The following is a 57,671-nucleotide window of genomic DNA, read 5'->3' as shown; positions in this document are numbered from 1 at the left end:
GCATCGCTCTGATCGTCGAGGCGGTAGCGCGGCTTCGGTGCGCGCGGCGCGGTGCCATAGATATTGGCTTCGAACAGCGCGATCAGCTCGCGGCGCCGCTTACGCCAGTCGGCGGCATTGCGCACGGGCCGGCCGTCGGCAGCAATCAGCGGGTCGGGCAGGCGGTAAGGGGCGACCTTCGCTTCGTCCGAATTGCCGTCGAGTTGCGCGAGCGCAGGGATGGGCAGGGCGATAGCGAGCGCCGCCACCATGTTCCTCAATCCAACGCGCATCTTTCTCTCCAGAATTTTCAGCCCAGCCACGATCACCGTTGTCAGCTTGGTGGCAAGTTGTATGATGATCATACGTTCGCTCGGTAAGGGCGGCAAGCCGATGGGAGGATTGAATGAACCGCCGCGAGTTGATCGAAATGCTGGCGGTTACCGGCGCCACCGCAGCGCTCCCATGCGTGGCAATGGCGGCGGCCCCGACGATCCGGCTGAGCTATGATCCGGCCCGAACCGGCGCGACGATCCCGCGCGACTATGTCGGCCTGTCATTCGAGCGCGCGCAGCTGTCCAATCCGGCCTATTTCTCTCCTGAAAACAAACAGTTCGTACAACTCATTCGCGGCCTCTCGCCATCGGGCAGCATCCGCCTTGGCGGCTCGTCGGGCGAGCATACCGCCTATGTGGGCGACAAGATCATCCCCCCTGCCTTCGAAATCCACGGACCGGAGCACAACAAGCTCAACCGCGAAGGTCTGAACGTCTCGACCTTGGCTCTGCGCAATCTTCGTCGCTTTCTCGACGCGACCGGCTGGAGCTGTCTCTACGGCCTCAACATGGCGCATGCCTCGCCGCAAGAGGCCGCGCGAGAGGCGGCGGACGTCCAGCGCATCCTCGGCCCGCGGCTGTCGGCGATCCAGATCGGCAACGAGCCCGACGTGTTCCGCAACCGCTATCGCCCGGCGACCTGGACGCCGGCCGATTATGTCGCCGAATGGGGCCGGTTCCATACCGCGATCACCGCCGCCGCGCCGGGCCTTAAATTCGCCGGGCCGGGCATCTCGAACAAGCTCGAATATCTGACGGCGTTCGCCGCGATGGCGCCGCGCTATCCCGACATCGTCATGCTGACCGGCCATTATTACGCGATGGGGCCGTCGGGGTCGCCCGAGGCGACGCTCGACGTGCTCAAGGAGCCCGAAACGAAGACGGCGACGTTCAAGCAGTCCGGCTATCAAATCGTCGAGGATGCCCGGCGCGTGGCGGGACGGCCTTACCGCATGTCGGAGGGCAACAGCTGCTGGGACGGCGGCAAGATCGGCGTGTCCGATGTGCACGCGGCATCGGTATGGGGCGCCAACCGCATGCTCGACTGGGCGCGACGCGGGTGGATCGGGATTAACTGGCATGGCGGCGGCTATGGCAATTATTCGCCGATCGTCGGGACGCCGTCGAAGGGCTTTTCGCGCCGCCCGCTCTATTTCGGCACGCAATTCGGGCAGCTGCTGGACGGCGCGACGTTCCTTCAAACGAGCGCGGTGCCGGATCCGTATCTCGGCTATTATGCGCTGCGTCAGAATGGCCGCGATCGCATCGCGCTGGTCAACCAGGGCGACGCGCCGGTGACGGTCGAACTGCCCGCCGCGCCGGAAGCACGCGTGACGATCCTGACCGGCCCGTCCGCGGCGGCGCGTGATGCGACGACGCTGGCGACGGTGACCCGCCGCCCGATCCGAACGGTGATCGTCCCGCCCGTCACCGCGATGCTGTTCACGCTCGCGCGTCGGCGCGGCTGATGGGCGTCTCGCGCCGCGATGCGCTCAAGGCGGGCGCTGGCCTCGCCCTGGCTTCAGCCGTACCGGGCAAGGCTGCCGAAGGGGCTGCCGACCACCCCAACCGGCTGTGGTACGACCGTCCGGCGAGCGAATGGGTTCAGGCACTGCCGCTCGGCAATGGCCGGCTGGGGGCGATGGTATTCGGCGGGGTCGCCAACGAGCGCATCCAGCTCAACGAAGACACGTTCTTCGCCGGCTCGCCCTATGACGGCATCAATCCCAAGGCGCGCGCAGGCCTGCCGCAGGTCCGCGAGCTGATCTGGGCCGGCAAGTACAAGGAAGCGCAGGATCTCGCCGACGACGTGCTGGTCGCGCGCCCGCCGCGGCAGATGTCGTACCAGCCGATCGGCGATCTGCTGCTGCTGTTCCCCGGGATCGAGAATGCGCAAAGCTACATGCGCGAGTTGGACCTCGACGGCGCGATCGCGACGACGCGGTTCAAGGTGCGCGCAGTCACGCATCTGCGCGAGGTGATCGCGTCGGTGCCCGACCGGGTGGTGGCGCTGCGGCTGTCGAGCGACGCGCCGGCGGGTTCTGTCAACGTCACGATTTCGCTGTCCACGCCGCAGGACGCCGAGATTGCGGTAGAAGGCGACGACACGATCGTCATGCGCGGCATCGGCCCGGCGCAGCATGGCGTGCCGGGCGGCATCCGCTTCGAGACGCGCGTGAAGGTGCAGCGCACCGGCGGGCGGCAGACCCTGGGCCGCGACGGCATCCGCATCGAGGATGCGCAGGAAGTCGTGCTGCTGGTGGCGACCGCGACCAGCTATCGCCGGTTCGACGATATCGGTGCCGACCCTGCTGCGATCGTCCGCGCCGATATCGCCGCAGCGAGTGCGAAGGGCTGGCCGGCGCTGCTCGCCGCGCATCAGGCCGATCACCGCAGGTTGTTCCGCCGCGTCGAGATCGACCTTGGCCGCACCCCCGCCGCCGAGCTGCCGACCGACCAGCGGATCGCGCGTTCGGGCGAGCTCGACGATCCGGCGCTCGCCGCGCTCTATTATCAGTTCGGCCGCTATCTGCTGATCGCGTCGTCTCGGCCGGGCACGCAGCCGGCCAACCTTCAGGGCATCTGGAACGAGCGCACCAATCCGCCATGGGAGTCCAAATGGACGCTCAATATCAACGCCGAGATGAATTACTGGCTGGCCGATGGCGCCAATCTCGGCGAGCTGGTCGAGCCGCTGTTGCGCATGACGAAGGAGCTGGCGGTCACCGGCCAGCGCACCGCGAAGAACGACTGGGGTGCGCGCGGCTGGGTCGCTTATCACAATACCGATTTGTGGCGGCAGGCGACGGTCAATTCCTCAGCGCTCTATGGCATGTGGCCGATGGGCGGCGCATGGCTGCTCAACACGCTGTGGGATCATTGGGACCATCGCCGCGACCGGGCTTTTCTGGCCGAACTCTATCCGCTGATGGCGTCGTCCTGCCAATTCTATCTCGACGCGCTGGTGCCGCATCCGCGCACCGGTGAATGGGTGATGGCGCCCTCCAATTCGCCGGAAAACTCGCATCGCCCCGGCGTCTCGATCGCCGCCGGGCCGGCGATGGACAGTCAGTTGCTACGCGACCTGTTCGGCCGGACGATCGCGGCGAGCGAACTGCTCGGCCGCGACGCACCGCTTCGCGCGGAGATCGCCGCCAAATTGGCCAAGCTGCCGCCTGACCGGATCGGCAAGGCCGGGCAGCTGCAGGAATGGTTCGACGATTGGGACATGGACGCGCCCGAGATCAATCATCGCCACGTCAGCCATCTCTACGCGCTCTACCCCGGCGAGCAGATCACGCCACGCGGCACCCCGGCGCTAGCCAAGGCGGCGCAGCGCTCGCTCGAGATCCGCGGCGACGATGCGACCGGCTGGGGCATTGGATGGCGCATCAATTTATGGGCGCGGCTCGAGCAACGCGAGCGCGCGTACAAGGTGCTCAAGATGCTGCTTCAGCCCAGCCGCACCTATCCCAACATGTTCGACGCGCACCCGCCATTCCAGATCGACGGTAATCTGGGCGGCGCGGCGGGGATCGGGCAAATGCTGATGCAAAGCTATGGCGGCGCGATCCATCTGCTGCCGGCACTGCCGCGCTATTGGCCGCAGGGACGCGTGCGCGGCCTGCGCGCGAGAGGCAACATCGGAGTCGATCTCGCCTGGTCGAAAGGTGTGCTGGACGAGGCCGTGCTGACGGCCGGCAGCGACGGCAAGGGCCGCATTCAGCTGCGCGACTCGAGCCTCGATCTCGCCCTGCGCGTTGGTGAGCGTGTCCGGCTCGGAACCGAGCAGGGGCGGCTGGTCCGCCTGCGGTAAAATGTTTGGGTGATACGTTAATCGCCCGTCATTTCGCTATCGGAGCAGCGCGCGAGCGGTCGTGCGCACGGCCGTCTCCTGGGCAAGCCAGTCAGCCATTTGACCTAGACCGTTTTCGATAGGCCCCGCTCCATTCCTGCTCCACGGCAGGGAGCACGAACGTCGTTGAGCCGGTTGGGAACGGTGGAGAGGTGGGAGACTGCTACTCGGGGGATGCCATCGTCAGCTTTACGCGGACACGCCCGATGCCCCAGAATGGCCGGTCCTTCATGCGCGCAGTGTAGAGCAGGGTGTAGGTGCCGTCCTGCTCGGGCACGAGGCCCAGCGGCGTGCGCAGGTCGGATGCCCAGTTGCTCGCCTCGCTCGACTGCACGACCAGCGATCGGCCCTGGTGCCAGCGGATGCCGTCCTTTGAGATGCTGTAGCCGACGGAATTATACGGCTTTGCCGCGATGTCGGGCTGGTTTGGCGCAAAGTGGTTGTTGTCATAGACGGCGATGTAATTGCCGTTGGGCAGCCGGTTGACGATCGGATTCTCGATGAACAGCCCCTCCATTGGCGACGGCTGCTCGCTCGGCACGCGCTTCCACACGCTCGACGTCAATGACGGCGCGGTCGCGACGCCGACCTGCCAGGGCGCGACCGGGAAATGGTTGTGGCTGCCGTGCAGCGTGACCCACTTGTTCCCGACCTTGTAGGGGAAGAAGGAATCGAGGCCCTGCTGCCCCTCCCACATCGCGGCGTCCCGGCCGCCCGGCGCCATCGCCACGCCGGCATCCTTGAACGGACCGCCGATGCCCTTGCGCCCTGGCACCTGCGAGACCGCCCGGCGCGCAATGCCCTCATAGTCCATGTTGGACGCCTCGCCGCGCGCGCTGTTGCCGCCGCGATAGGCGATGTAGAACAGGGTCCAGCGATCCGCCTTATCGTCGAAGATCATCGCCTGCATCCACACTTCGGAAAACGGATTTTGCGGCGAGCGGCCGGGCTTGCTCTCCAGAACCGTGCCCTGGCGCGTCCAGCGGATCGCGTCGCTGCTCGTCCAGTGGGCAATGCGCAAGTCGAGGTGGGGACGGCCAAACATTTCGCCGATGAACAGGTGATAGGTGCCGTCGATCTTCAGCGTCACGCCGGTTTCGAACCCCGACTTGTTGCCAGAGAGATCGATCTGGTCCGGGCCTATCACCGGCGCCTGGCTTTCCTGAATGACTTCGAGCCGTTCGCGAAAGCCATCGTCCCGCCGGTCGAGACCGTAGTTTTGGGCTGAAGCCGGCAGTGTCAGCAAAGCCACGAGGGTGAGTACTGCCTTCGTCATGCACACATGCTCCGTCAAATTGCGCCAGCCTGCCACGGCCGCTGCAGCTGGCAGACCGGCTATGTCACGCGTGGGAATTTGTCATACAACTTTGCCCGACGAGCGCAATGCGCGGCGGTTGTTTTGCGACGTAACGTCAGGGATCTCGTGGGCTTCGCGAGCTCGCCGTCAGCGCTTGCCGCAAATCTGGTGGAACCCGGCCGCCATGAACGCAGCCATGCGTGCCTTGACCTGTGAAAAATCGTCCGAAGCGCATAACCCGCCGGACAGCTTGTCGATCCGTCCGGTGCGCGCCAGCGTCACCATCAGCGCGCCGGTGACGAAGTGGTAGCCCCAGAAGATGTCGGCCTCGTTGCAGTGCGGCAGCGCCTTCTTGAGCAGGCCGATCAGACGCAGGACGACCGGATCGAAATGCTCGTCCATGAGGTCGGCACCCCATTCGGGCGTGTTGGCGACGAGCGCGCCGAGTGCACCGTAATTCTTCCAACCTTCGCCCCCTTCGATGTAGAGATCGAGATCGGTGTCGAGAAACGCGTGTAGCGCACCTTCAACCGTCGGATTGCCGCCGCACGCCGCGTCATAATCGTCGAGCGCCTTCATTCGCCGCTCGCTCGTGACGACCGCGCGGCGGGCGAACACCGCGTCGAACAGCTTCTTCTTGTCCTCGAAATAATAATTGAGAAGCGTGTGATGCACGCCGACGCGCTTGGCGACATCCTTCAGCGTGACGCCATGCAGTCCGTGCTTTGAGAACAGATACTCGGCCTCGTCGAGGATCTGTTCCATCGTGTCGGCGCGCTGCTCGGCCTTGGTCGTGCGCCGCCGCATGTTCGCTCGTTCAGCCACTGGACCTGTCGTTCCTTCTTCCCCGGGCATGGGGCCGGCCGGCACCTCAAGCGCTTCCATATTCGGCTCGCAAGCGAATCTTGTCGATCTTCCCCGTCGGGGCAAGCGGCATGGCGTCAAGCCGGACGACCGCGTCGGGAATCCACCACGGCGCGACGCGCCCGCGCAGCGGCTCGAGCAACTCCTCGTCGCTTATCGCGCCGTCGCACATCTCGACCAACAGCACCGGCCGCTCGCCCCATTTGGCGTCGGTGCGGCCGATCACGGCAGCGAGCGACACTTCGGGCAGCGCACCAACCACGGCCTCGATCTCAGCCGGGTTGATCCATTCGCCGCCCGACTTGATCAGGTCCTTTGCACGGCCGGTGATGACCAGATTGCCGTGCGTGTCGATGCGCGCGAGGTCGCCCGTCGCGAACCAGCCGCGCGGATCGGTGGCGGGCTCGTCATGCCCGAAATAGCGATCGATCACCGCCGCGCCGCGGACGCGCAAATGGCCCTCCGTCTCGCGCTGCTCGGCGAGCGGCTCGCCATCGGCATCGGTGATCAGCAGGTCGATCCCGATCGCCGGACGGCCTGACACGGTTGCCGCGCGCGCTGGGTCGTGCGGCGGGGCAACCGTGCCCGACGGTGACAGTTCGGTCATCCCCCAACTGGTCTGGACCGTAACCCCCAGGCGCTGTTCGATTCGCGCCATCAGGGCGGGCGCCAGTGGCGAGCCGCCGACAATGATCCGCTGGAGACTGGGCAGTTCGCCGCCGGTCACCTCGAGATGCTCGACAAGCCCGAGCCACACGGTGGGGACGGCGACGCCGATCGTCACCTGTTCCGCTGCGATCAGACGGGCGAGGCTCGCGCCATCATTGTACCGGCCGGGCAGGACCAGCTTCGCGCCGGCTGCCGGCACGGTGAAGGGCAGACCCCAGGCATTGGCATGGAACATCGGTACCACGACCAGCACGCTGTCGGTGGCGCGCACGGCCATCACATCGGCCTGCAGACAGCGCAGCGTGTGCAGAAAACAGGCGCGATGCGTGTAGGAGACACCCTTCGGCGCGCCGGTCGTGCCCGAGGTGAAGCAAAGGCCCGAGGGCGCCGTCTCGGCGAAATCGCCCCATATCGCGCCGCCGGGCGCGGTCGCGATCAACGGCTCGAGCGGCGTGACAGGAACTCCAGCGCATCCCGCGTCATCGACATGGCCGTCGATCACCAGGATCCGTTCGATTCCGCTGGCGCGCTCCGCGATATTGCGCGCGAGCGGCAGCAGGTCGGCACTCGCGACCAGCAGCTTCGCTTCGGACTGAGCGGCCATCGCGCCGAGCTGTGCAGCAGTCAGGCGGGGATTGAGCGTGTGGCACACCGCACCGATCCCCATCACCGCATACCAGCTCTCGACATGCGGCTGGCTGTTCCATGCCAGCGTTGCCACGCGGTCGCCCGGCTGCACGCCGAATCCCGCGAGCAGCGAGGTGATCGCCAGCGCGCGCGACTGCATGTCGGCGTAGCCGATCCGCTCGATCGCTCCGCCCTCGCGCGCTGTCGCCACCTGAGCACGCGGATGCCATTTGGCGGCGTGGCGCAGGAACTTGTCCAGCGTCAGCGGATAATCCTGCATGGTCCCGTCGATCATTTGCACCCCGCGGCCTTGGCGAGGACGGGCGACACGACGCCGGTGTTCCAGTTCCACGGCTGGCCAACGGCGCGGCGGCGGCAGACGGCAGCTTCGTGCAACGCGAACATGCCGGGAAACAGTTTTACGCCGGGCTTGGGCGCCTTTGCGAAGGTCATGTAGTTCGCTTCGGCGCCATAGGTTTTCCAGGCCGGCTGGCCGCTCGCGCTCGGCGTGCCGCTGCGAGCGAACGAAACCCAATAGCTCAACATGGCGTCGGACAGGCGGCGGTCGGCAACGCCGTCGGGCATCTTGGGCCAGTAAGGCGGCAGCTTGCCCGCCGTGCCGAAGACATAGGGGATTTCCGCGGCGTGAAAGGCGTGCAGCCCATTGTCGTCTGCCGCTGGGTAGCCATGGTCGAACAGATAGAGATAGCCGGGCTGGCGAAGCGCGGTCTGGCCGATCGCGAGCCGCGCCGACGTCCAGCCGTAAAGCGCGTCGCGCGTCGTTGCGAGCATCGCCTCGCTGATATTGTCCGAGGGGTAGAGCCGCAGAAACGGCTCGGCGAGATCGCCATAGCGCTCGCGGATCGCGGCTTCGTAGGCCGCGGCATTGGCCGGGGCGGGGGGCAGCAGCATGCGCAGCGACCGGATCTCGCCCGAATTGAACCCGGCGATCACCGGCACCGGCGCCTGCTCGCCCCGGTCCCAGGTCTCCACCAGCTGGCGTGTGAGCAGCTTGCCGTCGACCGTGCCCCACGGGCCATAGCCCTTTCGGGCGGCCTCCTGTGTGAGCTTTTCTGCGTCCATCGCCCGCAACGCCGCGAGGTCCTTGGCACCCAGCGCGGTCGTTGCCGTGCTACCCGCCACTTCGGCCGAAGGCAGGCCGAACCGCCCCTGCTTCAGTTCGGGCGCGGTGATCATGTAAGCGCTCTGCGCCACGGCCTTGTGGAACAGCCCGCGCGCGCGGGGCGAGGCCATCAGATACATGACGCTCAACGCCCCGGCCGACTCCCCCGCGATCGTCACGTTGTCCGGATCGCCGCCGAACGACGCGACGTTGTGCCGGACCCAGCGCAGCGCGGCGATCTGGTCGAGCAGCCCGTAATTGCCCGAGATGCCCTCGACCGATTCTTTGCTGAGCTCGGGATGCGCGAGATAGCCCAGGATACCGAGCCGGTAGTTGATCGAGACCACGATCACCCCGCCGCGCTCGGCCATGCGCGTGCCGTCATACATCGGCTCATGGCTGTAGCCGTTGACCAGCGCACCGCCATGAATCCACACGACCACCGGCGCGCCCTTGGCATGCTTCGGCGCCCAGATGTTGAGCGTCAGGCAGTCCTCGCTCATCTTCTCGGGCGGGTTGGAATAGATGCTGATCGCCGTCGAGCGCGGCTGGACGCAGGCCGGACCGAACGCCGTCGCCTTGCGCACGCCCCGCCAGGCGGGCAGCGCCGCCGGCGGCTTCCAGCGCAAGGGACCGACCGGCGGCTGGGCATAGGGAATGCCCTTGAACACCCGAATTTCGCCTTGCGCGGCGCCCTCCAGTGTCCCCGCGGGGGTCTGCACGGCCTGCGCCAAAGCGGGTGCGGCGGCGAACAGGCTGGCTGTCAGCGCGGCGCGACGAAACGGTGTCATGCGTGAACCTGAGGCTTGACCTCGCGCCGCAGCACGCGCGCGAGCCAGAGGAAGAGGGTGATGGCGACCAGATAGAAGGGCGTCAGCGTGTAGAGCGCGGATTGCAGGCCGTGCGCGTCGCCCTGCGCCTTGAACCAGTCGCTGGCGAAGCCGACCCAGGTCGGCCCAAGGCCAAGGCCGATGAAGTTCATGATCAGCAGCAGCAACGCGCCCGACAGCACGCGCTGGTTGGGCAGCACTTCCTCCTGCACCAGCGCCACCGATGCCGAGAGGTAGAAATAGTTGAATACCATCACCAAAGCCAGGAAGGCCAGCGCCAGTGCCCAACCCGGCGCCCACACGAAGCCGAGATAAAAGGGCATGGCGACGGCGAGCGAGAGCGCGGGCGCGATCGCGTAACCCGCGCGTGAAGTTCGCGTCATGCGGTCGATCACTCTCCCTGATACGACCATGCCGCCACCCATGCCGAGAACCAGCACTAGCGCGTACCAGATGCCGACATCGCCCAGTGTCATGCCCTTTTCGCGCATCAGGAACAGCACCGCGAAGTTGCCGAGACCGTAAGTCACGAACTGCGTCGCGCCGCTGCCGAACGCGGCGAGCATCAGCACCGGGTTGGACAGGAACATGCCGACAGTGGGCCAGAACGGCGCCCTGCCGTCGCCCCGCGCCTGCACCGTATCGGTCGCGCCGCGCGCCGGCTCGCGCACCGTAAGCCAGACGAGCAGTGCGGTGACGATGCCGATCGCGCCGACGGCGATGAACGGCACGCGCCAGCCGAACCGCGCCGCGATCGCCGCGCCGAACGCCACGCCGAGCGCCGCGCCGATCGCCGGTCCGAGGTTGAAGATGCCGAGCGCCGCGGCGCGCTTGCCCGGCGGATAGGTGTCGGTGATGATCGCATAGGAGGGCGGCACGCCTCCCGCCTCGCCGAACCCCACCGCCATGCGCGCGATCACCAGCTGCGTGTAGTTGGCCGCCAGGCCGCACGCGACCGTCGCACCGCTCCAGATCGCGCAGGCGAGCGACAGCACGCCGACGCGGCTGGTGCGGTCGGCGAACCACCCGACGGGGATCGCGATGAAGCAATAGAACATCGCGAAATAGAGTCCGCCGATCAGCCCGAGCTGGCTGTCGCTGACCCCCAGCGAATCCTGGATCGGCTTGGCGAGGATGCCGATCAGCTGCCGGTCGAGGAAGTTGAGGACATAGACGAAGGTCAGCATGGCGAGGACGAAACCGGCCCGTGCCGGCTTCGCCTCACCCGCTGGATCGCCGGCCGCGATTGCGGTCATCCCTTACAGCCCATAACCGAGCCGGATGCCGACCGTGCGCGGCCGCAGCGTGCCGGATCGGCTGGCCAGGAACGCCTCGGGATGGACGTAGACCACCGAGTGATCGTCGAACAGATTTTCGACATAGACCTGCGCCGAGAGCGAGCCGTGCTTCAGGCCGAGGCTGGCGTTGACGTTCACATATTCGTCGGTCTCGCCATAGGTCGGCAGGCGAAGGTTCGGGTTGCCCGGCGTGTTCGGGAACGAGCTGTTGTAAGACCCGACATATTGCGCGTTGACCGCCATCGTACCGCGCGTGCTGTCGCCGATGTCGAAGCCATAGGTCATGTAGATCGCCCCTTGCAGCCGCGGCGCCGAGAGCCGGTGCCCCAGCACCGCGCCCGAGATCGCGGCCTCGGTCGGCGAGAGCCTGGTGATCTTGGCGTCGTTGTAGGCGGCGTTCAGGCCGATGAACACGTCCTTTGCGGGAATGACGCCCATCTCGACCTCGAACCCCTTGCTGGTCGCGCCGCCGATGTTGGTGGCGAACTGCACCGAGTCCGAAACGCGGTTGGCCTGCGCCTGGATGTTGCTCCAGTCGATGTAATAGGCCGCGACGTTCATCGTCACGCGGCCGTCGAGCCAGCGCGCCTTGGCCCCGATCTCATAGCTTTTGAGATCGTCCGAGCTTGCGCCGTTGGGGATGATGATGTCGGCCGGGTTGGTCAGGCTGGCGCGGCCGGCAAAGGCATTGACGATGGGTGACCGGAAGCCGGTGGAGAAGGTCGCATAGGTCGTCAGCGATCCGCTCGGCTTGAACGTCGCGCTCACCTTCCACGACGGCTTCGAAGCTCTTGCCTTGACCCCGGTGACCGCGGCGAACGGCACGGTGGTCAGCGCGACGTTGCGCAGTCCCAGGAAACCGACGGTGTAATAGTTGGTGCCGCTGCCGAGGCCACCGGCCTCGGTGAAGCCCTGCGCATCGAGCTTGCCATAGCGCATGCCGCCGGTCAGCCAGAACCTGTCGCTGAACCGGTAGGTCAGCTCACCGAACGCGGCGAGCTCGTTCGCGATCGAGTAGGTGTTCTGCTTGATATAATATTCGTCGGTCAGGCCGGTGATGTTGCGAGCCTGCAGGAATTCGGGCGTCGAGCGGTATTTGAAATCGACGTCGCGGCGGCGGTGCAGGTAGAAGCCGCCCACGGTGAACTGAAATGGTCCCTCGAGCGACGAGACCAGCCGCGCTTCCTCCACGAAGACTTTGTCGAAGCCGTCGGCATCGAGCGCGAAGGGGAAGAGAAAACCGAACGTGTTGCCCAGATCGACATAGAATTTCTGGTCGAAATCCGAATAAGTGGTCGAACTGGTGAACTTGGCGAAATCGAACTCATATTCGATCGTCGCGTTGGCGACCGTCTGCTTGCCGGTGAACTGGTCGGGACGGTCCGATCGCCGCTTCTCGCGCCCCAGCGCCGGGCTGGTCAGCGAGCTGTCCTTGGGATTGCTGTCCTCATAGGAACCGAGCAGACGGATCGAGAGCCGGTCGGTCGGCTTCCACAGCACGATCACGCGCCCGCCCCAGTCGACCAGCGTGTTCGAATTATGCACGCCGGTACCGATGTTATCGAGATAGCCCTCCTCGTTGCGGTAGAACCCGACCGCGCGCACCGCGAGCTTGTCGGTGACCACCGGCACATTGACCATCAGGTTATAGCGCTGGCGGAAGCTGTCCGATCCGGTGAGGCCGAGATCGGCGAGGGCCGATACGTCGAAATCGTTGAGGTCTGGGCTCTTGGTCAGGATGCGCATCGCACCCGACAGCGAACCCGAACCGAACAGCGTGCCCTGCGGCCCGCGCAGGAACTCGACGCGCTCGACGTCGAACAGATTGGGATCGACGACCGTCGTATTGCCAATCGTCGAGACCGGTAGCTCGTCGATATAGACCGCGACCGAACTCTGCAGATTGGCATTATAGCCGTTGGTGGCGATGCCGCGCGAGGTGAAGTTGTTGAAGTTCTGGGTCGGGCGGTTGAGCACGACCCCGGGCGTCTCGCGCGCGATGCCTTCGAAACCGACGATGCCCTTTTCGGTCAGCTCCTCCTGCGAAAAGGCCGAGATGCTGAGCGGGACGTCCTCGATCCGCTCCTCGCGGCGGGTGGCGGTGACGATGATCTCGCTGTCGGACCGCTCGGTCTGGCGCGATGCTCCAGCCTCATCCTGCGGCTGCGCGAATGCCGGAACGGTTTGAAGCGCGACCACGCATGCGGACGCTAGCAGAATAGCCCTCATTTGCCTCTCCTCGGTGCTGTCGATCGGACGTCGACCTGACGGCAACATCGCCGATCGGTGGCGCGCTGTCAACATTCACTCTCACGAGCGTGAATGAAATAAGCGAGGCTCGAAATGCCCCTAAAAACGTCAGTCCACCGAACCGAGGGCGATGATTGCTCGCCTCCCTCATCATTTCACAACCGGATCAAAATTCCGCGCTGCGCATTATCGTGATCAGGTTCGAGGAGCTGTATTGCTGCTAGACGGGTAGCAAGAACGGAGAACGGATGAGCAATTGCGACACCGGCGTAGCCGGACTCGACGAGATTTTGGCTGGCGGACTGTCCCGTGGGCGGCTGTTCCTGCTCGAGGGCAGCCCAGGAACAGGCAAGACGACGATCGCTACGCAATTCCTGATGAAGGGCGCGGAAGCCGGCGAGAAGGTGCTCTACATCACCCTGTCCGAGACCGATGAAGAGCTGCGGTCGGGCGCGGCATCGCATGGCTGGTCGTTTCCGGAGCAGTTCGACGTGTTCGAGCTGGTCCCGCCCGAAAGCCTGCTGGATGACGATCAGCAGCAGAGCCTGCTCTATTCGTCGGACCTCGAGCTGGGCGAGACGACCAAGCGCATTTTCGAGGCGTTCGAGCGGATCAAGCCATCGCGCGTGGTGCTGGACAGCCTGTCGGAGATTCGCCTGCTGGCGCAGTCCTCGCTGCGCTATCGTCGCCAGATCCTGGCGTTGAAGCATTATTTCTCTCGCCACGAGGCGACGGTGCTGATGCTCGATGACTTGACAGCCGATGTGATGGACAAGACCGTGCACAGCGTCGCGCATGCGGTGATCCGCCTCGAGGAGCTTTCACCCAATTACGGCCCGGAACGGCGGCGCATGCGTGTGCTGAAATATCGTGGCCGCCAGTATCGCGGCGGCTATCACGACTTCGTGATCGACACCGGGGGCGTCCGCATCTTCCCGCGGCTGGTTTCGGCCGAGCATCGCACGAACTTCAAGCGCGAGACGGTCGCGATCGACAATGCAGGATTGAACGCGCTGATCGGCGGTGGATTCGAGCGGGGCGCGAGCACGCTGATCCTGGGACCGGCCGGTACCGGCAAATCCCTCCTGACGCTGAGCTTCGTCCAGTCCGCGATCCAGCGCGGTGAAACCGCGGCGATGTTCATCTTCGACGAAGAGCTGGGACTGCTGTTCGAACGCGCAATCGGCCTCGGCATCGATCTTCAAGTCATGGTCGACACGGGCAAGCTCGTCATCGAGCAGGTGGATGCTGCCGAACTGACGCCCGGCGAATTCTCACAGCGCGTCCGCCGCTGCGTCGAGAAGCAGGGGGCAAAGACAGTCGTGATCGACAGCCTCAACGGCTATCAGGCGGCGATGCCTGAGGAGCAGGCGTTGATCCTGCACATGCACGAATTGCTGCAATATCTGAACCGGCAGGGCGTGATGACCTTCCTGACGGTCGCGCAGCACGGGCTGGTCGGCGACATGAAATCCCCCGTCGATGTCACATACCTCGCCGACACGGTGATCCTGCTGCGATATTTCGAGGCGCTGGGACGGGTCCGTCGGGCAATCTCGGTCGTTAAGAAGCGCACAGGTGCCCATGAGGACACGATCCGGGAATTCATGATTGGCAAGAATGGCATCACTGTCGGCGAACCTCTTGACGGTTTCCAGGGCGTGCTGCGCGGCGTGCCTACGCTGGTCGGAGCGAATAACGGCCTGCTGGATCCGGCCAGAGCTTGAACGCCCTTGAATCGCACGCTTTCCGAAGGCGCGGCCGTACTGGCGCCGCGAGGTCGCGATGCGGTGATCGCGTGCGTCATGCTTCGCGATGGCGGGCTGGCGGCTGAAGCGTCGCAAACGCTGCCGGGCTTCATCGAGGCGCTCAGGGCAGGGGCCGGCTTCGCGGTTGTCACGGAAGAAGCGTTGCGTGGAGCCGATCTGCGCGAGTTGGACCGGTTCGTGCGTGACCAGGCGGATTGGTCCGATTTCCCATTCATCGTCCTCACCGAGCGTGGCGGCGGGCTGGAGCGGAACCCCGGTGCCGTGCGATTGCTGGAGGCGCTCGGCAACGTCACCTTCCTCGAGCGGCCATTTCATCCGACGACGTTGCTGAGCCTTGCACGCTCGGCCTTGCGCGCGCGCTTGCGGCAATATGATGCGCGCAAGCGGATCGAGGACATTCGCGAGCGCGAGGCGCGGCAGGCTGCACTGCTTTCGCTGAGCGATCGGCTGCGGACGATGGATGATGCCCGCGAAATGTCATTCGCTGCAGCCGAGACGCTCGGCACGACGCTCGGTGTCAGTCGCGCCGGCTATGGCGTGATCGACCCGGCAGCCGAGACGATCACCATCGAACGCGACTGGAATCAGCCGGGAACGCAGAGCCTTGCGGGCGTCCTGCACTTTCGCGACTATGGTTCATATATCGAAGATCTAAAGCGCGGGACTCTCGTCGCCATCGCCGATGCGCGGGAGGATCCGCGCACTGCGGCGACAGCCGGAGCGCTGGAAGCGATCCATGCGCGCGCCGTGTTCAACATGCCGCTCGTGGACCGTGGCGATTTCACTGCGTTGCTTTACCTGAATCATATCGACGCGCGCGAATGGACTGGCGATGACAAGGCGTTCGTCCGCGACGTCGCCGATCGTACTCAGGCCGCGATCGATCGGCGAAATGCCGAACAGTCGCTCGCCGATCTGGCGAACACGCTGGAGCGGCAGGTCGAGGAGCGCACGCGCGAACGCGACCGCAACTGGCAGAATTCTCAGGATCTGCTGGCAGTGATTTCGCCAGACGGCCGATTTCTCGCGGTCAATCCTGCTTGGACGACGATACTTGGTTGGCGCGCCGAGGAAATCGTCGGGCGCGATCACGTCGCCTTCAGTCATCCCGAAGATCAGGAAGGCAGTAGCGCGGCGCACCGCCACGCGACCGAACGCGAACTCAACCATTATGAAAATCGCGTTCGCCACAAGGATGGCAGTTATCGCTGGTTTTCCTGGATCGCCTCGCCCGACGGTGGCGTGGTCTATGCCAGCGGACGCCATATCACTGCGGAAAAAGAAGCGCAGTTTCAGCTGGAGGCCACCCAGGCGCAGTTGCGTCAGGCACAGAAGATGGAAGCGGTCGGGCAACTTACCGGCGGGCTGGCGCACGATTTCAACAATCTGCTGACCGGTATCTCGGGCAGCCTCGAACTGATCCAGATCCGCATTCAGCAAGGCCGGGGCGGCGAGATCGACCGCTATCTCGGCATGGCGCAACAGGCCGCGAAACGGGCGGCCGCCCTGACCCACCGCCTGCTGGCCTTTTCCCGCCGGCAGACGCTCGATCCCAAGCCCACCAACATCAACCGCCTGATTGCGAACCTTGAGGACTTCCTGCGGCGCTCCGTCGGGCCGGCGGTAGAGATCGAAATGGTTGGCGCAGGTGGGCTGTGGACCGCGCTCATCGATCCGCCGCAGCTCGAAAATGCGCTGCTCAACCTGTGCATCAATGCGCGCGACGCCATGCCGGATGGCGGCAGGATCACGATCGAGACCGCCAACAAATGGTTGGATCAGGCCGCAGCGAGGGAGCGCGAGCTCCCGCCCGGCCAATATGTGTCGCTGTGTGTGACGGACACCGGCTCGGGAATGTCGGCGGAAACGATCGAGCGCGTCTTCGATCCCTTCTTCACGACCAAGCCGCTGGGCGAGGGCACCGGTCTGGGGCTGTCGATGATCTATGGCTTTGTTCGCCAGTCGGGCGGGCAGGTCCGGATCTATTCCGAGCTTGGTCAGGGCACGACCATGTGCCTGTACTTCCCCCGCGTCCACATGAACGAAGCGAGCGAGGAAGGTAGCGCGCCGCAAGAAGTCCTGCCGTCGCCCGCAGGAGAAACCGTGCTGATCGTCGACGACGAACCGGCGATCCGGCTCCTGGTTACCGACGTGCTGGCCGAACTGGGCTATAACGCCATCGAAGCAGGCGATGGTCCCGCGGGCCTCGCCATCCTCAACTCGCCCGCACGCATCGACTTGCTGGTTACCGATGTCGGGTTGCCGAAAGGCATGAACGGCCGCCAGCTCGCCGACGCCGCCCGCGTCGGACGGCCGGACCTGAAAGTCCTTTTCATAACGGGTTATGCCGAGAATGCCGTTGTCGGAAACGGGCAGCTGGAGCCCGGCATGCATGTGCTGACAAAGCCCTTCGCGATGGAGGGGCTGGCCAATCGCATCAGGACGCTGATTACCGAATGAGGGCGGTTTCGCCGTAAGAGGAAGACCGCGGCGCTGATTCGTGGAGCCGAAAGCTAAAATTCTCGATCGTCCGTTCGAAGTTCGACCGCAATGCATCCAATTCTGTGGCGAGATCGATCTTCAGTGCATTGGCAAGGGCGGGCTTGGCAACTACGCCCTCGCGCATCGGCTTTCGGAAAGGGCTTTTGCACATGCAGGTACAAGCATGAAGTCGCTCGGCCCGCCCAAAGCCGACAGCATGGGCGCTCCTTTGAGATATGCGCGATTCCGTAACATCTGGCTGGCGAGCCTGCTGTCCAACCTCGGGTTGCTGATTCAGGGGGTCGGGGCCGCCTGGGCGATGACAGAACTGAGCAGCAGCGCGACGCTCGTGGCCCTGGTGCAGACCGCGACGATGCTCCCCGTGCTCCTGATCGCGATCCCGGCCGGCGCTATCGCCGACATGTATGATCGCCGCGCTGTCTCCATCGTCGCGCTGTTGATCTCGCTCACCGCGGTGACTCTCCTGTTCATCTTGTCCCTTTTCGGCGGCGTGTCCGCCATGGCGATCCTGGCTTTCTGCTTTGCGATCGGCTGCGGCATGGCGCTGTTCTGGCCGGCATGGCAGTCTTCGGCTGGCGAGCAGGTGCCGGTCGAGAGCTTGCCGGCTGCCGTCGCGCTCAACAGCATCAGCTTCAACATAGCGCGCAGCTTTGGTCCCGCACTGGGCGGCCTCATCGTCGCCGCCGCGGGCGCCGTTGCATCCTTCGGTGCCAGCGCGCTGCTGTACCTTCCCATGCTCGGCGTTCTTGTCGCATCGAGCAAAACGCATGAGCCGCCGCGGCTGCCGCCCGAGCGGCTCAGCCGCGCCTTGATCTCTGGCATTCGCTACATCCTGCACTCGCCCGCCATTCGCATCGTGATCGGACGCGCGTTGTTGCTCGGCTTGCTGGCGGGGTCGGTAACCGCGCTGATGCCGCTGGTTGCGCGCGATCTGCTGCAGGCTCAGGCCAGCACCTTCGGCGTGCTGTTGGGGTCATATGGGGTGGGCGCCGTGGCCGGCGCATTCAGCGTCGCGCGCCTCAAGCAGAAGCTTGGTTCCGAGGGCGTCGTTCGCGCCGCCACCATCATTCTGAGCGCCGCGACGTGCACGATCGCGTTCAGCCGAAACGAGCTTCTCACCTGCTTTGCGCTTGCCGTCGCAGGCGGCGGCTGGATGCTGGCGACGACGGCGCTCAATATCGCGGTTCAGCTTCCGGTACCGCGCTGGGTCACCGGACGCGCGCTCGCGACGTTCCAGGCCAGCATTGCGGGCGGCATCGCGATCGGCAGCTGGGGCTGGGGCGCCGTCGCTGACCATCTCGATGTCCAGACGGCGCTTATCATCTCAGCGGGGGGCGTCCTCGCTTCGATATTGTTCGGACTGCGTTGGAAGATGCAGGAAGCTCGAAGCGATGGCGCTGGCGCGTCGCCTGACTTGCCCGATCCGACCGTAAAACTGGCGGTGACGGATCGCAGCGGTCCCGTCGTGGTCGAGTTGGAGTATCGCATAGCGCTCGAAGACGCGCGTCCGTTTTACCGGATCATGCAGGAGGTGCAGCTCAGCCGGCAGCGCAACGGCGCCTATGGCTGGTCGATCGCACGGGATCTTGCTGATCCAGAGCTGTGGGTCGAACGATTTCATTTCCCGACCTGGATCGACTTCCTGCGGATGAGAAATCGGCCCACGGCAGGCGAGCGCTCGCTGCATGAACGGGCCGAGGCATTTCAGATGGACAACGAACCGATCCGCATTCGCCGGATGCTCGAGCGGCCATTTGGTTCGGTCAGATGGAAAGCAGAGGCACGCGACCTGGGGCTTTCGGAGAACTTCATGCCCGGTGCAGGCGGAAGTACATAGGGAGATGGGTTAGGAATCCGCGACGCAGTTGATTAGCGAATGTCGTTTGAGAGCGGGTGAGAGGCGCGAATTTAAATCCGGTAGTAGCGCCGATGCCACAGGAGTAGGTCAGGCCGAAAGCGAGGTGAAGTTCGCCCGTTCGCGTTCTGAGGGCTCCGAATAGCCGGGGTGACGGCGCCGCGCGCCGCATGTCCCGCAATGAGTCCGGCAGCCGCCATGCTGCCGATTGCGCCGCGCCGTGTAGTTCCAACCATTTTCGTTCCCTCGGATACAGGGTTGCGATCAGCGCCGGGGTCGAGGGGCCTAATCCTTGACCCCGGCGCGCCTTGAACGTCTCGAGGTGAGACGAAAAGTAGCAGATTTAATGGTTGCGTCAAGCGCTTCGTGAAACTATTCGTTTCATTATGACGCCCGCACAATCGAAGATGGCGCGCGCTGGCCTTGGCTGGTCGCTCTCTGATCTCGCTGCCGCCTCGGGTGTAAGCCGTATGACGGCAGTGCGCTTCGAGGGCGGGCAGTCCGTAGCCCCTAAATCGGTCACTGCGATCTGGTCAGCCTATCAGGCGGCTGGCGTTACCCTGATCGATGCTGGCGAGAAGTCCACGCGCGGCGGCGTTGGCGTGCGGCTGCGTGGCTGAAGCGAGGTAAGATGGCAGTTAAGGTCTTGGTAGTGTCTCAGGAGTCCTCGCAGATTCCCGTTGGCGATACGTGTTTAATGTGCCCCCGCGCATCGGTGAGTGCGTCGCGCTCGCCGGTCGGGACGGTAAGCGCCGGTTCTGCCGTGTCGTAGATGCCGTGCATTTTAGCCAAGTGGGATGGCTCAGTCGGATATTCGATATTGGTTGAACAAGACCGGGAGCCGCCGCGCAAATGGGCGGTTCCTTCGAACTATACCCCCACCGTGTCCGCGTAGGCCCTCGTGCCGCCAGTCGTTAAACAGGCGCTCGTCGGCGGCGCTGCTGGCGCTGCTGGTGGGCTCGCGGTCGCCATCGCGCTTAACGCTACCGGAACGGGATTGCTCGTCAATTCCGGTGTTGTTGGCGCGGCGATTGGCGCGTCCTTGACGATCCTCGGCACGCTCGCGGTTGATCGATATATCCGGGCGCGGGCTGGCCGCGAGCGCCATCGCGCTGCGCTCGATCTATTCGAGGGCATTCGCGATAGCCTGGCTGGAATCTCTGGCGCAAAAGGGGCAGATGCCAAGCGCCTGCTTGAACAGGCCAAGCTCGGGAAGCGGGTGCTCGACCTCGAAAAGAATGGGATAGCTCTTGGCCTTCTTGGCCGAGCGGCGCTGCTCAAACTCGAAGACGCATGGTCGGGCAACATTGGCACGATTGAAGGGCAGATGGGCGTGGCGGTCATGTATCCGGAATATTCGATGCCCGACACCGTTCGAGCGGCTGTCGGTGCCCTGACCGCTCATCTCGATCTTGTTATTGCGTCCGTGCCATCGGGAAGCTGACCCAAGTTTCCGCTTCAATCGTGGGAACGCGACTCGGCGGCAGTGAGTCGTGGAAGCATGGGCCAGCTTCTTACCCCGGCGCAGCTGCGCGACCTGATGGCGGACTTACTCGAAGGCGCTGCGGGCGGCGACGCGTCGGATTGGCGCGCGGCAATCGGCCCAGTCGAGAAACATCCGCTGTGGTCGCACACGCGCTGCAACTGGACGGTGGAGCCGAAGGGGCGGAGGTCCTAGCGAGAGGCAATCGAGCGCGCGGCCGACATCGTGCGCGACGCTCACCCCTACGTGGGATAATTGTCTGGCATTGGTGGCAGCTGCCTAACGGTGCTGCGATCCCCGAAGCTGCCGTTCCGCCCACGACCCCATTGTAGTCGTAGGCAAGGGAGTGCGGCTGCGTGGCTGACAAAAGGCCCGCGCGCGTAGCTTCGCACGATCCGACGCGTAATATCTATTCATCCGGCGCTTCATCAGTGCAGATATCCCCGTGCCCATCCTGCGAGCGGCCGGTTCAGCGCAAAAGAACTTCCGTCACTCTTCCACGTAGTTGATTGGGGTGTCCATCTCCAACGCCTTTACTGCAACAATGGCGTGTTCGCAATCAAGCTTGGAGCGATACCCCTCGCCGTAAGCGGCTGTAGCGCCGGAGTCGTTGATAAGCTTCCAGTCCCATTGTGGTTCCGCGCTGGCACGGGGAACCTTGATTACCTCAAAATGCATCAACTCCCTCCCGAACAGCGTCCCTGTCGTCAGGTTTACGCTACGGAATGCTCACCTAAAAAGCTGAATCGGGGCTACCCATTTTGGGGAACGTTTGTCCAATGGCGGGCCCTTCAAGGGTCAAAGGTGCCCCGAACGAGCTTTTTCTGTCTCCGAACGGGACTCTTGAATCACACCTTGTCAAATGGTTAGCCGCTGTTCATACTAATTCCGCCCTCATGAGAGGAGCGGCAAATCCGGGGGAAATTTGATGATGAGACGCGCTTTTAGCTCCTTTGCGCTGGTGGCGGCCTGCGCTGTGTCTTCACCCGCATTTGCTGCTACCACGATAGACTTCGAGGCCACTTCTCAAGGGCCAAAGGCAGAGGGCTTCTCTGCGACAGGCGCACCGCAGTTGACATTCAGGTCGGCATCGGGAAGCGGCCTGGAAGTTGGGAACTTCACTCCGCAAACAGCTGGCAACGGCTTAGCCGTCTTTCCGGACACCGGGAATTATTTGATCGGGTCGTTCGCTACGACAGTAGATTTCATGAGTTTGATGTTTGGTAACGACGACCCCTGCTGCAGCCAGCCGGGGGACAGAGCGCTTCTCAAACTATTCCTTGGCAGTAACCTTGTAGGGTCAAATTTCGTAGGTCTGAACCGGAACGATATTTTGGATCAGTCCGTTTCCTTTGGCCTGATTGGTGGGGGTCTGTTATTCGACCGCTTCGAGTTTTCTTACGCAAATGCGAGTGGCGCGCCCATTAATCTGATCGAAACGGTGGACAACATAACTTTCAATACCGCGATTTCCGCTGTGCCCGAGCCTGCGACTTGGATGATGATGTTGCTCGGATTCGGCTCGATCGGATTTGCTATCCGCCGCCGCAAAGTGGCAATCAATACGGTGAGCCATAATTTGGCATGATTGCACTGATTAACGAAGCGCTGCCGGTCGGGAGGCTGGCGGCGCTTCGTTATTTACGAAGTCCGCTTCCCACCCGCAAATCGACGTTCCGCGCTTGCCACGCGGCGCCAGTAGCAGCCTTGCTGACGACGACCCTATTGCGAACGACCTTGCGGTGTTCTGATGGGGATGCCACAGCATCACAACATGAGAGAATTTACAGACCGACGACGGCACGGCTTGCGTTGGATATTTTTCTCGCTGCTGGGATTTTGCGCCCTCATGTTGATCGGTTGGGCTGCGGATAATCTGCTTGGCGTAGAAATGGGCTTTGAGGCAGATGACGGGATTCAAATAGCCATTTTGGCGGTAGGCCATACCAATCGCTTCCCCCGCCTTACGACGCTCGCCCGGCACCCGGCCTAGTCCAGCGTTCAAGTCGATTGCGGCCATGACCTCGGGCAGCACAACGCGAACAATTTCGGGCCGCACGAATCCGCCCTCGCCATCGGGTGGGTGCCGTGGCGATCACCGCGTCCATCACCTTGTCGAACAGAACCCGCGCAAATTCGGATTCTTCATCGGTCCAATCTCTACGCGACATCGATCAACCTTTCTGGCGAATATGTCGCTTACAAACCACGCAGGGGCGCGCGCTTAGCCCCGCTCGTCGCAGGTGATCCAAATCGGGAAAAGCGCCATTTGCAGCCGGTGGACTCGTCCGGCTCGGGTGTTACCCTGACTGCGGTGGCCGGGCGTTCAAACTCCCTTTTCCGCTCGGCCACACCAGCGCCGCGTCCAAGCTCAAGGCATGGCATGGCGGGGTTGCTGTAGCAAATAGCCCGCGATCACCACGAGCGGAACCGATCGCACCGTTGCACGCTTAAAGAACGAGCGGTTAACCCCTTTCGCGCTCGGCCATTTTTCATCGCGGCACGGCCCTTGCGCGATCATCCTCCGAAGCGCCGGGAAGGCGAAGCTCAACGCCATTGAGCGCAACGTTCATGCTCTGGTGCCGGCCGATCTCGTTTTCGGTCGCGCAGGCATCCCAGAAATAGACGAGCCATGATCGCGGGCAGTGTGGGCGCAGCACCCGGAGAGCCAGGCGAACGGCCTTGGTCCGCTGCGTCCCATTTCGGGACGAGGCTAGTGCCTCACACATCGCTTGGCTGGCTGACGCCGGTCGAATATGCTGCCGCAGCGGCCATCCAGGCCGCCGAATGAATTGACCTGAGGGAGCTGTCAGTCGTACGCGAACCGCTCTCCAGAGGATGGAGTTCGGTCTTTGAAGCTGGCAGCCTAGCTCGCAATCGATTGCCACTCGGCCAGCGCGGCCGAGCGGCGTTCCTTGAAGGTCTGTCGATCGACTAAATGGCGCTCGAGGCTGAAATGGTTGTGGACGTTGGCGTGCACGCTGGCGAACTTCTGCAGCGTCTTCATTCGCCTGAACCTGAGCATCGCTCGCTCTCGTGGTCGAAATGACAAATGCGCGTTCTCGGCCCTGTTGTTTGCCCATCGCCCGACCTCCTGCTTCTCGCGGTTGCCGAGTTCATTCATGGCTGCGCCGTACGACCGGAGGCCGTCAGTTGTGATGGCTTCAGGTGAGCCGTGGCGCTTCAGCGCCTTCTTCATGAAGGTCAGCGCGGCATTCTTGTCACGCGTTTTGGTGATGAAACTCTCAAGGATTTCGCCCTCGTGATCGACCGCCCGCCAGAGGTAAACCATCTCGCCGTTGAGCTTGACGTACATCTGTGGACGCCCCGCGGATAGCAAGGGGTATTTGGGCGTTAGCGCGCTGGTCGGGTGCTGCCATCTGTCCGGCCTGTGTATGCAGCTTTAGCGCTGCGGGCCTGTATGGGAGTTCGCGGGCCAGTTCCAAAACATCTCGGTGTGCTCGAAGGCACGCTGTACGTCACTGGTTTTACCGACCCCATCTACCGATCGTTGCGCCATACCCTCCTTTGACCACTTGCCGTCCTCCGACGACCTCTGACGGCTAGCCTTACACCGGCATTGCCATCGGAGCCCTGTAATCCTGCTCTCTCGTTAGCACGGCCCAGACGATCCGTGCTGTCTTGTTCGCCTGAGCAACGCTGATCAGCATGCGCGGTTTGCGTGCGAGCATATTGGCGAGCCATGATCCTTCGGGCGCGCCTCGTATGCTGGCCTGCCTCACTGCCGAACTCGCGCCAATGATCAGCAACCGACGCAATGTGCGTTCACCCATCTTCGAGATCCGTCCAAGTCTGGTCTTCCCGCCCGAGGAGTTCTGTCGCGGGGCGAGGCCGAGCCAGGCCGCAAAGTCTCGACCACGACGGAAGGTCGCCATCGGAGGCGCCAGGGCAGCGATCGCCGTGGCAGCGATAGGACCGATCCCGGGGATCGTCATGAGCCTGCGCGCGACCTCGTCCTCCCGCGCGCGCCGGGAGATCTCCTTGTCCAGCTGAGCTGTTTTTGCGCGCAGAGTATCAAGCAGATCAATCATTACGCGCAACATGTCGCGTGCGGCAGCGGGAAGAGATGCGCCGAGATCGTCGTCGACCATATCACTGAGCAAAGTCACCCAGGCGGCGCCCCGCGGAGCTACCCATCCGTACTCGCTCAAGTGGCTGCGGATCGCGTTTATGATCTGAGTCCGCTGCTTGACCAGAAGATCGCGCGTTCGGAACACAAGGGCCGACGCCTGCTGCTCTTCGCTCTTCACTGTCACAAACCGCATATTCGGTCGTCGTGCCGCTTCGCAGATCGCTTCAGCATCGGCCGCATCGTTCTTCTGCCGCTTCACAAAAGGCTTTACGTAAGCGGGCGGGATCAGCCGGACTTCATGGCCCATTGCCGTGAACTGGCGCGCCCAATGGTGAGCGCCACCGCACGCCTCCATAGCTACAAGGCACCTTGGCTGGGTTGCGAAAAACTCCAGCAGCTTACCGCGGGTTACGCGACGGTTGAACAGCGTGTGCCCCGCCGCATCTGCTCCATGCGCTTGAAAAACAGACTTCGCGATATCCAACCCGATCGTGCTAACTTCTTCCACGGACGCCTCCTGCTCATAGGTGCTCGACTCACCTACCTTGGCACAAGATGCCGTCGGGGGGCGTCCACCCCATCATCTCGTCGAGATGCCATCGCCAGTGACGGAAGCCCCGCATACGGCTGACCCGCTGTCGGCGGATGTCGCTGGCGAACATCGGCCCGAAGCGGTTCCACCAGAAGCGCACAGTCTCGTGGCAGAGGTCGATGCCACGTTCAAACAGCAGGTCCTCGACGTTCCGCAGCGACAGCGGGAACCGTACATACATCAGTACGACCAGGCGGATTACCTCCGGTGAGGAGTTGAAGCATCGAAACGGGGAGGGGGGGGGGGCTTGGCTCTCGATTTCCGGGGCATGGGACGCCGCTACCAGCAGCAAGCGGGCACTGCCACATTGGTTTGACAGCGCCCCGCATACGGCTGACCCGCTGCCGACGAATGTCGCCGGCGAACATCGGGCCGAAGCGATTCCACCAGAACCGCACGGTCTGGTGACAGATGTCGATCCCGCGCTCGAATAGCAGGTCTTCGACGTTCCGCAGCGACAGCGGGAACCGTACATACATCAGTACGACCAGGCGGATTACCTCCGGCGACGAGTTGAAGCATCGACACGGGGAGGGGGCTTGGCTCTCGATTTCCGGGGCATTGGCCGCCGCTAGCAGCAGCCAGCGGACGCCGCCACATTGCTCTGACGGCACCGGCCGAACCGATTCCACCAGAGTCTGACGGTCTCGTGGCATACGTCGATGCCGCGCTCGAACAGCAGGTCCTCGACATTCCGCAGCGACAGCGGAAACCGTAAGTACATCAGTACGACGAACCGGATCACTTCCGGCGACGAATTGAAATAGCGAAACGGGGAAGGGGGGTGCGCAAACGAGGCATCCGCTCCCGCTAGGCAGCTCCTCCTAATGTCCGGTGCATTTGCCCTGACAGCACCGGTGCGACCGTTCGGACCAACCTGGCGTCGACCTTCGCTGCGAATTTACATCATCACATGCGCCGGCCGCGCCATGCATGTTGGCGATTCATAGACATTTTATACCATTTATGACGACGCCTGTTGCGCTCCTATGTAGCCTCGAGGGTTACTATAGCGGCGTTTGGGCAGAAGATATACTAGGTCGGTATCGTTCCGCCGCGCAACGAACGTACCGATTTATAAGCTTGCCATCCGGCATTTGTCGATCTAATAGTACCAAATTATAGGTGCTGAAACGAATCAGGGGGTTGCAATGAGCGCATCGCGCAAAAGGAGTGTACTGCTGGCGGGGGCGGGCATCGTGTCCGCAGCATGGTCTATCCAGGCGCATGCGCAGACTTCCGAGGCTTCGGACGATACGGCGATCGTCGTCACCGCGCTTCGATCGAGTGGCGATGCGAAAGATCTTCCCGTGAAGATCGATGTGTTCGAAGAAGCTGAGGTGCGCCAGCAGCAATCGCTGGCCGCAACCAGCAACGAAGTCCTCGCCAATCTCGTCCCCAGTTTTGCGCCAAGCCGCCAGAAACTAACGGGCGGTGGCGAATCCTTTCGCGGACGTGCGCCGCTCTATCTGGTCGATGGCGTGCCGCAATCGACACCATTGCGTCCCGGCTCGCGCGAGGGCGTGACGATCGACCTTGAAGTGATCGAACGCATCGAGGTGCTGTTCGGTGCGAATGCGTTGCAGGGGTTGGGGGGCACCGGCGGCGTGGTCAATTTCGTCACGGTCAGCGCGCCGAAGGATGGCTCGCTCGAACAGCGCGCCTCGGTCGGTCTGTCGGCCAATGACGGGCTCGACAAGGACGGCTTCGGCTGGCGCGCGCATTACCTGATCGCCAAGGATTTCGGCAGTTTCGACGCGGTTGCGTCGGCAAGCTATGAAGAGCGCGGCCTGTTCTATGATGCCAAGGGTCGGACGATCGGCATCGACAATGAATCGGGCGACATCCAAGATACGCAGGCGCGCAACTTCTTCGTGAAGCTTGGCTGGGAGCCGTCAGACAACCAGCGCATCCAGGCGATGGTCAACCGCTTCTATCTCAACCAGCGCGGCAATTATGTCCGGGTCGATGGCAGCCGCACGCTGGGCCGGCCGGCGATCTCGGTCGACGGCACGCCGCGCGGTGATTTGGCGATCAACGATGTGTGGACCGCCTCGCTCGATTACAGCCATTCAAACTTCCTCGGCGGGAAGTTCTCGCTGCAAGGCTATTACCAGAACTTCAAATCGCTGTTCGGCGGCCAGCTGACGGCATCGTTCCAGGATCCGCTGATCGCGCCTATCGGGACGCTGTTCGACCAGACGCAGAACAATTCGGAGAAGTACGGTGCCAAGACCACCTATGCGCTGACCGCGATCGGCGGACTGCCGCTCGACGGGGCGATCGGGTTCGACTTTTTGCGCGACCTGACCTCGCAGCCGCTGGTGCTGACCGGCCGCGTGTCGGTACCGCCGACGACCTTCTACAACTACGCGCCATTCGTTCAGCTGACGTTGAAGCCCCTGTCGTTCGTCACGCTGACCGGCGGCGTGCGCCACGAAATCGGCAATCTGGAAGTGCCCGATTTCGTGAGCCGGGCGGGCAACCGTGCCGATTTCCAGCGCGTGCCGGTCAAGGGCGGTAAACGCAACTTCTCCGACACACTGTTCAACGCCGGCATCAACGTGAAGCCGTTGCCCGGCCTGACGATCTATGGCTCCTATTCCGAAGCCTTCTCGGTGCCGGATATCGGGCGCGTCTTGCGGTCGGTCAGCACGTTCGGTCAATCGGTCAACACGCTGCTCGACTTAGCGCCGATCGTCACCCGCAACAAGGAGGTCGGTGGCGAATATGCCGTCGGGTCGTTCCGCTTCGGCGTCACCTATTTCGAGTCGAAATCCGAGTTCGGGCAGATGCTGGTCGCACGGCCGGACGGAACGTTCGACCTGGCGCGGCAGGCCACCAAGACCAGCGGCTGGGAACTGACGGCCGGCGCCAAACCGACCGACTGGCTCAACGTCACGGGCGGCTATTCGGTGCTGCGCGGTCGGTTCGACAGCAACGCCGACGGCGTGCTCGACTCCGATCTTGGCGCGGCAGATATCGGCCCGGACCGTATGAGCATCGGCATCGACATCACGCCCGATGGTCCGGTGAGCGGGCGCATCCAGTCGTTCACCTATTTCGACAAGACCTTTACCAATCGGCTCGGTGCAACGACTGCGCGCTTCAAGAGCTATACGACGGTGGACGCCGCGATCTCGGTCGAGGTGATGGAGCCGGTCACGGTAACCTTCTCGGTCTCCAACCTGCTCGACCAGCAGTATTTCACCTATCATGCCCAGGCGGCGACGGCGGCCAACAACCTTTATTATGCGGGCCGCGGCCGATCCTATAATCTGCGGATCGGCGCGAAGTTCTGAGCTGCGGCGGCAGCTGGCCCATCCGGCTGCCGCACCCGCCTTCATCCAGCGAAGCGTTGCGGAGCGTCATGCAAGTTACCTTGATCCAGACCACGTCCGATGACAACAAGGCGGCCAACCTCGACCGTGCCGAGCGGTTGGTCCGCGCGGCGGTCGCAGCGACCCGGCCGGATCTCATCGTCCTGCCCGAGCTGTTCGCCTATCTCGGCGGCACGCCGGCCGGCGCGCTGGCGGCAGCTGAGGCGTTTCCGGACGGTCAGGCCTATGCGATGCTGAGCGGCTTGGCGCGTGAGCTGGGCGTCAACATTCATGGCGGCAGCATAGGCGAGCGCAATGGCGACACGCTGCGCAACACCTCGCTCGTGTTCGATCGCAGCGGTGCGGAGATCGGGCGTTATGCCAAGATCCACATGTTCGATGTGGTGACGCCGGACGGCCTCGCCTATCGCGAATCCGCGACCTTCACGCGCGGCGAGCGCACGATGCTGTGCGAGGTCGATGGCGTGCGACTGGGTGCGAGTATCTGTTACGATTTGCGCTTCGGCGAACTTTTCATCGCGCTGGCTAAGGCGGGCGCGCAGATGGTCGCCGTGCCTGCCGCGTTTACGCTCGCGACGGGCAAGGATCATTGGGAAGTGCTGCTGCGCGCGCGAGCGATCGAGACCCAATGCTACATCCTCGCCGCCGGACAGACGGGGACGTACGTCGCCGACGGGCTGGTGCGCGCCAACTACGGCAATTCGATGATCGTCGATCCCTGGGGCACGGTGATCGCGCGCGCGCCCGACAAGCTTGGCTGGACCAGCGCGGCGATCGATCTCGACTATCTCGACAAAGTGCGGGCGGCCGTGCCGAGCAATCAAAATCGCGTGCTGACTTCGTTCGGCTGAACCGCGAATACGGAATTAGGGGTTAGCACTGATGCACGATCATGCCGCCGGCAATGCCTTCTGGTTGTCGACCACCAGCCCGATGATGGTCGAGCTGGCCAAGGACTTCGGCTTCACCCGCCTTGTGTTCGACCTCGAGCACGGCTTGTTCGACCAGAGCGCCCTGGACCTGTTCACGCCCTTCTGCCGCGCGATGGGGTTCGAGGTCTATGCCAAGGTGCTGGGGCCGAACGCGCCGGCGATCCAGCAGGCACTCGACTTTGGCGCAGATGGCGTGATCATTCCGCATGTCGAGGGGATCGAGCATGCGCGCGAAGTGACCGGGTTCGCCAAATATCCGCCACTTGGCACACGCAGCTATGCGGCGGGCCGGATCGTCACCTATGGCGCGCCGCCGCCGGGCTTTTTCGAGGACAGCAACGCACGGATCAAATGCTATCCGATGGTCGAGTCGGCCGCCGCGCTCGCCGATATCGGCTCGATCGCGCAGCTGCCGACGGTCGATGGCCTGTTTGTCGGGCCGACCGATCTGGCCCTGTCGTGCGGCCGTCAGCGCTATGCGTTCGACGATGCCGACCGGGCGGCGCTGGCCGCGATCGCGACGGCGGCACGGGCTGCGGGCAAGCCGTGGATCATGCCGGCCTGGACTGAGGGCGAACGCCGCTTCTCGCGTGAGCATGGCGTCGGCTGGATGGTGACGCTCAGCGATCATGGCGTGGCGCGGGGGGGATTTGCCGGTGCGGTGCCCGCGATGAGCGCCGAGGCGTGACGCGCTGGCGGCGCATCCTGCCGGCCGCGCTTGCGGGGATCGCGTGCGCGATCCCGGGCTTTGCCAGCACTGCACTGACCCAGGACAAGACCGCATGGTCGGTGGAAGCGTCGCATGGTGCGAGCTTCACCTATCGCGTTACGCTCGATGAGGCGACGTGGTCGTCCGTCGACAGCTCGCCGGACGGTCGGATGCTGTTGTTCGATATCCTGGGCGACCTATACACGCTGCCTGTGGCGGGCGGAGACGCGGTGCGGATCACGTCGGGCGCGGCCTATGACGTCCAGCCGCGCTTCTCGCCGGACGGGCGGCACATCCTGTTCGTGTCCGATCGCGCAGGCGGCAGCGACGTGTGGATCGCAGATGCAGATGGCCGCAGCGCGCGGCGGCTGAGCCATGAAAAGAACGCGACCGTGATGTCGCCGGTGTGGTCGCGCGACGGTTCATCGGTGTTCGCGCTGCGCCGCGATGATCTCATGGCCGACGACCGTTACGAACTGGTGCGCTTCGCGGTGGCGGACGGGTCGATGACGCGGATCGTCGATCGCCAGCGCAATCCACTCGGCCCGGTGCCGTCGCCGGATGGCAAGTGGCTGTATTTCACGACGATGGCGGAACGTGGCATCGATCGTGTCGAGCTGGCGAGCGGCAGGATCCAGCCGGTCGTACGCGGCGACGGTGGCGCATCGCGGCCCGCGCTGAGTCCCGATGGGCGCTGGCTCGCATTCGGGCGGCGTGCGGGCAATGCGGTGCGACCTGTGTTGCGCGACCTGCGAACCGGCGCCGAGCGCGTGCTGAATGCCGAATTCGACTGGGACCAGCAGGATAATCCCGAAAGCGATGTCGATCTGCTGCCGGGCTTCGGCTTTACGCCGGACAGCGCGGCCCTGATCTATGCCGCGGGCGGCAAGGTCCGCCGGCTGGACATGATCTCTGGAACCCTTGCCGCGATCCCGTTCCGGGCGCAGGTCGAGCAACAGGTTCAGCGACGCTGGACGGTCGAAAACCGGCTATCGTCCGATCCGCTGCGTCTGCGCATGTTGCGTTGGACGCATGAGGCGCCCGATGGCCGGACGTTGTTCTTCGCGGCGGCGGGGAAGATCTATCGCCATGACGTGCGCAGCGGGCAGGCGCGGCGGATCGTCGACGGGCCGGGGCTAGAATATTCGCCGGCGGTCTCGCCGGACGGGCGCTGGCTCGCCTATGTCGGCTGGACCGATGCCGGGGCGGGGCACATTTACCGTACGCCCGTGGATCGCCTCGCGCCGGAAAGGCTGACGAACAGCGCCGGTCACTACGAGCATTTGGCGTGGTCGCCTGACGGCACGAAGCTTGTCTATGTCAAAAGCTCAGGCGGCGAGCTGCGCGGCGAAGCGAATTTGACCGAGAGCCTCGCCAAGACCGTCGAATGGATCGACGTCGCGCGGCCGGCAGCTGCGCAGATTGTGGCGCGGGTCGGTTCGCGCGGCGATCGCCGCCAGGAAATGCGGCCAAGCTTCAGTGGCGACGGGACCCGTATCTACTTCACCGAATCGCCCAAGCGGCGGCAGGCAACGACCTTGTTCTCCGCCGCGCTGGACGGATCGGAGCGGCGCGCAATCGCGCGCTTCCGCTTCGCCGACGATGTGATGCCGTCGCCAGACGGCAAGTGGATCGCCTTCACTGAACAGTTCGACGCCTATCTGGCACCATTCCCGGCCAGCGTCGGCGGCCCGGTCGAGATCGATCCCCGCAAGGCCGGAAGCGTTCGGCGGTTGAGCTCGAACGGTGGCTATTTCGTCAACTGGGCCGATGGCGGGCGCAGCGTGAGCTGGGGCTGGGGACCGCGTTACCACAAGGTGGCGGTGGCGACCGGCAAGCCCGCCACGGCGATCGACATAGCGGTGCGTGAGCCGCGCGCGATCGGCGCGGGGCGCGTGTTGTTGAGCGGTGCGCGGATCGTGACGATGGGGCCGGCCGGGATGATCGAACGCGGCGACGTGCTGGTCGAAAATGATCGCATCGTCCAAGTCGGCGCTGCGGGCAGCCTGCGCGGGGCGACCGGTGCGCGGGTGATCGACGTCAGCGGCAAGACGATCATTCCCGGGTTCGTCGACGTGCACAATCACTATCGCCAGGGCCGCAATGCCGAGCTCTTCCCCGAGATGGACTGGGGCTATGTCATCCAGCTCGCGTATGGCGTGACGACGGTGCGCGATCCGTCCGCGCGATCGCAGTCGATCTTCACCCAGGCCGAGATGATCGAGACCGGTCGATCCTGGGGGCCGCGCGTGTTCAGCACCGGCGAGCCGCTCTATTGGGACGAGACCGCCTTTTCGAAGCCGCCACAAACACTGGAGGAAGTGCGGCAGGGCGTTCGCCGGCTGAAGGCGATCGGAGCGGCGGCAATCAAGCTCTACACGCTGCCCCGTCGCGAGCAGCGGCAATGGGTGCTGCAGGCCGCACGCGAAGAAGGGCTGCTCGCGATTCCGGAGGGTGCGCAGAAGATCGCGTTCGACCTGACGCTGCTGACGGACGGCTATTCTACGCTCGAACATGCGATCAAGACCGCGCCGTTGCGGGCCGACGTGCTCGGTCTGTTCAAGGCGACCGGCATCCCGCTGGTGCCAACGTTGACCGTCGGGCCGGGCGGAGGCGCCGAAGACTTTTTCTATGCCCGGGGCGGAGTCGCGCAGGACGAGAAGCTGTTGCGCTTCACGCCACTTAACGAAGTCGCCGCGCGCGACCGGCTGCGCGCCGCGCGGTCCGAGGGCAGCTGGTATTTTCAGCATCTCGCGCGCAGCTCGGCCGATGTGCTGCGCGCCGGCGGAAAGCTGGCGCTCGGCGCGCATGGCAATCTCGAAGGGCTGGGCGTGCATTGGGAGATGTGGGCGATGGCCGATGGCGGCCTAACTCCGATGGAGACGCTTTACGCCGCGACGATGGGATCGGCCGATGCGATGGGCCTATCGCGCGACGTCGGGTCGATCGAGTCGGGCAAGCGCGCCGATCTCGCCATTCTCGACGCCAACCCGCTCGACGACATTCGCAACAGCAACTCGGTGGGATTGGTGATGAAGGGCGGCCTGCTGTGGAACGCCGCCACGATGGACCAGATCTGGCCGCAGGCGCGGCCGTTCCCGGGCTTCTACTGGCGCAAACAGCCGTAGCAGCCGGACCCGTTTTCGACCCGAAGCCTGCGCGGTGGACAGCCTTCGCGCAGCCGCCCCGTCATGGAGTGTTCGCATGACTGATATTGCCCGTCCCACACGCGTCCGCTGGATGATCGTCGCCGCGGTGTTCGTCACCTATGTCCTGATGTTCATCGACCGAGTGAACATCTCCATCGCCGCGAAATACATGATCGACGAGTTCGGCATCAGCAGCGTCGAGATCGGCATGATCTTCAGCACGTTCGTGTTCGGCTATGCGCTGTTCCAGATCCCGGGCGGTTGGTTCGGCGACCGCTTCGGGCCGCGGCGCGTGCTTGGGTTCGCGATCCTATGGTGGTCGCTGTTCACGGCCGCGACGGCGATCGCGGGCGACATCTTCCTGGCGTCGTGGATCGGCGTGGTCGGTTCGTTCGCGCTGGTCCGGTTCCTGATCGGCGTGGGCGAAGCGGTCGCGCCGCCCAATGGCGCGCGGACCATCGCCAACTGGATGGCGCCGGGCGAGCGCGGGCTGGCGTTCGGCATCATCTTTGCCGGCAACACGATCGGCGCGGCGATTGCGCCGCCGTTGATCGTGTGGATCATGGTGACCTTCGGTTGGCGCGAGGCCTTCTACATCTCCGGCGCGGTCGGCATCGTCGTGGCGGCTCTGTGGTATTGGGTGTCGAGCGACCGTCCGGCCGAGCATCGCTGGATCAACCGCGCGGAAGTCGCGCTGATCGAGGGCGACGAGCGCGAAGGGATGCGTGCGGATGTCGCAGAGGTCGGCGCGTGGTGGCAGTTGTTCCGCAATGTCCGGCTGTGGTGCCTGACCGCCGCCTATTTCGCGGTCGGCTATGTCCTCTATCTCTATTTCGCCTGGTTCTACCTCTACCTCGTCAACGGGCGCGGCATGTCGGTCGAGGCGGCGGGGGTGTATACGATGGCGCCCTTCGTCGTCAGCGCGATCTGCGCGCCGCTCGGCGGGCGGCTGACCGATCGGATGACGCGCCGCTATGGCCCAGGCAACGGCAAGGCCGCGCTCGGCATCGGCGGACTCGTCGCGACGGCGGTGTTCGTGGTCGCGGGCGCTGCGGTCGAGGACGTCCGCCTGGCGGTGCTGCTCCTCGCGCTTGGCGCGGGCGGCATCTATGCGAGCATGGCCGCCTATTGGGCGGCGGCGATCGACATGAGCGAGAGCCATGCCGGCACGGCGGCGGGACTGATGAATGTCGGTTGCAACATCGGCGGCGTGATCTCGCCGGTGCTGACGCCGTGGATCGCTGGGATCTGGGGGTGGGCGACCGCGCTGTATGTCGCGGGGGCGGTCGCAATCGTGGGCGCGCTGTTCTGGCTGCCGTTGATCGCGTGGCGAAGACAGGGCGAAAAAATGCCCGCCATTTCGGCGGGCTGAGGGGGCGGGCCGTTGCCGCCGCTCCTTGGGGTGCGACGGCAATTCCTTGGGTCAATCGATCGGTTTGTAGCTCATCACGACGAAGCTGTTGGGCAGATAGGTGACCGGCGGTACGCCCGTCGGTGGCTGCGGACCCACCGTATGCCCGGCTGTGATCGTGTAGACGCGGCCGTCGCGCTGATCGAGCGCCATGATCCGCGCCCCCGCACGCGTCCCGACATGGCCGAGCAGTTTGTAGTCATCCGGCCCGCGCATCTCGATCACGCCCAATGTGCCGCTGCCGCCCGTCGCGACGACGATGCGCTTACGCTTTTCGTCAACGCCCATGCCGTCGATATTCTGACCGATCGGGATCGTGTCGAGCTGCGCCCCGCTGGTCGCGTTGAATGCCGTGAACACCGGCTTCTCGCCGCGGCAGCCAACCAGCACGCGGTCGCTGGCGGCATGATAGACGGTTTTCACCGTCTGCTCGCACCCCTTGACCTGCCAGCGCCCCTTTTCCTCGAGCGTGCGCGAGTCGAGCTTGAGGATCACCGCGTTGCGGCGCGTGGAGGCGTAGAGAAAGCCCTTACCGTCGGGTGTCGGGTCGTCCATCTTGCGAAAGGGAAATGACTTCTGGCCGACCAGCTTTCCAGTCCTGGGGTCGATCGTGTAGAATGTGGTTTCGACCGGGCGGCTGTCGGTGATAACCTGCACCATCTTCGCCGCGGGATCGTACACCGCGCCGTTCAGGCCGGCGGCGTCGAGGCGGATGCGATCGAGCACCTTGAGGCTCTTGAGCTCGAAGCTGAGCAAGGTGCCGTCGGTCATCGCGACATAGCCGCGATCATATTCAGGCAATAACAGCGGGCCGTTGGCGCCGATCGAATTGGACAGGGTGATATGCTTGCGGGTCTTGAGATCGAACACGGTGAGCCCGTCGCGCCGACGCGCGATGAACAGGCGATTGTTGACGGGATCGACCTTCATATAGTCCCAGTCGGCCGTGCTCGGCAGTTTGACCTCATATTCCAGGGCATAAAGCGGGGGTGGCGTCGTCGGCGCCTGAGCGAGCGCGCTGCCGGGAATCAGCAGGGCGCCGATCGCCAATGGGGTGCGCATAATCCTCTTCCTTTCAAACTTGCGGTGGGAGAAATGTGGCGGCGGACTCGTCCTTGAGTTCGACGCCGGAAAGGCCGCGGCGGCGCGCTTCGCGAAGCAGCCAGCCGATCATCTGCCCGGCCTCTGCATAGCTCAGCCCGTGCGGCGGACGGATGTTGGAGACGCAGTTGCGCTCGCTGTCGCGCCGGCCGATGCGCGGGGCATGCGTGATATAGGCGCCGAGACTGTCCGGCGCGCTGAGGCCGGGCCGCTCGCCGAGCAGGACCAGCACGAGCTCGGCACCGAGCAGCTCGCCGATCTCGTCCCCGATCGCGACGCGTGCGTGGCGGACGATGACCGGCGGCGCGACGTGCCAGTCGGGCAGTTGTGCAACTACGGCCTCGACCGTGGCCGAAGCGTGACGCTGGACGGCTTGCGCGGACAGGCCGTCGCCGATCACGATCGCCAGGGCGTGATCGCCCCGGGCCAGTCGCGCCGCCATGTCCGGCGCCAGTCTGCGGCCGAGATCGGGGTTTTGAAGATAGGCGGCGCGTGACGGCGCAGCGCTGTCCACGACGATCGCGTCGGCGAACACCGGATGGCGGCGCAGCGCGTGGATATCAAGCGCCGCATGCACCGCGTCGCGAGCGCGCGCATGGTCCAGCTGGAAATCGAGCAGCGCGGCAGTGGTGAGACCGCAGCCGGCGCGGCCTAGACCGATGCGCGCCTGTGTTACCGAGTCCGGCAATCGACGGGCAGGGACCACCGGTGAACGATCGTCGTTCATCCGCCATGCCCCAGCAGGCGACGTCCCTGTTCGAGCGTCATGGGGCGCAATCGTCCGCCGTCGATCAAACCGGTGTCCGCCAGCCATGCCTCGAACTCGGGTGCCGGTGCCAGCGACAGCACTTCGCGTACATACAGCGCGTCGTGGAAGCTGGTGCTTTGATAGTTGAGCATGATGTCATCAGCACCGGGGACGCCGATGACGAAATTGACGCCCGCGACGCCGAGCAGCGTCAGCAGATTGTCCATATCGTCCTGATCGGCTTCGGCATGGTTGGTGTAGCAGACGTCGACGCCCATCGGCAGGCCGAGCAGCTTGCCGCAGAAATGGTCCTCGAGCCCGGCGCGGATGATCTGCTTGGCGTCGTAGAGATATTCTGGGCCGATGAAGCCGACGACGGTATTGACGAGCAGCGGCCGAAATTCGCGCGCGACGGCATAGGCACGGCATTCCAGCGTCTGCTGGTCGATGCCGTGATGCCCGCCGGCCGACAGCGCCGAACCTTGGCCGGTCTCGAAATACATGACATTGTCGCCGACCGTCCCCCGGCCGAGCGACAGCGTCGCGTCATGCGCCTCGCACAGCAAGGCGAGGTCGATGCCGAAGCCGCGATTGGCAGCCTGCGTGCCGGCAATGGACTGAAAGGTCAGATCGAGCGGCGCCCCGCGTTCGATCGCCGCGATGCTGTTGGTGACGTGCGTGAGCACGCAGGATTGAGTCGGGATCGCATAGCGCTGTCGCAGCTCGTCGATCATGTGCAGCAGCGTCGTCGCGCGATCGACATCGTCGCTGGCCGGATTGATGCCGATCACCGCATCGCCGGCACCGAGCAAAAGGCCATCGACGATCGACCAGGCGATCGCCTCGGGGTCGTCGGTCGGGTGATTGGGTTGCAGCCGCACGCCAAGCCGGCCGGACAGGCCGAGCGTGTTGCGAAAGGCGCTGCGCACCTCGATCCGGCGCGCGACCGCGATCAAGTCCTGATTGCGCATCAGCTTGGAGACGGCCGCAGCCATTTCCGGCGTGATGCCGGGCGCAATGGCGGCGAGGTCCGCGCGGGTTGCGTCGGCGAGCAGCCACTCGCGAAACCCACCGACCGTCAGATGCGCGATTAGTGCGAAGGCGGCAGCGTCGTGGCGATCGACGATGAGGCGGGTGACCTCGTCCGCTTCATAGGCGATGAGCTGCTCTTCGAGGAACGTGCGCAGCGGCACATCGGCCAGCGCGTAGCGGGCGGCGACCCGCCGCTCCGCGCTCGGCGCCGCCACCCCCGCCAGCACGTCACCCGAGCGATGCGGCCCTGCCTCGGCCAGCAACGCGGCGAGCGAGGCGAAGCCGTGGCGGGTACCGCGCAGATCGGCGGAATAGCGCATCAGCCGCGCCTTACAGCTCGCGCTGCGACGTGTCCCGCATCCCGCCATAGACGAGCAGCGAGATCAGAACGCACAGCGTGACGTACCAGAAGAACAGCGACTCATGCCCCGCCTGCTTGAGCAGCAGCGCGATATATTCGGCGGTACCGCCAAACACCGACACCGTCACCGCATAGGGGAAGGCAACGCCGAGCGCGCGGATTTCGACCGGGAACAGCTCGGCCTTCACCGCAGCGTTGATCGAAGTGTAGCCGGACACCACAACGAGCAGCACCATGATCAGTGCGAATGCCGTCAGCGGATCGCGCGTCTGCGCAAGCAACGTCATGCACGGCACGGTCAGCAGCGTCCCCGACACGCCGAAGCCGAGCAGCAGCGCACGCCGCCCGATCCGGTCCGAGAGCCAGCCGAACACTGGCTGAAGGCACATGAACACGAACAACGCGCACGAGACCACGATCGTCGCCTGCTGCTTGGAGAGTTCGGCGGTGTTGACGAGGAATTTCTGCGCATAGGTGGTGTAGGTGTAGAAGGCGACGGTGCCGCCGAGCGTCAGGCCGACAACGACGGCGACTTGTCGCGGATGGGCGAACAACAGCCGCAGGCTGGCCTTCGACTCGCGCTTGTCGTGCGCCTTCTCGAAGCTTTCCGGTTCGGCCAGGTTGCGACGGAGCCAGAAGACGATCACCGCAGCGGCGGCACCGATCACGAACGGGATGCGCCATCCCCATGCTTCGAGCTGATCGGTCGACAGCAGCAATTGAAGCAGCAGCAGCACGCCGAGCGAGAGCAACTGGCCCATGATCAGCGTGACATACTGGAAGCTGGTGAAGAAGCCGCGCCGCGCCCTGGGCGCGATCTCGCTGAGATAGGTCGCGCTGGCGCCATATTCGCCGCCGACGCTCAGGCCTTGCAGCAGCCGCGCCAGTGTCAACAGCACTGGCGCGGCCAGCCCGATCTGGGCGGCGGGCGGCGTGAGTGCGATGATCAGCGATCCGCCGCACATCATCAGCACCGATGCCGACAGCGCCGCCTTGCGCCCGTGGCGGTCGGCATAGACCCCCATCAGCCAGCCGCCGATCGGCCGCATCAGAAAGCCGGCGGCGAAGATCGCCGCACTGTTGAGCAACTGCGCGGTCGAATCGGCTTGGGGAAAGAAGCTCGCCGCGAAATAGAGCGACATCGCCGAATAGGTGTACCAGTCGAACCATTCGACCAGATTGCCCGTAGAGGCACCGGCGATGGCGCGCCATTTGGCGAGCGGGCGGGCGGGGCGCTCGGCGACCGCCGATGCCGTAAGGGGGGATGCAGCTGTCATGACTTGCTTTCGGCGGCGGCGAAATCGACGGTGACTGCCTTGGCTTGGGAGCCGCGTTTGCGGCGCGCGGACAGCGCCCAGACGGCCACGCCCGATCCGGCGAGGCCAAGCAAACTCAGCCCGGTGAGCATCGTCACCATGCGCCCCGCCCAGCCCAGCCATTCGCCATTGTGGATCGGCACGAGCGAATCGATCACGCGATCGCCCCATGGCAGCGCGGCCGTATCGCGGAGCTGGACGACCGCACCGCTGCCGCCGTCGATCAATGTCCGGCTGTTGCCCAAAAATGCGCGCGCCTCGCCCGGCTGGCGCAAGTGCACCACATAGCCGCGCTCGCCCGTCGGCGGCAGGTCGATGCGCGAGAACTTCCCCTGAGGCAGGGCGGCTCGCGCGGCTTGAATCGCCGCGCTCGGTGAGATGGCGGGGGTTCCGGGCAGGTCGGCTGCGGCCGGCGACGTCGCGACCGGCAGGATGGCGCGCAGGCCGCTCGACCAGATCGTCGCCATGCCCGTGACGGCGGAAAGCATTAGCGGCGCGGCGATCCACAGCCCGACACTACGATGCAATTGCTGGAGCTTGAACCGCGGGTTGTTCGCCAGCCGCGGCCATAGTGTCGCGCGCCACTGGCGACGCGCCGGCCAGCCGATCTTCACGCCCAGCACGACCGTGACGAGCAGGAACAGGCCGCTGATCCCGACAAGGCTCTCGCCGGCCCCGCCCAGCAGCAATTGCTGATGGAATTTGTAGATCGCGCGGACCCAGCCGCTGCGGCTTGTTCCCCCGCCGGCGGGCGTCGTGTCGAGCACCGCGCCGCTTGCGGCATCGACCATCACGATCGCCGGATCGCCGTCGCGATCGGCGAACACGCGATAGGCTCGCGCCGGGTCGCCCTGAACCATGACTCGGGTCGGCGTGGCGCCGGTCAGGCGCACCGCTGCGATGGCGCGTTCGACGCCGGCTTCGGGCGCGACCGCCGCGCCAGCGCCGACCGCCGCGATCTCGACCTCGCGATGCACGACCAAGAAGCAGCCCGATGCTGCGAGCAACAGCCAGTGCGATCCAAGCAGGATGCCGGCCCAGCGATGGATGCCGAGCAGCCGGCGGCGCCAGAGCGCGGCGGCGTTCACGCCGCCTCCGAACCCATTGAGTTGACGATCGGACGGATCGCAGTGGCGACGCGATCGACGATCTCGTCGATATCCGCGCGCGTGGCGACGAGCGGCGGCGCGAAGCCCAATATGTCACCATGCGGCATGGCGCGTGAGATCACGCCCTGTTCAAGGCATGCCGCCGCGAGTTGCGCGCCGACCTTGCGTTCGGGGGCAAAGCGCGTCTTCGCCTCGACATCGGCGACGAATTCGATCGCGCCGAGCATGCCGACGCCGCGAACTTCGCCGACATGCGGCATTTGCGCGAAGCACTGGCGCAGGCGCTGCTGAAAATAGGCGCCGGTGTCGCGCGCGTGATCGACGAGCTTCTCGTCCTCAAGGATCTGGAGATTGGCAAGGCCCGCGGCCGCACACAGCGGATGGCCGGAATAGGTATAGCCGTGAGAGAAGGGCCCGAACTGGTCGCTGCCGGCTTCCAGCACGCGCCAGATCTTGTCGTGCACGATCGCGGCGGAGAGCGGCGCGTAGGCGCTGGTCAGCCCCTTGGCGACGGTGATCAGGTCCGGCTCGATGCCATACAGGGTACTGCCGAAATTCGCACCGGTGCGTCCGAACCCGCACACCACTTCATCGGCGATTAGCAGGATGTCGTGCTTGCGCAGCACCGGCTGGATCGCTTCCCAATAGCCGTGCGGCGGGGGAATCAGGCCGCCGGTGCCGAGCACTGGCTCGGCGATGAATGCGGCGATGGTGTCCGCGCCCTCGCGCTGGATCAAGTCTTCGAGATCCTGCGCGCAGCGCCGCGAGAACGCGGCCTCGTCTATCCCCGGCTCGGCATTCCAGTAATGATGCGGTGCCGTGGTGTGCAGGATGCCGCCGACCGGCAGGTCGAACGCGGTGTGATAGAAGGGCAATCCTGTAAGGCTGCCCGACACGATCGTTGCGCCGTGGTAGCCGCGCAGGCGCGAAATGATCTTCTTCTTCTCCGGCCGCCCGAGCACATTGTTGTAATACCAGACGATCTTGACCTGAGTCTCGTTTGCATCCGACCCGGAAAGGCCGAAGAACACCTTTGCCATCCCTGGCGGTGCCCATTGCAGCATCTTTTGCGCGAGCAGGATCGCCGGCTCGCTCGAATGGCCGGCATAGCTGTGATAATAAGCGAGTTCGGTCGCCTGGGCGTGGATCGCGTCGGCGATTTCCGTGCGGCCATAGCCGACATTGACGCAGTACAGGCCGGAAAAGGCATCGATCAGTTCAACCCCGCGCTTGTCGCGGATGCGGATGCCGGAACCGCCCGCGATGATGCGTGGCGGTCCCATCTCGCCAGCGGCGAAAGCGCGCAAGGGCGTGAACGGATGCAGGATCGACGCGCGATCGGCCGCTTCGAGCGATGCGAGCATGAGTTCGGCAGTCATGAATTCCCCCTCAGGCGCAAGGCGCCTCGTTGATGCACAGATATTTGAGCTCGCAATATTCGGTGATGCCGTGCCGCGATCCCTCGCGACCCAGCCCGGACTGTTTGACGCCCCCGAACGGGATCGGAGGGCCGGTCATTTTGACCGAATTCACCGCTACCATGCCGTAGTCCAGCGCCTCGGCGACCCGCCACAGCTGGTTGAGATTGCCCCCGAAGCAATAAGCGGCGAGGCCATACTCGCTGTCGTTCGCCAAACCGATGCATTCGGCCTCGTCGGCGAAGGGCGTGATCGCCGCGACCGGGCCGAAGGTTTCCTCGCGAAAGATGCGCATCGCCGGCGTGACGTCGGCGAGCACCGTCGGCTCGAAGAAATTGGGGCCGGCGGGGTGGGGGGCGCCGCCGCAGAGCAGGCGTGCCCCTTTCTCCAGCGCATCGTCGACATGGTCGCGGCATTTCGCGACGGCCGCCGGGCCGATCAATGGACCGATCGCCACCCCATCGTCGAATCCGTTGCCGACGTGCAGCGCGCGGGTTGCGGTGGCGAAGGCGTCGCAGAAGGGAGGATAGAGCGGCTGGTGCACCAGGATACGGTTGGCGGCGAGGCAATCCTGCCCGCTGGTCTGGAATTTCGCGTCGATCGCGGCCTGGACCGCAGGCGCGAGCGCCGTGTCGTCGAACACGATGAACGGCGCATGCCCGCCCAGCTCCATCGATAGTTTCTTCAGCGTCGCGGCCGATTCAGTCATCAGCAGCCGCCCGACTCGCGTCGAGCCGGTGAAGCTGAGCTTGCGGACAACCGGGCTCTCCGCCAGCGCGGCGCAGATCGGCTCCGGGTCGCCGGTGAGAATCGAGAACAGCCCGGCGGGGATCCCAGCCCGCTCCGCAAGCTCGGCAAGCGCCAATGCCGAAAAAGGCGTTTCGGTCGCGGGCTTTACGATCATCGCACAGCCGGCCATCAGCGCGGCACCCGCCTTGCGCGTGATCATCGCGCTCGGGAAGTTCCACGGGGTTACGGCCGCCGTGACGCCGACAGGAATCAGGCTGGTAAGCAGCCGGCGGCCGGAAATGTGCGACGGGATGACGTCGCCATAGAGGCGCTGCCCCTCGGCGGCGAACCAGGTCAGAAAGCTTGCGGCGTAATCGATCTCGCCCCGCGCTTCGGCCAGCGGCTTGCCCTGTTCGAGCGTCATGAGGCTGGCGAGTTCCTCGCGCGCCTCGAGCATCAGCTCGGCCCAGCGCGCGATAGGGTGTGCCCGTTCGGCAGCGGTGCGGCCTGCCCAGATGCGCTGCGCGCGCGCCGCGGCGGCGATCGCTCGCAGTGTTTCAGGGCGGCCAAGCGCTGGAACGTCGCCGATGAAGTCGCCGGTCGCCGGGTCGGTAACCGCGATCGTCTCGCGGTTGTCGGCATCGATCCAGGCGCCATCCAGATATGCCTGCTGACGAAGTGCCGGATGCGCATGACGGCGATCCGCACGCGGCCCCGCCTCTGGATGCATGATCTGTCTGAGTCTGTATGGCATATACAGCGTATAAAATACCTTTTATGATTCTGCAACAGAGGAAAGTTTGCCCAATTATCGCCGATAAACCGTCATTTTCAGGCTTGCTGTTGTGACGCTGCCAAATTTGGTATTTGACAAAAAGGACCAAAATGGCGATAGTCGAGGCTATGGAGCGGGACCCGAAAGAAATGTGGTCGTGGTTGGCAGGTGCGGCGGCAGCCGTGGCGATGGTGACGGGCGTCGCCACCGCGGCGGATCGGACGCCGTCCTTTGCGCCGGTGCAACCCGGGCTGTTCGACGCGCCGGGTGCCTTGGTGACGGCGTGGGCCGATTATGATCGCGATGGCGATGCCGACCTCGCGGTGACGTTCAAGTCCGGCGAAATTCGACTGTATCGCAACGACCGTGGCATGTTCGCGAACGTGGCCGGTGTCGTGGGCCTGCTGCGCACCAGCGAGGAGCTGCGCGCGGCGGCGTGGGGCGATTATGACGGCGACGGCGACCCCGACCTGTATCTCGCGTCCAAGGGGCGCAAATATCTTTATCGCAACGATGGCGGCCGGTTCGTCGAGATCGGACGGGTGGCGGGTATCGATGCGCCCGGATCGAGCGCGCGTCAGGCAGTATGGATCGACCAGGACTTGGACGGGGATCTCGACCTGTTCGTTGCGAGCCGCAGCGGCCCGAACATATTGTTCCGCAACGAGGGCGGGCGGTTTCGCGACGTTGCCGCCGAACTGGGACTGGCCGATGCGCGGCGCAGCGTCGGCGCATGCTGGTTCGACATGGACGAGGATGGTGATCTGGACCTGTTCGTCGCCAATCAGGACGGCGATACCGATGCGATGTTCCGCAGCGAGCGGGGCCGGTTCACCGATGTCGCGCGGTCACTGGGCATGGATCGCGCCGGGCGCGCGCAGGATGAAGGCGGGGTCGGCTGCGCGATCGGCGACTTCGACAATGACGGGCGGTTCGATCTGTTCGTCGCGGCCTATGGGCGCAGCCTGTTGTACCGCAATCTGGGCAGCGGGCGCTTCGCCGAACAGGCGGTCGCGCGGGGCATCGACCTGACCGGGCATCATGTCGCCGCCGCCTGGGCCGACTATGACCATGACGGGCAGCTCGACCTGTTCGTGACCGGCTATACCGGGTCGGGCACGACGGCGAAGCCGGACGACCGGCTTTACCGCAACCGGGCCGGCAAGTTCGAAAACATGCTGGCCGGCGACCATGCGCTGAACGCCGCCGATCACGGCGCGCAATGGGCCGATTTCGATTCCGACGGCGATCTCGATATCGCGCTCGCCGAAGCCTATCCGCCGAACGGGCGACATCCCGTACTGCGCAACGAGGCGAGCGCCGCCGCGCGCGCCCGCGCGCTGAGCATCCAGTTGGTCGATGTGGCGGGTCACGCCACGCGCGCCGGCGCCGAGGTGCGACTGTTCGACGGCAAGGGCCGGCTCTTGGCGTCACGTCCGGTCGGCGCTGGCGAGGGCTATGACGCGCAAAGCGCGCTGCCGGTGCATTTCGGGCTGGCCAGTCTTGCGCCGGTGCGCGTCGAGGTGACGTTCCTCACCCCGCGCGGCCGTGTCAAACAACAGATTCGCGGCATCGATCCGCGCAGCTATCGTGGCCGTCCGCTGGTGGTTCGGCAGCGAGGCAATTCGTGACGGGGTGGAGCGGCATGCACAAATGTGGATTGAGTCTGGCGGCGCTGGTCGTGGCGCTGGCGCTGCCTGGGGCGAGCGTCGCCAAACAGGCTGCCGCGCCGGCCGAGCGTGCCGTCGATGACGTCACGGTCGAGCTGAACGTCATGGTCAAGATGCGTGACGGCGTGGCGCTCGCCACGGACGTGTTCCGCCCCGCCAAGCCGGGCCGCTATCCCGTGATCCTGACGCGCGACCCGTATGACAATGGCTCGGACAAGGAGTCGCTGGAGGAAGGGCAGCGCTGGGCACAGCGCGGCTATGTCTTCCTGCATCAGGACGTGCGCGGGCGGTACGACTCCGACGGCAAGCTCGACATCTATGAATCCGAGATCAACGACGGCTATGATTCGCAGATGTGGGCCGGGCAGCAGTCCTGGTCGAACGGCAAGATCGGAATGATCGGCGGGTCGTATCTCGCATCGGTGCAGTGGCTGTCGGCGCCGCTCGCCTCGCCCTACCTCGTCGCGCTGGCGCCGCGCATGTCGCCGTTCAACTATTATCATGACGTCGCCTATCCCGGCGGCGCCTTCTCGCTCGGTTCGCGGCTGTGGTGGGCCGGACTGCTCGGCAACCGCACCAATCAGGTGCCGGTGCGCGACTGGGACAAGATTACCCGCCATCTGCCGCTGGCCAGCGTCGATCGCGCTGCGATGGGGCAGGACCTGCCGGCGCTGCGCGACTGGATCGCGCATCCGAGCTATGATGCCTTCTGGCAGCGTTACGACGTGGAGCGGAGCGTCTCGAAGATCGCGCTGCCGGTCTACAACATTGCCGGCTGGTACGACGTGTTCCTGCGCGGCAACCTCAAAAGCTATGAATTGATGCGCTCGGGCGCGGCGACGCCTGCCGCCCGCGCGGCGCAAAAGATGATCATCGGTCCGTGGCCGCATACCGAGTTTCCGACCGCCAAGCTCGGCGACCTCGACTTCGGACCGGAATCGGTGGTCGAGTTCGATAAGATCCATCAGCGCTGGCTCGGCTATTGGTTGAAGGGCGAGGCCACCGGCATCATGGACGAGCCGCCGGTACGGCTGTTCGTGATGGGCGAGAACAAGTGGCGCTCCGAGCAGGAATGGCCGCTCGCCCGCACGCGTTACACCAACTATTATTTCCGCAGCGGCGGCAAGGCCAATGGGTCGGGCGGCGACGGATCGCTCGACACGCGCGCGCCGCATGCTGGCGAAGCGGTCGACCGCTACGTCTATGATCCCGACGCGCCGGTGCCGACCAAGGGTGGCAATCTGATGTTCAAGCCGCTGCAGGCCGGGCCGTTCGACCAGGCGGCGACCGAGCAGCGCAAGGACGTGCTGATCTTCTCGACTCCGCCGCTCGATCGCGACGTCGAGGTCAGCGGGCCGCTGACGGTGACGCTCTTTGCCGCGTCGACGGCGGTCGATACCGACTTCACCGCCAAGCTCACCGACGTGCATCCCGACGGCAAGTCCTATAACCTGGCCGACGGCATCATCCGCGCGCGCTATCGCAAATCGTTCGAGAAGCCCGAACTGATGACGCCGGGGCAGGTCTACAAGTTGGAGATCTCGCTGTGGGCGACGAGCAACCTGTTCAAGAAGGGGCACCGCATCCGCGTGGCGATCAGCAGCAGCAACTTCCCGCGCTTCGACCGCAATCCCAATACTGGGGGGAAGTTCGGTGACGGCACGCGCGTTCGCGCCGCATCGCAGACCATCTACCACTCGGCGAAATATCCCTCGCACATCACCCTGCCGATCATCCCGCGTTGAGATGACTGGACCCGCGTGCCCGATGATGAACGCAAACGGCATGTCCCGCCGCCGGTTCGGCGCGCTGTCGTTCGGTGGTGCCGCCTGCGCGGCGTTGCCCAGCTGGGCGGCGGGTTCGCTCGCGCCAGTTGACGGACTGGCGCGTGCCCGGCCCGAACAACAGGGTGTCGATGCGCAGGCGGTGATCGCGTTCCTCGACGATGTCGCGGCGAACGAACTGGAGCTTCACGACTTCATGCTGGCGCGCGGCGGCAAGGTCGTGGCGCAGGGTGCATGGTGGCCCTATCGCACCGACCGGCTGCACATGCTGCATTCGGCGACCAAGAGCTTTGCCGTGTCCGGCGCGGCGATCGCGATTGACGAGGGACGGTTCGGGCTGGACGACAAGGTCATCTCCTTCTTTCCCGGTGAATTGCCGGCAAACGTCAGCGACAATCTTGCCGCGATGCGCGTGCGCGACTTGCTGTCGATGGAAAGCGGCCACGAATTCGAGATTTCGGGATCGGCCTGGCGGCCAATCAAGACCAGCTGGGTCGCCGAATTCCTGAAGGTTCCGGTGGTGCATCGGCCGGGGACGACGTTCGTCTACAGCAGCGCGGTCAGCTTCATGATCTCGGCGATCGTGAGCAAGACGACCGGCCAGTCGCTACGCGATTATATGGAGCCGCGCTTCTTCACGCCGCTCGGTATCGGCGGGATCGAATGGGAGTCGGGGCCGGGCGGCATCACGCCCGGCGGCAACGGGCTCAACGCGCGTATCGCCGATCTGCTGAAGCTCGGCCTGCTCTACAATCAGGGCGGCATGTGGCGCGGCAAGCGCATCCTGTCGCCGCAATGGGTGAAGGCGGCCACCGCACCGCAGGTCGCGAGCGGTGAATATGGCTATCAATGGTGGATCGGCCCGGGCGGCGCCTATTATGCGCTGGGCCTGTTCGGCCAGCTTTCGATCGTCTTTCCGCAGCACGACGCGGTGCTGGCGCTGTTCAGCGCCGCCGATTTCAGCGCACGCCTGCTGCCCCTTGTCTGGAAGCATTTCCCGAGCGCGTTCGACGGCGGTCGGGCGGCGGACGGCGCGGCGCTGGCGGGCAGGCTGGCGGGGGCGCGGGTGCTGCCGCCGCTTCGCGGAAGCAACTCACCGCTGGTTGCGCGGATCAACGGCCGCACGTTCCGCGCCGAGCCGAATTCCGACGGGATCGAGAGCCTGCGGTTCGATTTCGCCGGCGGGCGCTGCCGGTTCACGCTGAACGATGCGCGCGGCACGCATCGCGTCGAGGTCGGCCTGCGCGACTGGGTCGAGGCGCGGACGACGATGACCGGCAACAAGCTGCACCATCAATATCAGCCGGAGTCGATGGCCGTGGTCGCGGGTGGCACGTGGCGTGACCCATCGACATTTGAAATGACCTGGCAATTTGTCGAGACGGTCTTTCGCGATACCGTGCGGTGCCGGTTCGACGGCGATGCGATGACGTTCAAGCGGAGCGTCAACATCAACTCCGCCTCGACGGCGCTGCCCGCGGTTCGCGCCGTGATGACGAAGGATTGAGACGATGATTGGCCTGCTCGCTCCCCGGCGGTACGCTCTCCCGGTTTCGCCGATCAGCAGAGGACCGAAATGAGCGCGTCGAAAGGGAATAAGCTGCAGTTCGGGCTTGCGCAGCAGATCATCAATCTGGCGCGGGTCGAAGGCTGGTCGATCGGGCATCGGCTGACCGAACGGGCGCTGGCGGAGCATTTCCAGGTCTCGCGCTCGCCGGTGCGACTGGCACTCGACCTGCTCGTGCAGCGCGACGTCGTGGCGCGCACTGAAAGCGGGCGTTACGAGCTCACCGTCGGGCCGGAGCAGCTCGACGAGCGGCCGATCGGCCTGCCGATGGGCGAGGTCGAGCTGCTGCACGACCGCATCCTGCGCGATCGGTTCGCCGACGAGCTTCCCGCGCAGGTGACGGAAACCGACCTGCTGCGCCGTTACCAGACGACGCGCGGTACGCTGATGAAGGTCATGCTGCGCTTGTCCAACGAGGGCATGGTTGACCGCAGCCAGGGGCATGGCTGGATCTTCCGCCGCATCCTCAACACCGTCGAAGCGCATATCGCATCTTATCAGATGCGGATGGCGATCGAGCCGCAGGCGATGCGCCTGCCCAGCTTCAGGATTGATCGCGATCGCGTGCAGCGGATGCTCGATACCCATTTGCGGCTGCGCGACAGTGGCGAGTCCGTCGACAGTACGCAGGAGTTCGAGCTCGACGCAGAACTGCACGAAGCGATCGTGTCCTTCTCGGGCAACGAGTTCTTCATCGAGGCGATCCAGCGGCAGAACCAGCTGCGGCGCGTCGCGGAATATCAACTCTATTATTCGGATGAGCGCATGCAGAGCTCGCACGACGGCCACATCCAGATCCTAGAGGCATTGATGGAGGGGGACGTCGAGCTGAGTGCGATCCTCATGACCAAACATTTGTACATGGCGAGCCGGCTGGTCGGCATTTTCGAGCATGAGTCCGGTAAGGGATTGGGACCGGAGACGGCGGCGCCGTGAGCTGACGCGGGGCTGGTTAAATAAGATCGGGACCGTCGCAGGCCGAGACCCGCTGCATCGGATCCCCAATGAAAAATCGCAGCTGCGTCCGCGGCTCCGGTGCAGCGTCGCTGCGCCGCCGGACCCGCTTGCCCAACGGAGAGGCGCGATGACGGAGATTGGCCGGTGTTGACCCTGCTTGGCTTTGGCATGGTGCTGACCTTCATGGCGCTGATCATGACCAAGCGGTTGTCGCCGATGGTGGCACTGATCCTCGTGCCGATCGTCTTCGCGCTGATCGGCGGGTTTGGCAGCCCCGAACTGGGCAAGATGATGCTCGAGGGCGTGAAGACGCTGGCGCCGACCGGCGCGATGCTGATGTTCGCAATCCTCTATTTCGGGATCATGATCGACGCCGGGCTGTTCGATCCGGTCGTCGGCCGGGTTCTCAAGCTCGTCGGCGGCGATCCGATGAAGGTGGTGATGGGCACGGCGGCGCTGGCCGCATTCGTCTCGCTCGATGGCGATGGCTCGACCACCTACATGATCGTCTGCGCGTCGATGCTGCCGCTCTATCGCCGACTGGGGATGAACGCGCTCAACCTGACCTGCGTGACGATGCTGGCGGGCGGCGTGATGAACCTGACGCCGTGGGGGGGGCCGCTGGCGCGCGCCGCCAGCGCGCTGCAGGTCGATCCCGCAGAGGTGTTCGTACCGATGATCCCGGCGATGGTCGTGGGCATCGCTGGCGTCATCGCGCTCGCTTGGCATCTCGGGCGGCGGGAACGCGACCGGCTCGGTGTGCTGGCGCTTGCCCCGCGCGCGCAGTCGGATGCGGCGGGGCATGACCGCTCGGATGCATCCCCCGACGGACTCGCCAATGACGGGCTGATGGAGGAATCGGCGCTGCTTCCGGCCGAACAGGGCGCGGCGGCGTTGCGGCGGCCTGAGCTGTTATGGGTGAACGCGCTGCTGACGCTCGCGCTGATGGCCAGCCTCGTGATGGCGATTCTGCCGCTGCCGGTGCTGTTCATGATCGGCTTCGCGCTGGCGCTCATCATCAACTATCCCAGCGTAGACGAGCAGCGCCGCCGCGTCGCCGAACACGCCAAGAATGTGCTGGCGGTGGTCTCGCTGATCTTCGCTGCGGGCATCTTCACCGGTATTCTGAGCGGCACCGGCATGGTCGACGCCATGTCGGCCAGCTTCCTCGCGGTCATCCCGCGCGATTGGGGTCCCTATCTCGCGCCGATCACCGCGATCGCCAGCATGCCGTTCACCTTCTTCATCTCGAACGATGCCTTCTACTTCGGCGTACTGCCGATCGTATCGGAAGCGGCCGGAAGTTATGGCATCACCAAGGTCGAGATGGCGCGCGCGTCGCTTATCGGCCAGCCGGTGCACATGCTCAGCCCGCTGGTGCCTTCGACCTATCTGCTGGTCGGGCTGGCCGGGGTGGAATTTGGCGATCACCAGAAATTCGCGCTCAAATGGGCGGTGCTAATCTGCCTCTTGATGATGGTGACCGCCTTGCTCTGCGCGGTCTTCCCCTTCTTTTCCCCGCAAGGAATCTGACATGCGGAGGAATCCGGTTCTTCCCGTGCGCTTCGTCCTGCTCGCCGCCACCGCGCTCAGCGCCGCCAGTCCCGCGCTGGCGCAGGACGTCCGGCTCGACACGCTCGAGCGGCAACTGACCGATCAGCAACAGCGCATCAAGCAACTCGAGGCGCTGGTTGCCGAGCAGGCCGAGCTGCTCCGTCAGGTTCGCGCCGAACGCGCGACGCCACCTGTCCCTCCCGCCGCCGCGCCGCCGACCGCGCTCGCCGCAGCACCCGCCCCAGCGCCGCAAGCCGTCGCTGTCGCCACGGCGCCCGCGACCACCGGCCCGTTCCGCATCCCGGGGCTCGACGTCGGCGGCGACCTGCGCGTGCGCGAGGAACTCAACTTTGGCGACGGCGATGCCCGCGATCGCTGGCGCAGCGTGCTGCGCGTGCGCATCCGCGCCAGCTATACCGTCGCGCCGGGCCTCACCATCGGCGCGCAGCTCGCCACCGGCGACCCCGACGATCCCAACTCGACCGACATCACACTCGGCAATTTCGACGACGATCTCGATATATCGCTCGATCAGGCGTGGATCCGCTACACGCGCGGCGGCCTCACCGCCTATGCCGGCAAATTCCCGCAGATCTTTCAGCGCACCGATCTTGTGTGGGACAGCGACATCGTGCCGGAGGGCGTCGGCGCGATCTATGCGCTCGACCTGGGTAGCGGCGCCAAGCTCGACGCGCGCGCGATCTATTTCATCATCGACGAGGCACAGGCCGCGCGCGACAGCGACATGCTCGGCGGCCAGCTGGTCGCCAGCCTGCCGCTGTCGCGCCAGCTCTCACTCAGCCTTGCTGGCGGCTATTATCATTATCGGCTCGATTCGCTGGGCGGGGCCGATGCCGGCGATTTCCGCAGCAACCTGATCGTAGGCGGGCGCTATCTCTCCGACTTCCACCTGCTCGACGGCATCGCCAGCCTCACCTGGCGTGGCGCCGATCCGCGCTGGCCGGTCACCTTGACTGCCAACTATGTGAAGAATCTCGACGCAGCCGTCGCCGCCGACACCGGCTTCAACCTCGAACTCGCCGCCGGACGCACCGCGCAGCGTGGCGACTGGCGCGTCGCGTACAATTTTTCGCAGGTCGGCGTGGACGCGGTGTTCGCCGCCTTCACCAACGACAACCTCGCGCTCGCTACCAACTACAAGCTGCACGGCCTCGATGTCGGGTTCGTGCCGGTCAAGGATGTCGTGCTCAACATCGTCTACTATCATTACCGCCCGCTCGACGCGCTCTATGCGGGTACCAACCAGCCGCACGATTGGCTCGATCGCGTGCGGCTCAACTTCCTGGTGAATTTCTGATGTTCCTGCAGTCGCTCGCGCTTGCCACCGCCTCACTCGAAGGCGCACCGCCGCCGTGCATGGAAGCGGAACGTTCGCACAGCCACACCCATGCCGGTGACGAAGAAAGCGAGGGTAGCGGTCCGATCTCGCTCGAGCTGACCTACACCGCCGAGGTGACGGGCAATGCGGCAGGCGGGCTCCAGCGCGGCGCGCGCTATCTCGACAATTTCGACGTCGTCCTCGGCGCGGATCTCGAGCGGCTGACCGGCTGGACCGGCGCGAGCCTCGGCGTTTACGGCCTCTACAACAACGGCAACTCGATCAGCGACCTGGTCGGCGACGCGCAGGCGGTGAGCAACATCGAAACCGGTACCCGCGCCGTGCGCCTCTACGAAGCGTGGCTCGACCAGAAGATCGGCGACAAGGCATCGCTGCGCGTCGGTCTGTACGATCTCAATTCCGAATTCGACGCGCTCGACGCCTCGAGCCTGTTCGTCAGCAGTCCGCACGGCATCGGCACCGATTTCGCGCAGAGCGGCCGGAACGGCCCGTCGATCTTCCCCTCGACTTCGCTCGCCGCGCGGCTGCAGATCGAGCCGGCGGAAGGCTGGGTCGTGCGCGCCGCGATCCTCGACGGCGTGCCGAACGACCCCAATCGCCCCGCGCACGCGGTCATCCGCCTGGGCAAGGACGAGGGTGCGCTGCTGGTCGGCGAAGTGCAGGCCCCGCTCGCCGGGGGTGAAGGCAAGGTCCTGATCGGCCACTGGCGCTACACCGCAGCCTTCGAGCTGACCGACGGCAGCGGCGCCGAGCGCGGCAATTCGGGCACCTATATCCGCGCCGAACTCCCGCTTGCGCACCAGCCCGACGGCAAGATCGACGGCTTTGCCCGGTTGGGCACGGCAAGCGGCCGGTTCAACATGTTCGATTTCTTCGCCAGCGCCGGCCTCAAATTCACCGGCTGGATCCCCGGCCGCGGCGAGGACGAATTCGGCATCGCGGTCGCCGCCGCCTTCACTGCCGAACCCTATCGCACGCTGACCGGTGCGTCGCCCGCCGAGGTCGCGCTCGAAGCCACCTACCGCACCCAGCTCACCCCCTGGCTCGCCGTCCAGCCCAACCTCCACTACATCCGCCGCCCGTCCGCCGACCCGACCGTCGCCGACGCGCTGGTGCTCGGCATCCGTTCGGAGATTTCGTTCGACCTGTTCGATTGACTTCGTCCGGCAAGCGCGCGAGCCTTGCCACAGGAGAGCCAATGACTCGCAACGTCGCGGACCATGCCGGGGTCGTGCTCGGCGCCGTCGCCTCGCCCAGCAGCGCGGGCCGCTCGGCGCTGGTCGCATCCTGGTGCCGCTCGGCGCTTCATCACGGCCTCGATCCGACCGACCGCGCCGTTCGGCCGAGGCTCAATCAGCGTGGCATCGAGGTGCTGCGCGAGTCGCACGATGGCTTGCTGGCGGTGGCGCGACCGGTGCTGGACGACGTGTTCCGCAATGTCGGGCGCACCGGCTGCGGCGTGGTGCTGAGCGACCGCAACGGCACGATCCTGGAACGCCGCGTCTGCGCGGGCGACGCGGACGATTTCGAGCGCGTTGGCCTCGTCGAGGGCGCCAGCTGGAGCGAGGCGCAGGAAGGCACCAATGGCATCGGAACGTGCCTGGTCGAGAACCGACCGCTCGTTATCCATCGCGATCAGCATTTCGCTGGCCGCAATATCGGCATGAGCTGCATGGATGCGCCAGTGCATGACGAGCAGGGGCAACTGATCGCTGCGCTGGACGTCTCGAGCTGTCGCGCGGATCATGGCCCGGCGATGAGCGAGATGATCGGCGCGCTGGTCCGAGATGCGGCGCGGCGCATCGAGCGCGATTATTTTTGCCGTGGGTTCGACGGCGCGCGGTTCGTCTTTCTGGCCGACGACATGGTGCGTGGCAGCGCGCTGCTGGCGGTCGACCGCGACGACCTCGTCATCGGCGCGAGCCGGGCAGCGCGGATTCGGCTCGGGTTGGACGACGCCGCACTTTCGCGCCCCCGCCCAGTTGCGCAGTTGCTCGGCAGCGGCGCTGACACGTCGTTCGAGGATGCCGAGCGCGCGGTGCTGCGCCGCGCGCTGGCGCAGACGGACGGCAATGCGAGCCGTGCCGCCAGACAGCTCGGCATCGGTCGGGCGACGCTCTATCGTCGGATGGCCCGCGCCGGGGTAACGGACTAAGCGAGCGCCAACTGTCTCGCTGCCGAGACACATGGCGATGTATTTCCCCGCGCCCCGCTTCCCAGCCACCGTCGCCGCGCTAGCCTGATGCTCGACGCCGCACAGGCGCGACATGCAGGAAGAGGATCAGCCACATGGCCACGCTCGTCGAGGAACGCCCCGCTGCGCCCAACGCGCCGTTCGCAGCCCGCTATGACAACTTCATCGGCGGCAAATGGGCGGCGCCGAAAGCCGGGCGCTATTTCAACAACATCTCGCCCGTCACCGGCCAGCCGATCGGCGAAATCGCGCGATCGCAGGCCGAGGATGTCGAGGCCGCGCTGGATGCTGCGCACGCGGCCGCCGAAAGTTGGGGGCGCACCTCGGTCGCTGAGCGCGCACTGATCCTCAACCGCATCGCCGACCGGATGGAAGCCAATCTGGAACGGCTCGCGATCGCCGAGACCTGGGACAATGGCAAGCCGATCCGCGAGACGATGGCGGCCGACCTGCCGCTGGCGATCGATCACTTCCGCTATTTTGCGGGCGTGGTGCGCGGACAGGAAGGGTCGATCGGCGAGATCGACCATGACACCGTCGCCTATCACTTTCACGAGCCGCTGGGCGTGGTGGGGCAGATCATTCCGTGGAACTTCCCGCTGCTGATGGCGGTGTGGAAGCTCGCCCCCGCGCTGGCCGCCGGTAATTGCGTGGTGCTCAAACCCGCCGAACAGACGCCGGCATCGATCATGACGTGGATCGAGCTGGTCGGTGACCTGTTGCCGCCGGGCGTGCTCAACATCGTCAACGGCTTTGGTCTCGAGGCTGGAAAGCCGCTCGCCTCGTCGCGGCGGATCGCCAAGATCGCCTTCACGGGCGAGACCACGACCGGCCGGCTGATCATGCAATATGCCAGCGAGAATCTGATCCCCGTCACGCTGGAGCTCGGCGGCAAGAGCCCCAATATCTTCTTCGAGGACGTGCTGCACGCGGATGACGATTTCTTCGACAGGGCGATCGAGGGTTTCGTGATGTTCGCATTGAACCAGGGCGAGGTTTGCACCTGCCCAAGCCGCGCGCTGATCCACGAGAAGATCTATGATCGCTTCATGGAGCGCGCGCTGAAGCGCGTGGCCGCGATTGTGCAGGGCAATCCGCTCGATCCCGCGACGATGATCGGCGCTCAGGCTTCGTCGGAGCAGCGTGAGAAGATCCTCTCCTATTTCGACATCGGCCGGCAGGAGGGCGCCGAAGTGCTGATCGGCGGCAAGGCCGCGGACCTCGGTGGCGATCTGGCCGGCGGCTATTATGTCGAGCCGACCGTGCTCAAGGGCCACAACAAGATGCGGATTTTCCAAGAGGAGATTTTCGGTCCGGTCGTGTCGGTGACGACGTTCAAGGACGCCGACGAGGCGCTCGCAATCGCCAACGACACGCTTTATGGCCTGGGCGCGGGCGTGTGGAGCCGGGACGCCAACACCTGCTATCGCTTTGGTCGGGCGATCAAGGCCGGGCGTGTCTGGACCAATTGCTATCACGCCTATCCCGCGCACGCCGCGTTTGGGGGCTACAAGCAATCGGGCATCGGCCGCGAGAACCACAAGATGATGCTGGATCATTATCAGCAGACCAAGAACATGCTGGTCAGCTATAGCCCCAAGAAGCTCGGCTTCTTCTGAAGGTGTCCGGGGTGGAGACCGTGCCGCGCGTCGTCGCCACCCCGGCCGCGCTCGCGCTGATCGCGGAAATCCGGACGGAGCATGGTCCGATCCTGTTTCATCAATCGGGCGGGTGCTGCGATGGCTCGTCGCCGATGTGCTATCCGGTGGGCGAGTTCCGGATCGGAGAAAGCGACATCTTGCTCGGCGAGGTCGATGGCGTGCCGGTCTATATTGGCCGCGCGCAGGGCGAGGCGTGGGCGCACACGCAGCTAATCCTCGACGTGGTGCCTGGCCGCGGCGGGATGTTCAGTCTCGACAATGGGCGAGAGAAGCGATTTCTCACGCGGTCCAAAGTCGTCGCAAGTTGCCGGCCGGTCAGCGACTGTTTCCTTGATGACGCTTAGACTTGAAGAATTTCCGGCCAGCGCGACGAACATGCGCGACGCTACAGCGGAGACCAGCTTGGCGGCAGGCGATACGCTTTCGCACGCGAGCAAGGCGGAACTCTTGTCAGAGCTGTTGCTGAGGACCGGGCGCCCGACCCTGCCGAGGATGATTGAGCTCGATCAGCGACGGACCTGGGGAGGCATTTCAAATAAGGACGCGGTGAGATTCAGACTGGATCGACGAAAGTCTCCGCTATGGCCCAGCTAGTCGGGTGCGGCGATTGGTATATGCATTCTTATGCTCGACTTCCTCCCACAACAGAGCGAACAGCAGGTCACAGACTGAGTCGCGGCGACCTGCCTGAGCACGGCCGCCGACCCCGCCGGTGGTGAACCGCGGGGCCGTAGCTGGTGGGAGCGGCACGGTGCTGTCTCCCATCAGGAGACCACCATGCCCAAGCTGAACGACATGCAACTAATCCTGCTCTCGACCGCGGCGCAGCGGGAGAGTGGCAGCCTCTACCCGCTGCCCGACACCATCACCAGCGACGACAAGCGCAAGGCGAAGGCGATCGACGCACTGCTCAAGCGCGGCTTCGCCGAGGAGCGCGAGACCAGTGATAAACCCAGCCTCTACCGCAGCGATGACGGCGTGGGTTTCGGCATGTTCCTGACCGACGCCGGCCGCGCTGCGATCGATAGCGGCGACGCCGGTGGCGCGGTCGATGCCTCGCAGCCCGCGACCGCGCCCACCCCGCGTCTCAGCAAGTCCGCCAAGGTGCTCGACCTGCTGCGCCGCGCGGACGGTGCAACGCTGCCCGAGCTGATCGAGGCCACCGGCTGGCTGCCGCACACGACGCGCGCGGCGCTCACCGGCCTGCGCAAAAAGGGCCATGCCATCGAGCGCGGCAAGCGCGGCTCGGACACCTGCTACACGATTGCCGCGTGAGCGCGGAGCTGGAGCGCCAGCTTGGCCAGCTGGACGAGATGGCATCGGACGAGCTCAAGTCCCGCTGGCGTGCCCTGACCGGCACGCCAGTGCCCA

The 57,671-nt window shown here is 64.9% G+C and carries 43 protein-coding genes and 4 pseudogenes (1 of these 47 running past the window's edge); 25 read left to right on the top strand and 22 right to left on the bottom strand.

Features of this window, described 5'->3' with window-relative positions:
* Positions 1–272, bottom strand: the start of a protein-coding gene (locus M9978_RS11655; RefSeq protein WP_254293334.1) for an alpha/beta hydrolase family protein. Its footprint begins 982 nt before the window's first position; 272 of the gene's 1,254 nt are visible here — the first part of the coding sequence; its start codon is at positions 270–272; the stop codon falls past the left edge of the window.
* Between the two features lie 113 nt (positions 273–385).
* On the opposite strand from M9978_RS11655, the gene M9978_RS11650 reads away from it, so the two are divergent.
* Both M9978_RS11650 and M9978_RS11645 read left to right on the top strand, forming a co-directional pair.
* Positions 386–1,783, top strand: a complete 1,398-nt coding sequence (locus M9978_RS11650; protein ID WP_254293332.1) for a hypothetical protein — start codon at positions 386–388, stop codon at positions 1,781–1,783.
* Positions 1,783–4,131 (top strand): glycoside hydrolase family 95 protein, encoded by a 2,349-nt coding sequence (locus M9978_RS11645; protein WP_254293330.1) that lies wholly within the window; start codon positions 1,783–1,785, stop codon positions 4,129–4,131. Before M9978_RS11650 ends, M9978_RS11645 begins: the two co-directional genes overlap by 1 nt.
* 202 nt (positions 4,132–4,333) lie before the next feature.
* Here M9978_RS11645 and M9978_RS11640 read toward each other — a convergent pair whose 3' ends face one another.
* The 6 genes from M9978_RS11640 to M9978_RS11615 form a co-directional block, all read right to left on the bottom strand.
* Entirely contained in the window at positions 4,334–5,446 is a 1,113-nt protein-coding gene (locus M9978_RS11640; RefSeq protein WP_254293328.1) for a glycoside hydrolase family protein, read from the bottom strand.
* A 168-nt stretch (positions 5,447–5,614) separates the two neighbouring features.
* Positions 5,615–6,292: a TetR/AcrR family transcriptional regulator gene (locus M9978_RS11635; protein WP_254293326.1), complete on the bottom strand. Its 678-nt coding sequence runs from the start codon at positions 6,290–6,292 to the stop codon at positions 5,615–5,617.
* Between the two features lie 46 nt (positions 6,293–6,338).
* Positions 6,339–7,922 (bottom strand): AMP-binding protein, encoded by a 1,584-nt coding sequence (locus M9978_RS11630; protein ID WP_254293324.1) that lies wholly within the window; start codon positions 7,920–7,922, stop codon positions 6,339–6,341.
* Positions 7,919–9,541: a carboxylesterase/lipase family protein gene (locus M9978_RS11625; RefSeq protein ID WP_254293322.1), complete on the bottom strand. Its 1,623-nt coding sequence runs from the start codon at positions 9,539–9,541 to the stop codon at positions 7,919–7,921. Before M9978_RS11625 ends, M9978_RS11630 begins: the two co-directional genes overlap by 4 nt.
* Positions 9,538–10,836, bottom strand: a complete 1,299-nt coding sequence (locus M9978_RS11620) for a spinster family MFS transporter (protein WP_254293320.1) — start codon at positions 10,834–10,836, stop codon at positions 9,538–9,540. The genes M9978_RS11625 and M9978_RS11620 overlap by 4 nt, the downstream gene beginning before the upstream one ends.
* Positions 10,837–10,839: 3 nt before the next feature.
* Positions 10,840–13,107: a TonB-dependent receptor gene (locus M9978_RS11615; protein ID WP_254293318.1), complete on the bottom strand. Its 2,268-nt coding sequence runs from the start codon at positions 13,105–13,107 to the stop codon at positions 10,840–10,842.
* A gap of 269 nt (positions 13,108–13,376) precedes the next feature.
* Here M9978_RS11615 and M9978_RS11610 point away from each other — a divergent pair, with 269 nt between their 5' ends.
* The 4 genes from M9978_RS11610 to M9978_RS11595 all read left to right on the top strand — a co-directional run bounded on the left by M9978_RS11610 (position 13,377) and on the right by M9978_RS11595 (position 19,874).
* Positions 13,377–14,855 carry an ATPase domain-containing protein gene (locus tag M9978_RS11610; RefSeq protein WP_254293316.1) on the top strand — a complete coding sequence of 493 codons (1,479 nt, stop codon included), beginning with the start codon at positions 13,377–13,379 and terminating at the stop codon, positions 14,853–14,855.
* A 78-nt stretch (positions 14,856–14,933) separates the two neighbouring features.
* Positions 14,934–17,357, top strand: coding sequence for an ATP-binding protein (locus M9978_RS11605; RefSeq protein ID WP_254293314.1), 2,424 nt, complete (start codon positions 14,934–14,936; stop codon positions 17,355–17,357).
* A gap of 40 nt (positions 17,358–17,397) precedes the next feature.
* Positions 17,398–19,236, top strand: a complete 1,839-nt coding sequence (locus tag M9978_RS11600) for an MFS transporter (protein WP_254293312.1) — start codon at positions 17,398–17,400, stop codon at positions 19,234–19,236.
* Between the two features lie 404 nt (positions 19,237–19,640).
* Positions 19,641–19,874, top strand: coding sequence for a helix-turn-helix domain-containing protein (locus M9978_RS11595; protein WP_254293310.1), 234 nt, complete (start codon positions 19,641–19,643; stop codon positions 19,872–19,874).
* Between the two features lie 37 nt (positions 19,875–19,911).
* On the opposite strand, the gene M9978_RS23120 is transcribed toward M9978_RS11595, so the two are convergent.
* On the bottom strand, positions 19,912–20,037 hold the full coding sequence (locus M9978_RS23120) for a hypothetical protein (protein ID WP_302053949.1): 126 nt from the start codon (positions 20,035–20,037) through the stop codon (positions 19,912–19,914).
* Positions 20,038–20,155: 118 nt separating this feature from the next.
* On the opposite strand from M9978_RS23120, the gene M9978_RS11590 reads away from it, so the two are divergent.
* Together M9978_RS11590 and M9978_RS11585 are read left to right on the top strand one after the other, a co-directional pair.
* Entirely contained in the window at positions 20,156–20,698 is a 543-nt protein-coding gene (locus M9978_RS11590; protein ID WP_254293308.1) for a hypothetical protein, read from the top strand.
* Positions 20,699–20,755: 57 nt separating this feature from the next.
* The gene (locus M9978_RS11585; protein WP_254293306.1) at positions 20,756–20,932 is read left to right on the top strand and encodes a hypothetical protein; all 177 of its coding nucleotides are present in this window, start codon (positions 20,756–20,758) and stop codon (positions 20,930–20,932) included.
* 294 nt (positions 20,933–21,226) lie between these two features.
* On the opposite strand, the gene M9978_RS11580 is transcribed toward M9978_RS11585, so the two are convergent.
* Positions 21,227–21,415 carry a YegP family protein gene (locus M9978_RS11580; RefSeq protein WP_254293304.1) on the bottom strand — a complete coding sequence of 63 codons (189 nt, stop codon included), beginning with the start codon at positions 21,413–21,415 and terminating at the stop codon, positions 21,227–21,229.
* Between the two features lie 250 nt (positions 21,416–21,665).
* Between M9978_RS11580 and M9978_RS11575 the strand changes: the two genes are divergently transcribed.
* Entirely contained in the window at positions 21,666–22,325 is a 660-nt protein-coding gene (locus tag M9978_RS11575; protein WP_254293301.1) for a PEPxxWA-CTERM sorting domain-containing protein, read from the top strand.
* Between the two features lie 9 nt (positions 22,326–22,334).
* Here M9978_RS11575 and M9978_RS11570 read toward each other — a convergent pair whose 3' ends face one another.
* The 6 genes and pseudogenes from M9978_RS11570 to M9978_RS11550 form a co-directional block, all read right to left on the bottom strand.
* Positions 22,335–22,796, bottom strand: a complete 462-nt coding sequence (locus M9978_RS11570; protein ID WP_254293299.1) for a hypothetical protein — start codon at positions 22,794–22,796, stop codon at positions 22,335–22,337.
* Between the two features lie 807 nt (positions 22,797–23,603).
* Positions 23,604–24,056: pseudogene (locus M9978_RS11565) on the bottom strand (IS6 family transposase); the annotation flags it as partial.
* 250 nt (positions 24,057–24,306) lie between these two features.
* Complete coding sequence (locus tag M9978_RS11560; RefSeq protein ID WP_254293294.1) at positions 24,307–25,338, bottom strand: IS110 family RNA-guided transposase; 1,032 nt, start codon at positions 25,336–25,338, stop codon at positions 24,307–24,309.
* Positions 25,339–25,411: 73 nt separating this feature from the next.
* Positions 25,412–25,681, bottom strand: a pseudogene (locus M9978_RS11555) (IS6 family transposase); the annotation flags it as partial.
* A gap of 43 nt (positions 25,682–25,724) precedes the next feature.
* Positions 25,725–25,973: pseudogene (locus M9978_RS23540) on the bottom strand (IS6 family transposase); the annotation flags it as partial.
* Between the two features lie 65 nt (positions 25,974–26,038).
* Positions 26,039–26,167, bottom strand: a pseudogene (locus M9978_RS11550) (IS6 family transposase); the annotation flags it as partial.
* A 406-nt stretch (positions 26,168–26,573) separates the two neighbouring features.
* Here M9978_RS11550 and M9978_RS11545 point away from each other — a divergent pair.
* The 5 genes from M9978_RS11545 to M9978_RS11525 all read left to right on the top strand — a co-directional run bounded on the left by M9978_RS11545 (position 26,574) and on the right by M9978_RS11525 (position 34,925).
* Positions 26,574–28,724 carry a TonB-dependent receptor gene (locus M9978_RS11545; protein ID WP_254293290.1) on the top strand — a complete coding sequence of 717 codons (2,151 nt, stop codon included), beginning with the start codon at positions 26,574–26,576 and terminating at the stop codon, positions 28,722–28,724.
* Positions 28,725–28,792: 68 nt separating this feature from the next.
* Positions 28,793–29,614: a carbon-nitrogen hydrolase family protein gene (locus M9978_RS11540; RefSeq protein ID WP_254293288.1), complete on the top strand. Its 822-nt coding sequence runs from the start codon at positions 28,793–28,795 to the stop codon at positions 29,612–29,614.
* Positions 29,615–29,645: 31 nt separating this feature from the next.
* Complete coding sequence (locus M9978_RS11535; RefSeq protein WP_254293286.1) at positions 29,646–30,383, top strand: aldolase/citrate lyase family protein; 738 nt, start codon at positions 29,646–29,648, stop codon at positions 30,381–30,383.
* Positions 30,380–33,532 (top strand): amidohydrolase family protein, encoded by a 3,153-nt coding sequence (locus tag M9978_RS23335; RefSeq protein ID WP_254293284.1) that lies wholly within the window; start codon positions 30,380–30,382, stop codon positions 33,530–33,532. The genes M9978_RS11535 and M9978_RS23335 overlap by 4 nt, the downstream gene beginning before the upstream one ends.
* Before the next feature lie 76 nt (positions 33,533–33,608).
* On the top strand, positions 33,609–34,925 hold the full coding sequence (locus M9978_RS11525) for an MFS transporter (protein WP_254293283.1): 1,317 nt from the start codon (positions 33,609–33,611) through the stop codon (positions 34,923–34,925).
* A 51-nt stretch (positions 34,926–34,976) separates the two neighbouring features.
* Here M9978_RS11525 and M9978_RS11520 read toward each other — a convergent pair whose 3' ends face one another.
* From M9978_RS11520 to M9978_RS11490, 7 genes are read right to left on the bottom strand one after another with little or no spacing between them, the layout of a single operon-like run.
* Entirely contained in the window at positions 34,977–36,026 is a 1,050-nt protein-coding gene (locus M9978_RS11520) for a YncE family protein (protein WP_254293282.1), read from the bottom strand.
* Between the two features lie 13 nt (positions 36,027–36,039).
* Positions 36,040–36,792: an ethanolamine ammonia-lyase subunit EutC gene (gene eutC / locus M9978_RS11515; RefSeq protein ID WP_254293281.1), complete on the bottom strand. Its 753-nt coding sequence runs from the start codon at positions 36,790–36,792 to the stop codon at positions 36,040–36,042.
* Complete coding sequence (locus M9978_RS11510) at positions 36,789–38,165, bottom strand: ethanolamine ammonia-lyase subunit EutB (protein ID WP_254293280.1); 1,377 nt, start codon at positions 38,163–38,165, stop codon at positions 36,789–36,791. Before M9978_RS11510 ends, eutC begins: the two co-directional genes overlap by 4 nt.
* A 10-nt stretch (positions 38,166–38,175) precedes the next feature.
* A complete protein-coding gene (locus M9978_RS11505; RefSeq protein ID WP_254293278.1) occupies positions 38,176–39,483 on the bottom strand; it encodes an MFS transporter in 1,308 nt (435 codons plus the stop codon).
* Positions 39,480–40,610: a PepSY-associated TM helix domain-containing protein gene (locus M9978_RS11500; RefSeq protein ID WP_254293276.1), complete on the bottom strand. Its 1,131-nt coding sequence runs from the start codon at positions 40,608–40,610 to the stop codon at positions 39,480–39,482. Before M9978_RS11500 ends, M9978_RS11505 begins: the two co-directional genes overlap by 4 nt.
* Positions 40,607–42,010 (bottom strand): aminotransferase, encoded by a 1,404-nt coding sequence (locus tag M9978_RS11495; RefSeq protein WP_254293274.1) that lies wholly within the window; start codon positions 42,008–42,010, stop codon positions 40,607–40,609. The genes M9978_RS11500 and M9978_RS11495 overlap by 4 nt, the downstream gene beginning before the upstream one ends.
* A gap of 10 nt (positions 42,011–42,020) precedes the next feature.
* Positions 42,021–43,532, bottom strand: a complete 1,512-nt coding sequence (locus tag M9978_RS11490; protein WP_254293272.1) for an NAD-dependent succinate-semialdehyde dehydrogenase — start codon at positions 43,530–43,532, stop codon at positions 42,021–42,023.
* A gap of 170 nt (positions 43,533–43,702) precedes the next feature.
* Here M9978_RS11490 and M9978_RS11485 point away from each other — a divergent pair, with 170 nt between their 5' ends.
* The 11 genes from M9978_RS11485 (at position 43,703) to M9978_RS11435 (ending at position 57,575) form a co-directional block, all read left to right on the top strand.
* Entirely contained in the window at positions 43,703–45,184 is a 1,482-nt protein-coding gene (locus M9978_RS11485) for an FG-GAP repeat domain-containing protein (protein ID WP_254293270.1), read from the top strand.
* Positions 45,181–46,968 (top strand): CocE/NonD family hydrolase, encoded by a 1,788-nt coding sequence (locus M9978_RS11480; protein WP_254293268.1) that lies wholly within the window; start codon positions 45,181–45,183, stop codon positions 46,966–46,968. The genes M9978_RS11485 and M9978_RS11480 overlap by 4 nt, the downstream gene beginning before the upstream one ends.
* 22 nt (positions 46,969–46,990) lie before the next feature.
* Positions 46,991–48,514, top strand: coding sequence for a serine hydrolase domain-containing protein (locus M9978_RS11475; protein WP_254293265.1), 1,524 nt, complete (start codon positions 46,991–46,993; stop codon positions 48,512–48,514).
* A gap of 69 nt (positions 48,515–48,583) precedes the next feature.
* Positions 48,584–49,510, top strand: a complete 927-nt coding sequence (locus M9978_RS11470; protein ID WP_254293263.1) for a GntR family transcriptional regulator — start codon at positions 48,584–48,586, stop codon at positions 49,508–49,510.
* A gap of 165 nt (positions 49,511–49,675) precedes the next feature.
* Complete coding sequence (locus tag M9978_RS11465) at positions 49,676–51,064, top strand: CitMHS family transporter (RefSeq protein WP_254293260.1); 1,389 nt, start codon at positions 49,676–49,678, stop codon at positions 51,062–51,064.
* A gap of 1 nt (position 51,065) precedes the next feature.
* A complete protein-coding gene (locus M9978_RS11460) occupies positions 51,066–52,403 on the top strand; it encodes a putative porin (RefSeq protein ID WP_254293258.1) in 1,338 nt (445 codons plus the stop codon).
* The gene (locus M9978_RS11455) at positions 52,403–53,602 is read left to right on the top strand and encodes a carbohydrate porin (RefSeq protein WP_254293256.1); all 1,200 of its coding nucleotides are present in this window, start codon (positions 52,403–52,405) and stop codon (positions 53,600–53,602) included. The genes M9978_RS11460 and M9978_RS11455 overlap by 1 nt, the downstream gene beginning before the upstream one ends.
* A gap of 41 nt (positions 53,603–53,643) precedes the next feature.
* Positions 53,644–54,600, top strand: coding sequence for a GAF domain-containing protein (locus tag M9978_RS11450; RefSeq protein ID WP_254293254.1), 957 nt, complete (start codon positions 53,644–53,646; stop codon positions 54,598–54,600).
* A gap of 134 nt (positions 54,601–54,734) precedes the next feature.
* Positions 54,735–56,258 (top strand): aldehyde dehydrogenase, encoded by a 1,524-nt coding sequence (gene adh / locus M9978_RS11445; protein ID WP_254293252.1) that lies wholly within the window; start codon positions 54,735–54,737, stop codon positions 56,256–56,258.
* 11 nt (positions 56,259–56,269) lie between these two features.
* Positions 56,270–56,644: a DUF779 domain-containing protein gene (locus M9978_RS11440; protein ID WP_254293250.1), complete on the top strand. Its 375-nt coding sequence runs from the start codon at positions 56,270–56,272 to the stop codon at positions 56,642–56,644.
* A gap of 433 nt (positions 56,645–57,077) precedes the next feature.
* Complete coding sequence (locus M9978_RS11435) at positions 57,078–57,575, top strand: DUF3489 domain-containing protein (protein ID WP_254293248.1); 498 nt, start codon at positions 57,078–57,080, stop codon at positions 57,573–57,575.
* Positions 57,576–57,671 lie beyond the last annotated feature (96 nt).

Source organism: Sphingomonas tagetis, from assembly GCF_024211275.1.
GTDB lineage: Bacteria > Pseudomonadota > Alphaproteobacteria > Sphingomonadales > Sphingomonadaceae > Sphingomonas > Sphingomonas tagetis.
Note: the sequence above shows the minus strand (reverse complement) of the source record. Positions and strands in the feature narration are given on the sequence as shown.

Coding starts and splice junctions, on each gene's coding strand:
- M9978_RS11650 (WP_254293332.1), top strand. CDS start 386: ATGAACCGCCGCGAGTTGATCGAAATGCTGGCGGTTACCGGCGCCACC.
- M9978_RS11645 (WP_254293330.1), top strand. CDS start 1,783: ATGGGCGTCTCGCGCCGCGATGCGCTCAAGGCGGGCGCTGGCCTCGCC.
- M9978_RS11640 (WP_254293328.1), bottom strand. CDS start 5,446: ATGACGAAGGCAGTACTCACCCTCGTGGCTTTGCTGACACTGCCGGCT.
- M9978_RS11630 (WP_254293324.1), bottom strand. CDS start 7,922: ATGATCGACGGGACCATGCAGGATTATCCGCTGACGCTGGACAAGTTC.
- M9978_RS11625 (WP_254293322.1), bottom strand. CDS start 9,541: ATGACACCGTTTCGTCGCGCCGCGCTGACAGCCAGCCTGTTCGCCGCC.
- M9978_RS11620 (WP_254293320.1), bottom strand. CDS start 10,836: ATGACCGCAATCGCGGCCGGCGATCCAGCGGGTGAGGCGAAGCCGGCA.
- M9978_RS11615 (WP_254293318.1), bottom strand. CDS start 13,107: ATGAGGGCTATTCTGCTAGCGTCCGCATGCGTGGTCGCGCTTCAAACC.
- M9978_RS11610 (WP_254293316.1), top strand. CDS start 13,377: ATGAGCAATTGCGACACCGGCGTAGCCGGACTCGACGAGATTTTGGCT.
- M9978_RS11605 (WP_254293314.1), top strand. CDS start 14,934: ATGCTTCGCGATGGCGGGCTGGCGGCTGAAGCGTCGCAAACGCTGCCG.
- M9978_RS11595 (WP_254293310.1), top strand. CDS start 19,641: ATGACGCCCGCACAATCGAAGATGGCGCGCGCTGGCCTTGGCTGGTCG.
- M9978_RS23120 (WP_302053949.1), bottom strand. CDS start 20,037: ATGCACGGCATCTACGACACGGCAGAACCGGCGCTTACCGTCCCGACC.
- M9978_RS11585 (WP_254293306.1), top strand. CDS start 20,756: ATGGGCCAGCTTCTTACCCCGGCGCAGCTGCGCGACCTGATGGCGGAC.
- M9978_RS11580 (WP_254293304.1), bottom strand. CDS start 21,415: ATGCATTTTGAGGTAATCAAGGTTCCCCGTGCCAGCGCGGAACCACAA.
- M9978_RS11575 (WP_254293301.1), top strand. CDS start 21,666: ATGATGAGACGCGCTTTTAGCTCCTTTGCGCTGGTGGCGGCCTGCGCT.
- M9978_RS11545 (WP_254293290.1), top strand. CDS start 26,574: ATGAGCGCATCGCGCAAAAGGAGTGTACTGCTGGCGGGGGCGGGCATC.
- M9978_RS11540 (WP_254293288.1), top strand. CDS start 28,793: ATGCAAGTTACCTTGATCCAGACCACGTCCGATGACAACAAGGCGGCC.
- M9978_RS11535 (WP_254293286.1), top strand. CDS start 29,646: ATGCACGATCATGCCGCCGGCAATGCCTTCTGGTTGTCGACCACCAGC.
- M9978_RS11525 (WP_254293283.1), top strand. CDS start 33,609: ATGACTGATATTGCCCGTCCCACACGCGTCCGCTGGATGATCGTCGCC.
- M9978_RS11520 (WP_254293282.1), bottom strand. CDS start 36,026: ATGCGCACCCCATTGGCGATCGGCGCCCTGCTGATTCCCGGCAGCGCG.
- eutC (WP_254293281.1), bottom strand. CDS start 36,792: ATGAACGACGATCGTTCACCGGTGGTCCCTGCCCGTCGATTGCCGGAC.
- M9978_RS11510 (WP_254293280.1), bottom strand. CDS start 38,165: ATGCGCTATTCCGCCGATCTGCGCGGTACCCGCCACGGCTTCGCCTCG.
- M9978_RS11505 (WP_254293278.1), bottom strand. CDS start 39,483: ATGACAGCTGCATCCCCCCTTACGGCATCGGCGGTCGCCGAGCGCCCC.
- M9978_RS11495 (WP_254293274.1), bottom strand. CDS start 42,010: ATGACTGCCGAACTCATGCTCGCATCGCTCGAAGCGGCCGATCGCGCG.
- M9978_RS11490 (WP_254293272.1), bottom strand. CDS start 43,532: ATGCCATACAGACTCAGACAGATCATGCATCCAGAGGCGGGGCCGCGT.
- M9978_RS11485 (WP_254293270.1), top strand. CDS start 43,703: ATGTGGTCGTGGTTGGCAGGTGCGGCGGCAGCCGTGGCGATGGTGACG.
- M9978_RS11475 (WP_254293265.1), top strand. CDS start 46,991: ATGATGAACGCAAACGGCATGTCCCGCCGCCGGTTCGGCGCGCTGTCG.
- M9978_RS11470 (WP_254293263.1), top strand. CDS start 48,584: ATGAGCGCGTCGAAAGGGAATAAGCTGCAGTTCGGGCTTGCGCAGCAG.
- M9978_RS11460 (WP_254293258.1), top strand. CDS start 51,066: ATGCGGAGGAATCCGGTTCTTCCCGTGCGCTTCGTCCTGCTCGCCGCC.
- M9978_RS11455 (WP_254293256.1), top strand. CDS start 52,403: ATGTTCCTGCAGTCGCTCGCGCTTGCCACCGCCTCACTCGAAGGCGCA.
- M9978_RS11450 (WP_254293254.1), top strand. CDS start 53,644: ATGACTCGCAACGTCGCGGACCATGCCGGGGTCGTGCTCGGCGCCGTC.
- adh (WP_254293252.1), top strand. CDS start 54,735: ATGGCCACGCTCGTCGAGGAACGCCCCGCTGCGCCCAACGCGCCGTTC.
- M9978_RS11435 (WP_254293248.1), top strand. CDS start 57,078: ATGCCCAAGCTGAACGACATGCAACTAATCCTGCTCTCGACCGCGGCG.